The organism is Streptomyces sp. NPDC055749, from assembly GCF_053617235.1.
This window is the reverse complement of the sequence record NZ_JBSHFH010000024.1, coordinates 57,672-111,096: the sequence shown is the minus strand read 5'-3', so window position 1 is coordinate 111,096 and position 53,425 is coordinate 57,672. Positions and strand designations below refer to the sequence as shown.

47 protein-coding genes, 1 tRNA gene and 1 other RNA gene (1 of these 49 running past the window's edge) are annotated in these 53,425 nt (G+C 69.6%); 8 read left to right on the top strand and 41 right to left on the bottom strand.

Annotated elements, in window-relative coordinates; genetic code table 11:
* Nucleotides 1-94: 94 nt before the first annotated feature.
* From ACWGO0_RS19895 to ACWGO0_RS19880, 4 genes are all read right to left on the bottom strand, one after another.
* Entirely contained in the window at nucleotides 95-1,876 is a 1,782-nt protein-coding gene (locus tag ACWGO0_RS19895; protein WP_453536290.1) for a DEAD/DEAH box helicase, read from the bottom strand.
* 164 nt (nucleotides 1,877-2,040) lie between these two features.
* The gene (locus ACWGO0_RS19890) at nucleotides 2,041-2,409 is read right to left on the bottom strand and encodes a type II toxin-antitoxin system death-on-curing family toxin (protein WP_453536287.1); all 369 of its coding nucleotides are present in this window, start codon (nucleotides 2,407-2,409) and stop codon (nucleotides 2,041-2,043) included.
* The gene (locus tag ACWGO0_RS19885) at nucleotides 2,409-2,606 is read right to left on the bottom strand and encodes an Arc family DNA-binding protein (protein WP_453536284.1); all 198 of its coding nucleotides are present in this window, start codon (nucleotides 2,604-2,606) and stop codon (nucleotides 2,409-2,411) included. Before ACWGO0_RS19885 ends, ACWGO0_RS19890 begins: the two co-directional genes overlap by 1 nt.
* A 32-nt stretch (nucleotides 2,607-2,638) precedes the next feature.
* On the bottom strand, nucleotides 2,639-4,111 hold the full coding sequence (locus ACWGO0_RS19880; protein ID WP_453536281.1) for an MFS transporter: 1,473 nt from the start codon (nucleotides 4,109-4,111) through the stop codon (nucleotides 2,639-2,641).
* Nucleotides 4,112-4,319: 208 nt separating this feature from the next.
* Between ACWGO0_RS19880 and ACWGO0_RS19875 the strand changes: the two genes are divergently transcribed.
* Nucleotides 4,320-4,391, top strand: a tRNA-Cys gene (locus ACWGO0_RS19875).
* A gap of 154 nt (nucleotides 4,392-4,545) precedes the next feature.
* Here the strand turns inward: ACWGO0_RS19875 and ACWGO0_RS19870 are convergent.
* From ACWGO0_RS19870 to ACWGO0_RS19855, 4 genes are all read right to left on the bottom strand, one after another.
* Nucleotides 4,546-5,199: a hypothetical protein gene (locus ACWGO0_RS19870; protein ID WP_453536278.1), complete on the bottom strand. Its 654-nt coding sequence runs from the start codon at nucleotides 5,197-5,199 to the stop codon at nucleotides 4,546-4,548.
* Between the two features lie 274 nt (nucleotides 5,200-5,473).
* Complete coding sequence (locus ACWGO0_RS19865; RefSeq protein ID WP_453536275.1) at nucleotides 5,474-6,151, bottom strand: hypothetical protein; 678 nt, start codon at nucleotides 6,149-6,151, stop codon at nucleotides 5,474-5,476.
* 24 nt (nucleotides 6,152-6,175) lie between these two features.
* A complete protein-coding gene (locus ACWGO0_RS19860; protein ID WP_453536273.1) occupies nucleotides 6,176-8,518 on the bottom strand; it encodes a hypothetical protein in 2,343 nt (780 codons plus the stop codon).
* Between the two features lie 18 nt (nucleotides 8,519-8,536).
* Nucleotides 8,537-8,971 carry a hypothetical protein gene (locus ACWGO0_RS19855; protein WP_453536270.1) on the bottom strand — a complete coding sequence of 145 codons (435 nt, stop codon included), beginning with the start codon at nucleotides 8,969-8,971 and terminating at the stop codon, nucleotides 8,537-8,539.
* A gap of 174 nt (nucleotides 8,972-9,145) precedes the next feature.
* Here ACWGO0_RS19855 and ACWGO0_RS19850 point away from each other — a divergent pair, with 174 nt between their 5' ends.
* Entirely contained in the window at nucleotides 9,146-9,706 is a 561-nt protein-coding gene (locus ACWGO0_RS19850) for a GNAT family N-acetyltransferase (protein WP_453536267.1), read from the top strand.
* A gap of 82 nt (nucleotides 9,707-9,788) precedes the next feature.
* Here the strand turns inward: ACWGO0_RS19850 and ACWGO0_RS19845 are convergent, their stop codons facing one another.
* The 9 genes from ACWGO0_RS19845 to ACWGO0_RS19805 form a co-directional block, all read right to left on the bottom strand.
* Nucleotides 9,789-10,316, bottom strand: a complete 528-nt coding sequence (locus ACWGO0_RS19845) for a DUF1269 domain-containing protein (protein WP_453536264.1) — start codon at nucleotides 10,314-10,316, stop codon at nucleotides 9,789-9,791.
* Nucleotides 10,317-10,404: 88 nt separating this feature from the next.
* Nucleotides 10,405-11,772 carry a type VII secretion-associated serine protease mycosin gene (gene mycP / locus ACWGO0_RS19840; RefSeq protein ID WP_453536261.1) on the bottom strand — a complete coding sequence of 456 codons (1,368 nt, stop codon included), beginning with the start codon at nucleotides 11,770-11,772 and terminating at the stop codon, nucleotides 10,405-10,407.
* 135 nt (nucleotides 11,773-11,907) lie between these two features.
* Nucleotides 11,908-13,266, bottom strand: a complete 1,359-nt coding sequence (gene mycP / locus ACWGO0_RS19835; RefSeq protein ID WP_453536258.1) for a type VII secretion-associated serine protease mycosin — start codon at nucleotides 13,264-13,266, stop codon at nucleotides 11,908-11,910.
* Nucleotides 13,267-13,286: 20 nt separating this feature from the next.
* Complete coding sequence (locus ACWGO0_RS19830; RefSeq protein ID WP_453536255.1) at nucleotides 13,287-14,729, bottom strand: hypothetical protein; 1,443 nt, start codon at nucleotides 14,727-14,729, stop codon at nucleotides 13,287-13,289.
* Nucleotides 14,730-14,786: 57 nt separating this feature from the next.
* On the bottom strand, nucleotides 14,787-15,302 hold the full coding sequence (locus tag ACWGO0_RS19825) for a hypothetical protein (protein WP_453536252.1): 516 nt from the start codon (nucleotides 15,300-15,302) through the stop codon (nucleotides 14,787-14,789).
* Between the two features lie 117 nt (nucleotides 15,303-15,419).
* Nucleotides 15,420-17,771, bottom strand: a complete 2,352-nt coding sequence (locus tag ACWGO0_RS19820; protein ID WP_453536249.1) for a xanthine dehydrogenase family protein molybdopterin-binding subunit — start codon at nucleotides 17,769-17,771, stop codon at nucleotides 15,420-15,422.
* A 91-nt stretch (nucleotides 17,772-17,862) separates the two neighbouring features.
* Entirely contained in the window at nucleotides 17,863-19,338 is a 1,476-nt protein-coding gene (locus tag ACWGO0_RS19815; RefSeq protein ID WP_453536246.1) for a 2Fe-2S iron-sulfur cluster-binding protein, read from the bottom strand.
* Nucleotides 19,335-20,231 carry an FAD binding domain-containing protein gene (locus tag ACWGO0_RS19810; RefSeq protein WP_453536243.1) on the bottom strand — a complete coding sequence of 299 codons (897 nt, stop codon included), beginning with the start codon at nucleotides 20,229-20,231 and terminating at the stop codon, nucleotides 19,335-19,337. Before ACWGO0_RS19810 ends, ACWGO0_RS19815 begins: the two co-directional genes overlap by 4 nt.
* Before the next feature lie 330 nt (nucleotides 20,232-20,561).
* Nucleotides 20,562-22,187, bottom strand: a complete 1,626-nt coding sequence (locus ACWGO0_RS19805; RefSeq protein ID WP_453536241.1) for a beta-N-acetylhexosaminidase — start codon at nucleotides 22,185-22,187, stop codon at nucleotides 20,562-20,564.
* Between the two features lie 142 nt (nucleotides 22,188-22,329).
* Between ACWGO0_RS19805 and ACWGO0_RS19800 the strand changes: the two genes are divergently transcribed.
* Together ACWGO0_RS19800 and ACWGO0_RS19795 are read left to right on the top strand one after the other, a co-directional pair.
* The gene (locus ACWGO0_RS19800) at nucleotides 22,330-22,824 is read left to right on the top strand and encodes a DUF5959 family protein (RefSeq protein WP_453536238.1); all 495 of its coding nucleotides are present in this window, start codon (nucleotides 22,330-22,332) and stop codon (nucleotides 22,822-22,824) included.
* Between the two features lie 117 nt (nucleotides 22,825-22,941).
* Nucleotides 22,942-24,228 carry an RNA-guided endonuclease InsQ/TnpB family protein gene (locus ACWGO0_RS19795; protein WP_453536235.1) on the top strand — a complete coding sequence of 429 codons (1,287 nt, stop codon included), beginning with the start codon at nucleotides 22,942-22,944 and terminating at the stop codon, nucleotides 24,226-24,228.
* Nucleotides 24,229-24,268: 40 nt separating this feature from the next.
* Here the strand turns inward: ACWGO0_RS19795 and ACWGO0_RS19790 are convergent, their stop codons facing one another.
* Together ACWGO0_RS19790 and ACWGO0_RS19785 are read right to left on the bottom strand one after the other, a co-directional pair.
* Nucleotides 24,269-24,562, bottom strand: a complete 294-nt coding sequence (locus tag ACWGO0_RS19790; protein WP_453536232.1) for a DUF3039 domain-containing protein — start codon at nucleotides 24,560-24,562, stop codon at nucleotides 24,269-24,271.
* A gap of 85 nt (nucleotides 24,563-24,647) precedes the next feature.
* Complete coding sequence (locus ACWGO0_RS19785) at nucleotides 24,648-25,208, bottom strand: YqgE/AlgH family protein (RefSeq protein ID WP_453536229.1); 561 nt, start codon at nucleotides 25,206-25,208, stop codon at nucleotides 24,648-24,650.
* Between the two features lie 275 nt (nucleotides 25,209-25,483).
* Between ACWGO0_RS19785 and murA the strand changes: the two genes are divergently transcribed.
* Entirely contained in the window at nucleotides 25,484-26,824 is a 1,341-nt protein-coding gene (gene murA, locus ACWGO0_RS19780) for a UDP-N-acetylglucosamine 1-carboxyvinyltransferase (protein WP_453536226.1), read from the top strand.
* Nucleotides 26,825-26,973: 149 nt separating this feature from the next.
* On the opposite strand, the gene ACWGO0_RS19775 is transcribed toward murA, so the two are convergent.
* The 6 genes from ACWGO0_RS19775 to ACWGO0_RS19750 form a co-directional block, all read right to left on the bottom strand.
* Nucleotides 26,974-27,255 (bottom strand): HU family DNA-binding protein, encoded by a 282-nt coding sequence (locus tag ACWGO0_RS19775; RefSeq protein WP_003968811.1) that lies wholly within the window; start codon nucleotides 27,253-27,255, stop codon nucleotides 26,974-26,976.
* A 388-nt stretch (nucleotides 27,256-27,643) separates the two neighbouring features.
* Nucleotides 27,644-29,080, bottom strand: coding sequence for a malic enzyme-like NAD(P)-binding protein (locus ACWGO0_RS19770; RefSeq protein ID WP_453536224.1), 1,437 nt, complete (start codon nucleotides 29,078-29,080; stop codon nucleotides 27,644-27,646).
* Nucleotides 29,081-29,493: 413 nt separating this feature from the next.
* On the bottom strand, nucleotides 29,494-31,878 hold the full coding sequence (locus ACWGO0_RS19765) for a HelD family protein (RefSeq protein ID WP_453536221.1): 2,385 nt from the start codon (nucleotides 31,876-31,878) through the stop codon (nucleotides 29,494-29,496).
* Between the two features lie 112 nt (nucleotides 31,879-31,990).
* On the bottom strand, nucleotides 31,991-32,860 hold the full coding sequence (locus ACWGO0_RS19760) for an anti-sigma factor family protein (RefSeq protein ID WP_453536218.1): 870 nt from the start codon (nucleotides 32,858-32,860) through the stop codon (nucleotides 31,991-31,993).
* Entirely contained in the window at nucleotides 32,857-33,486 is a 630-nt protein-coding gene (locus ACWGO0_RS19755) for a sigma-70 family RNA polymerase sigma factor (protein ID WP_453536215.1), read from the bottom strand. The genes ACWGO0_RS19760 and ACWGO0_RS19755 overlap by 4 nt, the downstream gene beginning before the upstream one ends.
* 36 nt (nucleotides 33,487-33,522) lie before the next feature.
* Nucleotides 33,523-34,107 (bottom strand): CGNR zinc finger domain-containing protein, encoded by a 585-nt coding sequence (locus tag ACWGO0_RS19750; protein ID WP_453536212.1) that lies wholly within the window; start codon nucleotides 34,105-34,107, stop codon nucleotides 33,523-33,525.
* A gap of 131 nt (nucleotides 34,108-34,238) precedes the next feature.
* Between ACWGO0_RS19750 and ACWGO0_RS19745 the strand changes: the two genes are divergently transcribed.
* Complete coding sequence (locus ACWGO0_RS19745; protein WP_453536209.1) at nucleotides 34,239-34,826, top strand: GNAT family N-acetyltransferase; 588 nt, start codon at nucleotides 34,239-34,241, stop codon at nucleotides 34,824-34,826.
* On the opposite strand, the gene ACWGO0_RS19740 is transcribed toward ACWGO0_RS19745, so the two are convergent.
* From ACWGO0_RS19740 to ACWGO0_RS19710, 7 genes are all read right to left on the bottom strand, one after another.
* Complete coding sequence (locus ACWGO0_RS19740; protein WP_453536206.1) at nucleotides 34,762-35,322, bottom strand: GNAT family N-acetyltransferase; 561 nt, start codon at nucleotides 35,320-35,322, stop codon at nucleotides 34,762-34,764. The two genes, ACWGO0_RS19745 and ACWGO0_RS19740, sit on opposite strands and share 65 nt — an antisense overlap.
* Before the next feature lie 49 nt (nucleotides 35,323-35,371).
* Nucleotides 35,372-36,511: a uroporphyrinogen-III synthase gene (locus tag ACWGO0_RS19735; RefSeq protein WP_453536203.1), complete on the bottom strand. Its 1,140-nt coding sequence runs from the start codon at nucleotides 36,509-36,511 to the stop codon at nucleotides 35,372-35,374.
* A 134-nt stretch (nucleotides 36,512-36,645) separates the two neighbouring features.
* Nucleotides 36,646-37,977, bottom strand: coding sequence for a nitrate/nitrite transporter (locus ACWGO0_RS19730; RefSeq protein ID WP_453536200.1), 1,332 nt, complete (start codon nucleotides 37,975-37,977; stop codon nucleotides 36,646-36,648).
* A gap of 134 nt (nucleotides 37,978-38,111) precedes the next feature.
* Complete coding sequence (locus tag ACWGO0_RS19725) at nucleotides 38,112-39,428, bottom strand: acyltransferase family protein (RefSeq protein ID WP_453536197.1); 1,317 nt, start codon at nucleotides 39,426-39,428, stop codon at nucleotides 38,112-38,114.
* The gene (locus ACWGO0_RS19720) at nucleotides 39,425-41,557 is read right to left on the bottom strand and encodes a glycosyltransferase (RefSeq protein WP_453536299.1); all 2,133 of its coding nucleotides are present in this window, start codon (nucleotides 41,555-41,557) and stop codon (nucleotides 39,425-39,427) included. Before ACWGO0_RS19720 ends, ACWGO0_RS19725 begins: the two co-directional genes overlap by 4 nt.
* Nucleotides 41,558-41,620: 63 nt before the next feature.
* Entirely contained in the window at nucleotides 41,621-42,274 is a 654-nt protein-coding gene (locus tag ACWGO0_RS19715) for a hypothetical protein (RefSeq protein WP_453536194.1), read from the bottom strand.
* Nucleotides 42,275-42,440: 166 nt separating this feature from the next.
* Nucleotides 42,441-43,412 carry a LysR family transcriptional regulator gene (locus tag ACWGO0_RS19710; protein WP_453536192.1) on the bottom strand — a complete coding sequence of 324 codons (972 nt, stop codon included), beginning with the start codon at nucleotides 43,410-43,412 and terminating at the stop codon, nucleotides 42,441-42,443.
* 83 nt (nucleotides 43,413-43,495) lie between these two features.
* Here ACWGO0_RS19710 and ACWGO0_RS19705 point away from each other — a divergent pair, with 83 nt between their 5' ends.
* Nucleotides 43,496-44,734 (top strand): MFS transporter, encoded by a 1,239-nt coding sequence (locus ACWGO0_RS19705; RefSeq protein WP_453536189.1) that lies wholly within the window; start codon nucleotides 43,496-43,498, stop codon nucleotides 44,732-44,734.
* Nucleotides 44,735-44,803: 69 nt separating this feature from the next.
* Here the strand turns inward: ACWGO0_RS19705 and ssrA are convergent.
* The 5 genes from ssrA to ftsE form a co-directional block, all read right to left on the bottom strand.
* Nucleotides 44,804-45,192, bottom strand: a transfer-messenger RNA (tmRNA) gene (gene ssrA / locus ACWGO0_RS19700).
* An 87-nt stretch (nucleotides 45,193-45,279) separates the two neighbouring features.
* Nucleotides 45,280-45,768, bottom strand: a complete 489-nt coding sequence (gene smpB, locus ACWGO0_RS19695; RefSeq protein ID WP_453536186.1) for an SsrA-binding protein SmpB — start codon at nucleotides 45,766-45,768, stop codon at nucleotides 45,280-45,282.
* A gap of 18 nt (nucleotides 45,769-45,786) precedes the next feature.
* A complete protein-coding gene (locus tag ACWGO0_RS19690; protein ID WP_453536183.1) occupies nucleotides 45,787-46,977 on the bottom strand; it encodes a S41 family peptidase in 1,191 nt (396 codons plus the stop codon).
* A gap of 67 nt (nucleotides 46,978-47,044) precedes the next feature.
* The gene (gene ftsX / locus ACWGO0_RS19685) at nucleotides 47,045-47,962 is read right to left on the bottom strand and encodes a permease-like cell division protein FtsX (protein WP_453536180.1); all 918 of its coding nucleotides are present in this window, start codon (nucleotides 47,960-47,962) and stop codon (nucleotides 47,045-47,047) included.
* 23 nt (nucleotides 47,963-47,985) lie between these two features.
* The gene (gene ftsE / locus ACWGO0_RS19680) at nucleotides 47,986-48,675 is read right to left on the bottom strand and encodes a cell division ATP-binding protein FtsE (protein WP_014046319.1); all 690 of its coding nucleotides are present in this window, start codon (nucleotides 48,673-48,675) and stop codon (nucleotides 47,986-47,988) included.
* 279 nt (nucleotides 48,676-48,954) lie between these two features.
* Between ftsE and ACWGO0_RS19675 the strand changes: the two genes are divergently transcribed.
* Entirely contained in the window at nucleotides 48,955-49,155 is a 201-nt protein-coding gene (locus tag ACWGO0_RS19675; RefSeq protein ID WP_383795172.1) for a hypothetical protein, read from the top strand.
* A 109-nt stretch (nucleotides 49,156-49,264) separates the two neighbouring features.
* Here ACWGO0_RS19675 and ACWGO0_RS19670 read toward each other — a convergent pair whose 3' ends face one another.
* The 4 genes from ACWGO0_RS19670 to ACWGO0_RS19655 form a co-directional block, all read right to left on the bottom strand.
* Nucleotides 49,265-50,206 (bottom strand): LPXTG cell wall anchor domain-containing protein, encoded by a 942-nt coding sequence (locus tag ACWGO0_RS19670; protein ID WP_453536175.1) that lies wholly within the window; start codon nucleotides 50,204-50,206, stop codon nucleotides 49,265-49,267.
* A gap of 349 nt (nucleotides 50,207-50,555) precedes the next feature.
* On the bottom strand, nucleotides 50,556-51,662 hold the full coding sequence (gene prfB, locus ACWGO0_RS19665) for a peptide chain release factor 2 (RefSeq protein WP_453536172.1): 1,107 nt from the start codon (nucleotides 51,660-51,662) through the stop codon (nucleotides 50,556-50,558).
* A 91-nt stretch (nucleotides 51,663-51,753) separates the two neighbouring features.
* Nucleotides 51,754-52,992 (bottom strand): serine/threonine-protein kinase, encoded by a 1,239-nt coding sequence (locus ACWGO0_RS19660; RefSeq protein WP_453536169.1) that lies wholly within the window; start codon nucleotides 52,990-52,992, stop codon nucleotides 51,754-51,756.
* Nucleotides 52,993-53,146: 154 nt separating this feature from the next.
* Nucleotides 53,147-53,425: the end of a serine/threonine-protein kinase gene (locus tag ACWGO0_RS19655; protein WP_453536166.1), read on the bottom strand. The gene runs 1,326 nt beyond the window's last position; the window shows 279 of its 1,605 coding nt (coding positions 1,327-1,605); the start codon falls outside the window, past its right edge; it ends in the stop codon at nucleotides 53,147-53,149.

Sequence of the window (53,425 nt, the reverse complement as noted above, 5' to 3'; positions counted from 1 at the left end):
ATAAATTCCCTCCCCCCCGCGCCGGGGGGGGGCCCGCCGCCCCCCCCCCCCCCCGGGCCGGTGGCGATGCTGGCCGGTGGCGATGCCGAACCGCCTACGTCATCCGGGTGGCCCACTCCTGGACCTTCTTGATCCGGTCCTGGATCTGTCCGGCCGTCGCCTCGGCGCTGGGCGGACCGCCGCACACCCGCCGCAGCTCGGTGTGGATCACCCCATGCGGCTTGCCGCTCTGGTGCGTGTACGCCGACACCATGGTGTTGAGCGACTTCCGCAGCCCGAGCAGCTGCTTGTGGGTGACGACCGGGCGCGCCTCGGCCGGCTTCTCCAGCAGGTCGGCCTCCGCGGCCGGCTTCTGGCGGCTGTGCGCGATCTGCCGGGTCTGCCGCTTCTGGAGCAGGAGCTGCACCTGGTCGGGTTCGAGGAGTCCCGGAATCCCGAGGTAGTCCTGCTCCTCCTCGCTGCCCGGGTGCGCCTGCATGCCGAACTCGGCACCGTCGTACAGCACCCGGTCGAAGACCGCGTCGGACTCCAGCGCCTCGAAGGGCAGCTGCTCCTCGGTCTCCTCGTCCTCCAGCTTCTCCGCGTCGGAGAGGAGCTTGTCCTCCTCGGCGAACGGGTTCTCCTCGTCGCTGCCCTTCTTGGGCTTGTCGAGGACGTGGTCCCGCTCGACCTCCATCTCGTTGGCGAAGTCGAGGAGCATCGGAATGGTCGGTACGAAGACGGAGGCGGTCTCGCCGCGGCGCCGCGAGCGCACGAAGCGCCCGACGGCCTGCGCGAAGAAGAGGGGCGTCGAGATGGTGGTGGCGTACACCCCGACCGCGAGGCGCGGCACGTCGACGCCCTCCGACACCATCCGGACCGCGACCATCCAGCGCGAGCCGTCCTCGGTGAACTGGTCGATCTTCTTCGAGGCGGCCTTCTCGTCGGAGAGGACGACGGTCGCCTTCTGCCCGGTGACCTTCTTCAGGATCTTGGCGTACTCGCGCGCCGACTCCTGGTCGGTCGCGATGACGAGCCCACCGGCGTCGGGGATGCCCTTGCGCACCTCGGTCAGCCGCTTGTCGGCGGCGGAGAGCACATTCGGGATCCAGTCCCCGGTGGGCGAGAGCGCGGTGCGCCAGGCCTGCCCGATGGCGTCCCTGGTCATCGGCTCGCCGAGCCGCGCGGCGATCTCGTCGCCCGCCTTCGTACGCCAGCGCATGTTGCCGCTGTAGCTGAGGAAGATGACGGGGCGGACGACCCCGTCGGCGAGGGCGTTGCCGTAGCCGTAGGTGTAGTCGGCCGAGGAACGCCGGATTCCGTCGTTCCCCTCCTCGTACGCCACGAAGGGGATCGGATTGGTGTCGGACCGGAAGGGCGTCCCGGTCAGCGCCAGCCGCCGGGTCGCCGGGTCGAACGCCTCCTGGCACGCCTCGCCCCAGGACTTCGAGTCACCGGCGTGGTGGATCTCGTCGAGGATCACGAGGGTCTTGCGCTGCTCGCATCGGTTGCGGTGCAGCATCGGCCGGACACCGACGCCCGCGTACGTCACGGCGACCCCGTGGTACTCCTTGCTCACGGGGCCGGCGCTGTACTCGGGGTCGAGCTTGATCCCTATCCGGGCCGCGGCCTCGGCCCACTGCTTCTTGAGGTGCTCGGTCGGCGCGACGACGGTGATCTGCTGGACGACATGGTGGTGCAGCAGCCACGAGGCGAGGGTCAGGGCGAAGGTGGTCTTGCCTGCGCCGGGCGTCGCGACCGCGAGGAAGTCGCGAGGCTGCTCCTGGATGTACCTCTCCATGGCGCCCTGCTGCCAGGCTCGCAGCTTGCCGGCCGTACCCCAGGGGGCGCGGCCGGGAAAGGCGGGTGAGAGGTGGTGGGAGGCGGTAGTAGTCACGGTCTCCGGTTCGGGTCTCTCGGGTACGTGGGGCGCTGTCCGCGGGTCTCGCACGACCTCGTACGAGATACGACAACCGGGCCACCTTACCGGTGGCCCGGCCGGAACCCCGTACGAACAAGCCGTGGTTCGGGGTCTCTGAGACCCGCTTCACAGCGGTGTGTCTATGCGGCGAACCCGGGCAGCTGCTCCGCGATCTTGGGCATGTCCAGCAGTCCCTGGCAGACGTCCAGCACGAACCGTTCGGCCTCGTCCACGTCGAAGGACGCGTTCAGCGGATGGCCGTTCATGTGCAGGAAAACCCAGGTCGCGTACCAGGCGATGCGCTTGTTGCCGTCGACGAGGGCGTGGTTCCGCGCCAGTGATTCCATCAGGGCTGCGGCCTTCTGCCACACATCCGGATAGGCATCCTGGCCGAACACACTCGCTTGCGGGCGTGCCAGTGCGGAGTCGAGGAGCCCGTAGTCACGCACCTCGTCCGCACCGAGCCGCTTCGCCAGGTTGAGCAGCTCGGGCAGAGTCAGGTACTTCATCAGGCGAGCCTCCTGTTGAGCTCCTCGCTCGCCCTCAGTACATGGTCTGCCGCCTCATTGAAGAGGCGTGAGTGTTCGTTTATGGCGGTGATCACGGCATCGTGGGCGAAGGACTGCATGCTCCGCCCTTCGGCCTCGGCACGCGCGCGCAGGGCGTCCAGCTCTTCTTCGGTGAACCGCAGATTCAGACCAGCCATGCATGAACGGTACCGTGCGGTACCAGCCGGTGCTACGCGTTTGTCCGCACCCGCGCCGCCACCCAAGCCCCCACCAACGCCACCCCCGCCATAGGCAGGAACACCGCCACGAACGCCCCGGGATGCGAGGCCGCGCTCGCGCCTCCCGCCCCGTGCGCCGCCGCACCCAGCGCTCCCCCGCCGAGCGCCGCGAACGCCGCTCCGCCGCCGGCCAGCAGCAGGACGTTCGACAGTCCGTCCGAGATCTGGAGGGCCGCCGAGTTGCCCCCCGCCTCCTCCGGAGCCGACAGCTTCAGCAGCAGCACGCTCGTAGAAGCGATCACCATCCCCATCCCGAAGCACCCGAAGGTCCAGGCGACGGCCACGATCCAGACCGGCACCGACGCGATCAGCACAGTCGGTGCGACCGCGATCGACACCGCGACCAGCACCATGCCTCCCACCATGAGCCGCTCCCGGTGCTCCTCCATGCGCGGGCGCGCCTGCACGTACGAGCCGAGTGCCCACGTCGCACCGCCGACCGCGAGCGAGAGACCGGCCATCGTCGGGGTCAGCCCGCGCTGGGTCACGAGCATCAGCGGTACGAAGGACTCGGCGGCGATGAACGACCCGGCGGAGATCCCCCGCAGCAGGATCACCGCAGGCAGCCCACGCGCCGCCCGTACGGTGCCGGCCGGCAGCAGCCCACGTATGGCAGGCACCAGCAGCGCGACGCCGACCGCGGCCGGGATCAACGCGTACCAGTTCAGCTCCTGCCCCGCGTACTGGAGCAGCCCCGCACCCACCGAGATACCGAGGGCGAGCCGGATGCGCCGCCGGTCGAAGGGTTCGGCGCCCTTCATCCCGTCCGCGGGCCCCGACGCCATGCGCCGGATCGCGGGCAGCGCGAGGGCCAGCGGGAAGACGATGAGCACGGGGATCCCGACGAAGACCCACCGCCAGCCGAGGTGCTCGGTCACGGTCCCGGAGGCCAGCGGGCCGACGACTGAGGGAATCACCCAGCTCGCCGCGAAGGCCGCCAGGATCGCCGGCCGGATCTTCTCGGGGTAGGCCCGGCCGATCATCACGTACAGCGCCACGATCACCAGCCCGCCACCGAGCCCCTGGACGGCCCGCCCGGCGATGAACATCCACATGCTCCCCGCGGTCCCGGAGAGCAGGAGCCCGACCGCGAAGGAACTGATCCCGGCGGCGAGCGGCCCCAGCGGCCCGCGCCGGTCGGCCCACTGCCCCGAGAGCACCATGGCGAAGAGGCTGGTGGTGAAGTACGAGGAGAAGGCGAACGCGTACAACGGGATGCCGTGCAGCTCGCGCGCCGCGACGGGCATCGCGGTACCGACGGCGGTGGCCTCGAACGCGATGAGGAGCACGACGGAGACGATGCCGATGCTGAGCGCCCGGTGGGTCCGCCCGAGTACGCCTTCGTTTTTCTCTTCGCTCTCGGCGACGACGGGGGTTTCGATGCGGGGCGAGACGTCGGCGTCGCGCGGTTCGAGAGCGGTCATGAGCCAAGAGTAAGGGTCACCAACCCATTTGAACCCTGTCGATGGTCGGCTCCGAACTCGTCCCTTGGTCGTAGGTCCACGGCCCCCGTCACGCCCCGCTCATGAACGGCGTATGGCAGTCATGTGGCACGCCCGCCGGACCCCTTGAAGGCCCCGCACCCCGGCCCTAACGTCGTCAGGGCAAGCGCAGGACAAGGAGAAAACACCCGACCGTGTGCCCGAGAGGCTCAGGGGCTCGACTGCAACTCGAGTTACACCGGTTCGAATCCGGTCACGGTCTCCGTATGACACCGCCCGCCCCTCACTTCGAGGGGCGGGCGGTGTCATTGCAGGACCCTTACGCCACTACGCCGGTTCCGGCGGCCTCCCTGCGGCCTGCCCGTCCGCTCGACGTAGATCCAGATCTGGCCTGCTGAAGCATTCGCGCTCCCACGTCACGTGGCCGCAGGCAGTACGGAGGGAATGACGGGAGGCGTCGCGCACCCCATCTCTTCCGTCACCGACTGAGCGAACGCCCTCAGCAACTCCCACCGGAGTTCCGCTCCGAGGCTCTCACCCGACACCTCGAACTGGAGCGGCAGATCGGACGACTGCGACGCAGTCGCTCCGGGTACCGCGCATGCCGCGAGCAACTGCATTCGGGCCGGGCCAGGTTGCGGTGCCACATACACCGATTCGTTCACCTGACGCCACGTCCGACTGTTCTTCGGACTGTCCAGCAACCCGAGCGAGAGAACGGACCACTTCACCGATGCATCTACGGTGCCGATGATTTGGCCTCCCTCGAACGCATCCATGCGGCAACCCGTATAGGAGTTGTGCAGCAGATCCGACTTCTGCCACCGTTGCGCCTCCCGTACGAGATCGTCCGCCAGCACATCCGCCTGAGGTGTTCCGCTCACCTCGACATCGCTTCCGCCCGTCGTCTTGACAGCCGCGTCCACGTTCCCGGCGCCGAGCAACGACTTGCACCGCCCCAGTTCCGGGGATTCTGCGCGTTCCTCGCCCCCGGAACATCCCGAAAGAAGACCGCCGATAACCAGAACCGCGATGACGGTCAGCCGGTTCGAGTTGCACAGCATCATCATTTGACCCTCCCCTGATCGCCGGCCGCTGGTGCGCAGTTCATACGCCTCATACCGCTGGCACCCAGGTTGTCCTGATTGACCGCAAGGTCGGCGGAGGGCGGTCCGGCGGGGACGCCATTCATCCGCATATCGACACGTTGCGTCGATTCCGCACGAAGCGTCGCCCACTCGGAGTCGAACGTCATGCATTCCCCCGCACTCGCGTATCGGATTCCATCGGAGCGATTACCTCCGCCCCCATCGAAGAAGTCCGGGGGCAACCCCTTTTTTCACCTCACGTGCGGGGTTGCAGCACGGGCTTCTCGGGCAGACCCGCATTGTTCTCGCAGTCGAGTTCCTTCACCACGGCGAGCGCGGCGGCGTGGAGGATTTCGAGATTCGCTTCACGCGATTCACGACTGTCCGGCGCATCGCTTTCACCACGTCCGAAGCTTCCGAAGATCCGCAGCGGATTCCCACTCGACCCTTTCAGTTGCGGACTCACGCACTCAAGGTAGATAGACGCACCTTGGCGCCTCACCTCGGACCTCTTCCCCATGGTGTAGAGCTCCGAGCCGTCCGCCATACGCGGGTCCGTCACGTCCTGCCGTGCGTACATGGAGAACGTGAGCCCTCCAGCGTCCCCCACTCGAGCCCCCTTCGGGCGCAATTTGCACAGTTTCGCCCCGCCGGCCCAATTGCGTCCCGACGCGTGACCCTCTTTCAGTGCCTCGACGACGTTGTCGAGATCCTTGGTCCCCGACCTAAAGAACACCGTGTCCCCGGTTACGGACTCGACCTTCTTCGCCAGCGGACCGGCGAACAGCCCGTCACAGACCTCGGCGGCACCGACGAACGGGTCCTCCTCCACTTTCTCGTCCGAACCGCATGCCACACCCCCGGCGCCCATGGCCAGCACCAGCCCGGCAGCGACAAGCACACGGTTTACCCGCACCGATCCCATGATCTTCATCCGTCTTGCCTCGTTCTTCCTGCGTCAGCCGGTTTCCGGTGCCCTGCCCTGCTGGTTCTCGCGGTCGTTTCCGGTCGAGTAGCCGGACCTCATCGACTCCTTCATGTCCTGACGGAACTCGGTGTCCTCCTCGGTCGTGTGCCGCGCGAGGAATTCCTCCATCGGGGCCTCGGCCATGGACTCGCCGGAACGATAGATCCTGTTCCATTCCTGCTCGGTGAGCTCTTCGGCCTTTTCCTTGCTCTTGTCCACCGAGTTGTCCGAGATATCTCCGACGACCTGGCCGATGACCTGCTCCGCAGCACCACTGGCCGTGTCTGTGACCAAGGGAATGAGCACGGCCGCGGTGCCCACCGCGGCCGTCGCCGGCAGAAAGGCGACACCGGCCGCGACGCCCGCCACCGCACCGAATTCCACCCAGCCCGCACGCTTGGCCACGGCCTTCTCGTAGTCCTCATGGGTCTTCATGTTCTCTGCCTGGACCTGGTCGGCACGCGACTGGTCGAGCATGCCCTGCACCTCGGCACCCACGTGCACGGTCGCCCGGGCAGAGCCCGTGTCGACCTTCCCGTCGGGGCCCACCTGAGCTTCGAGCACGCTCCGGGTGTAGACCTGCTCCGCCGTGGAGAGGGTGGCGTAGGCGTCCGGATGCTGGCCGAGGGCGCTGAGGAAACCACGCGCGACGCTCCGGCCTTCTTCGTCGTCCTCGAAATCGATGTGTCCGTCCGGATTCTTGCCGGGGGCGAAGACGCTGTCCTGGTTTCCCTTGTCCAGCGCCCAGTTGATGTCGTCGATGTATCCGGCGCCCATGGTGCCGAGGCTGTCCGCCATCCCTTCCTGCTCCTTGAGCAGCCCCGCGTCCGCGCCGTACTTCTCCATGACCTGCTGCATGACCGCCGCGTTGTCGGCGTCCCGCACCACGCCCGCGTCCGGGTGACCGGCCGGATAGCCGAGGGTCGCCGATTCCAGGGCGTGGCCCAGTGCGTCCGGCATGTACTGAAGGGTCGGCGCCAGCTTGTCCGGGTCGGTGGAGTTGCTGTCCGGGAACGACTCCCACTTCTCGTTGCCGAAGAAGTCGAGGTAGTTCTCGATCTTGTTCCCGTCCTTGTCCTTCCCGAGGTCCGCCGTGGCTCCCGCGTTGACCGTCCCGTCCTCGTTGTAAGCGGTCGGGTCGTCGGCGAAGAAGTGCTTTGCGGCATCCGGGCTGTTGCCGAGCGCCTCCAGCACGGCCGTGGTCGGGTCGTAACCGGCGCCGTTCTTCCCCGACGGGTTGAACGGGTGCTCGAGGAAGCCGTTGATCTGCTTGTTGTTGGCGAACATGTACGGGTCTTTCTGGTGCAGCTGTGCCACATGCTCGGCGATCGGGTTGAGGAACTTCGCGTCGTAGTTCCCGTTCCGCATGATGCCGCCGAGCAACTGATACCCGTACGCGCCACCGGAGTTGTCGTACTTGGAGAGCGGGATCTGCTCGGTGCCGAGCTTGCGCAGCTCCGGCCCCCACTCGGCGGAGAACGCCTTGTCGTGCGAGGCGGTGGCCAGGTTCAGACCGAGGTTCCGCTGCAGCTCCTGGACGTCCTTGAGACGTTCCTTGTCGACCTTGGCGTAGTCGTGCGTGTCGGTGGCGAGCTGGCCGAAGAACGCGAGGGACTTCTCCGGGCCCAGCTTCTCGTAGAAGTTCTTCGAGAACTCGGGAGCCTTGCTGTTGTCGTGGAGCAGCTCGTTGAGCGCCTGGAGCTCGGTGTGCGTGATGTCGCGGCCCTTGGCAGCCAGGGCGGCAGCGCGGGCTGCCTCCTCCTGGTCCAGGTTCTGGTACTTCGGGGCACTGAAGTCCTGCCCCTCGGTGACGTTGGCTTCCAGGGCGTTCTTGAAAGCGACATCCGTGTCGTTGCAGTTGTCGACGATCAGGTCGATCTTCTTCTGCCACGCTTCGAGGGACTCCCGCTGCTTGCGCAGGAGTTCGCTGTAGTCGGGGTCGTGCCGCGCCGTGTTGTCCTTCTCCAGCGGATGGCGGGCCGTGACCTTGCCCTTGGCGTCGACGTGGATGCCCGCCGCGGGGCCGTCGACGTCCCGGACGGCCACCAGGTCGTCCTTGGCCTTCTTGAAGGCGGTGTGGGCGTCCTCCAGGATGAGCTTGACGCCCTTGGCCTCGGCCGCCGCGTCCTTGAACTCCTTCGCGGTCTTGCCGATGAACCCCTTGGTGACGCCGGCGTTGGCGCCCTCCCACTCGGCCTTGTCCGCCTTGGCCTTCATCCCGTTGGTGGCGTCCTCGGCCAGCCGGTCCAGCTTGGTGACCATCTCCGACCAGTCGTCCGCGGCCGTCTTCAGCTTGGCGACCGGTGCGTCGACGATGTCCTCGTACTTCAACATGACCTGTTCCCCCGCGGATTACTTCAGATACTCGTTGAGCTTGGACACCGAGATCAGGTCGCCGCCGATTTGGACGTCGTCCTTCGCATGGGCGGATTTCGTGTAATTGAGATGGTTCGAAATCTGCGAGCACGCGTCGAGGAGGGTCTTGAGGTGCGTGTTCCACCGGTCGTGGACCTTCAACAGTCCCGAGCCGCTCTCGAAGTTCCCGTTGGTGAGTGCGATAGCCGCTTCGAAGGTCGAGGGCCTGGCGTGATCGCCGTCCTTAGAGACTCTGGTGCGCAGCTCATACGCCTCGTGCCCGATGGCGCCCAGGTTGTCCTGATTGACCGCAAGGTCTGCAGAGGACGGTCCGCCGGAACCGCCGGGCTCCGGCGGGACGCCATTCAGCCGCATATCGACCCGTTGCGTCGATTCCGCACGAAGCGTCGCCCACTCTGCGTCGAACGTCATGCATTCCCCCGTACTCGCGTATCGGATTCCATCGGAGCCGTTGCCTCCGCCCTCGATGACGCACACGCTAACGGCCCAGTTTCATCGTCTTCACGCCGGGAGGCGGACTCCGGGGACCACACGGACCGCGTGCGAGGATCCGAGGACCGAGCACGGTCGATGAGGAGGACGGGAATGTTCGCGATACCCCTGGGTGACGGGGCAGAGCTGGGGCCACTGGAGCCGTGGCAGGCCGAGGAGTTCCTGGCCCACATGGACCGTGGCCGCGCGTACATCGGCCGGCACGTGGGACTCCCCGATACCGTGCACGACCTCGACTCCGCACGGAACTGGCTCCAGAAGCACGCCGACAGGACCGCCGCCGACACCGGCCGCATCTACGGCATCCGGCTCGACGGACTCCTCGTCGGCGGCATCCTCCTGCCCGCCTTCGACGTCGCGAGGGGCACCTGCGAGGCGGGCTGCTGGCTGGAACCGGACGCCGCCGGGCGTGGTCTGGTCACCCGCGCACTTCGCGTGATCATCGACTGGGCCGTGCGGGAGCGCGGAATGCACCGCGTGGAGTGGCTGGTCACCCCAGAGAACACACCGAGCATCAATGTGGCGAAGCGGCTCGGGATGACCCTCGAAGGCGTACAGCGGCAGAACGACCTCTACCGGGGCGTACGGCAGGACACCGAGATGTGGTCGGTGCTGGAAGCCGAGTGGCGCGCAGCGCACCCCCGCAAGGCATAGAGCGCGGCCATAGGGATGGCGGTCGGCCCCTGCGCTTCCGCTGCAGGGACCGACCGCCATTACCTACCGCACGCGCGGACGATCAGGAGGCGACGGGAACCTGTTGGGCTCCCTCCCCCTTGAGAACGTCCTTCACCATCTCCCGCAGGTGCTCCTCGTCCGTCTTGCTGAGCGAGGTCTGGATCAGCTGACCGCCGAACTTCGCGAGCTCGGGCACGACCTTGTCGCGGGCCGCCGACCGGACGAGCACGAAGACGGCCGCCCCACCGGGCTTGAGGTTGGCGCTGAGCTCCCGCATGAAGTCGTCGTCGACCCCGGTGTCCGTGACGGCCCCACCGGCCGCACCGGCCGCCGCGCCCACGGCTGCGCCGAGGAACGGCACGAAGAACAGCAGGCCGATGACGCTCCCCCACAGCGCACCACCCGCGGCACCGGTGGCGAGGTGGTTGTTGGCCTGGTGCAGCTTGATCCGGCCGTCCTTCTCGCGACGCTCGACGACGACGACATCCTCGAGCTCGACGAGGTGCTCACGGTTCAGGGACAACAGCTTGTCCCGGACCTGGTCGGCGGTGGCGAGGTCGTTGTAGGCGATGGCGAACAGATTGCTCATACGACTGACTCCTCATCGGGGGTGCACGACGGCACCCACTATAGGAATCAATACGAAAAGGGGCATTTCGGAACGGCTGGCGACGGGCTCAGGTGCGCGGACCCTGCGCAGGCGGGCCGCCGTACGGGTACTGCCCTTGCGGCGCTCCCGGGGGCGGACCGTAGGTGGGGTAAGGCGGCTGACCCTGCTGATACGGCGGTACGGCCGAAGGGGCCGCACTACGGCGGCGCGACCGGACGACCGTGACGGCCACCGCGCCACCGATGAGGGCAGCGGCTCCGACACCGAGGCCGATCCAGAGGCCCGTGTTGCCGCCCTCGTCGGAGGCGGCGGTAGCAGCGGCGGCCGAGGTCTCGTCGTCCGCCTCGGAGCCGCCCTTGGCCGGCGACGGCTTGGCGGAGGGCTTGGCGGACTCGGCTGCGGCGAGGTCGGGGAGGGGGTAGACGTCGGCGGGGCCGGGGTCACCGGGATTCGACAAGGCTGCCCCGGGGCGAACCGCGCCGTAGCCGATGTAGTCGTTGCGCTCGGCACCGCTGGTCGGACCTCCGGCCGTGTCCATCAAGACCCGCAGAACCTGGTTGTTGGTCCAGTCCGGGTACTTGGACCAGATCAACGCGGCGGAGGCGGAGGCGATGGCGGTTGCGTCACTGGTACCGGTGGACCTGCACAGGCCTGACTTCTGGTGGCCACATGCATGGACCATGTCCACCCCCGGCGCCGAAAGATCGACCTGGCTTCCGTACTGAGACGCCGGATCTTTCTTGAGGTCCTTACCAATAGAACCTACGCCGACAACACCTGGGGTTCCCGCCGGATATTCGATCGAATTATCTTTATCGCCAGTATTTCCGACAGCAGCAAAGACCAACGATCCCTTTCGAAGGGCGTACTTCACCGCATCACTGAGCCGCTGCGAGCCCTCCTCATTCCCCAAGGAGACATTGATGACCTTGGCACCGTTGTCCGCCGCGTAGCGAATGGCAGTCGTCAGGTCATCGTTGAAGTTCTTGCCGCCCGTTGCCCCGTTGACCTTGCCGGCATCGTCCCTCATACGAATGGGAAGGATCTTCGATCCCGGCGCAAGCCCGAAAGCACCGTCGCCCCCGCCCGACTGTCCCGTACCGGCAATCAGCCCAGCCATTCCCGTTCCGTGACCGTCATAGTCGACGCGTTCATCTCCAGGAGAGCCCTCGGCGAGGTCTTTCCCCTTGAGCACCTGGCCGAGCAAATCAGGGTTCGAAGCATCAACACCTGAGTCGATGACTGCGACGGTGACGTTCTCACCGGTGCTCATCTCCCACATCTCCTCGGCCTGCATGGCATCGAGGTACCACTGGTCGGAACGCACCGAGTCCGCACGCGCGGGTACGGCTCCGATCAGCAGCAGCCCCACAATCACCGAAGCCACGGTTCCCGGGCGAGCGACTACCCGGTTGGTGTTCCTGCTGATCCGCATGCGATTCCTTTACCGATTGCTCAGTCGACGACCGGCGGCACGATGCGCCGACCGTTCTGCTGCGGTCGACCACCCACGATTCCGCCGGTCTCACCGACTTTCCGGCGAAGCTCTCACACGCTGCCGGGGTGCGACTCAGGTAGTGGGCCCCTGGCTGGGAGGGCTGCCATACGTCGAGTCAGGGCCGGGCGCCCTCGTCGGGGGCGCGTAAGCCGGGTACGGGGGTTGGGGGTGCTGGTACAGGTGTGGGGCGGCTGCGCTACGGCGGCGCGACCGGACGACCGTGACGGCCACCGCGCCACCGATGAGAGCTGCCGCTCCGACGCCGAGACCGATCCAGAGCGCCGTGTTGCCGCCCTCGTCGTCGGCGGCGGGGGCAGCGGCTGCCGGAGTCTCGTCGTCCGCCTCGGAGCCGCCCTTGACCGGCGACGGCTCGGCGGAGGGCTTGGCGGACTCGGCTGCGGCAAGGTCGGGGAGCGGGTAGACGTCGGCGGGGCCGGGGTCGCCCGGGGTCTTCAGGGCGATGCGGGGGCGGACGACGCCGTGTCCGACGGCGTCTGTGCGCTCGGCACCGTTGTTCGGGCCGCCTGCCGTGTTCAGCAGGACGCGCAGGACCTGGTTGTTGGTCCAGTCGGGGTGCTGGGACCAGATCAGGGCGGCGGAGGCGGAGGCGATGGCGGAGGCGTCACTGGTGCCGGTGGTCTTGCAAAGACCTGTCTTGCCGCCGCATGCCTGGACCATGTCGACACCCGGTGCGGAGAGATCGACCTGCGGCCCGTACTCCGAGTGCTCGGCTCGCTTGCCATCCTTGCCGAGGGACGCCACACCGACCACGCCCGGAGTTGCGGCCGGATACAGAACCGGATTCCCCTCCGCGGCAGAATTTCCCACACCGGCGAAGATCAGCGAGCCCTTCTGAAGTGCGTACTTCACCGCATCGCTGAGCCGCTGCGAGCCTTTCACATCCGCCAGGGAGATATTGATGACCTCGGCGCCACTGTCCGCCGCATAGCGAATGGCCGTCGTCAGGTCATCATTGAAGTTCTTGTTTCCAGTTGCCCCGTTGACCTTGCCGGCATCGTCCCTCATACGAATGGGAAGGATCTTCGCTCCCGGCGCAAGTCCGAAAGCACCGTCGCCACCGCCCGACTGGCCTGTACCGGCGATCAGCCCGGCCATTCCCGTTCCGTGACCGTTGTAGTCAACGTGTTCGTCGCCAGGAGAATCCAGCGCCAGGTCTTTCCCCTTGAGCACTTGGCCTAGCAGATCCGGGTTGGAGTCATCGACTCCGGAGTCGATGACTGCGACGGTGACGTTCTGCCCGGTACTCGTGTCCCACATCTGCTCGGCCTGCATGCTGTCGAGGTGCCACTGGTCGGAACGCACCGTGTCCGCACGCGCGGGTACGGCTCCGATCAGCAGCAGCCCCACAACGGCCGAGACCACGGTTCCCGGGCGAGCAACTCCCCGGTTGGCGTTCCTGCTGATCCGCATGCGATTCCTTAGCCAGTTACTCAGTCGACGACCGGCGGCACGATGCGCCGACCGTTCTGCTGCCAGGTCTCCTCGTCCTCCGTGAGGTAGTCCGGCCTCTCGCCCCTCGCGTTACGACGCGAGTCTCCCGGGCGCTGGGGAGTGAAGGCTCCCCCACGCCCCACCGCACCCTGTGCCGAGCTTCCGCCCCTGACCAGGCCGCTTCCCCCCGGCGTGAACGGACGGCCGCTGCTGGTCCCCTGCTGCTGCGGACGACCGCCCACGATTCCGCCGGTCTCACCCGCCAGACGACGGCCGCCGACCATGCCGTTCTGGCCACCGGTGGGGCCGCCCATGCCCGGGCCGTGCCCCATGGGCGGACGTACGCCATGGGTCCCCTCGCCACCGATCACGGTGCCACGGGGAAGTCCGACCATCGGCTTGCCCGAGGACTGTGGGACCTGGCGACCCCCGACGATTCCGGTCTGACCCGGCGGTCGGCCGATGGGCCCGGAGCCGGAGGTCGTGGGAGGCATGGGCAGGCGCGAAGTGCCTGTCGGCTTACCTCCGCCGCTCACCGTGGGCGGCAGGCCCGGGCCTCGCGCCACGATGGGCGGGGGCCCTCCGATCACAGGCGGCAAGCCGCCATCGGGCTTTCCTCCGCCCGGCAGGCTCGGCGGAGTCGCCGAAGTAACGGTCGGGGCGTCCGGCAGCGTGGCCACGCTGTCGATCTCCATGTCCACGGGGCGCAGCACTGCACCACCTGGGGAAGACGGCGACTGTGCCATTCCGGGGATCGCCGTCGCGCCGCCTACCGATTCGGGTTCTCTCGTGTACGCCGTCGCGCCGCCCGCGACACCGCCGGTGGTTCCACCCGTCGCTCCGCCTGTACGGGCGTAGTCTCCGCCGCCGTGGATCCCCTTTTCCGGGTCCGGCACGAACGCCTTCGGCGGCGGCGGGAACTTCGGCACCTCCATGCCCGTGATGCGGTCGTTCGAGAGCTCGTACGCCTCCGCGAGCTTCTTCATCGCCTGGGCCGCTTCCTGGCGGTTCGCTTCCTTCTCGGCGAGCAGCGTCTCCGCCGACGTCCGTGCCACCGCAGAAGCATCCGGGTCGTTCCGCGCCGCAAGCGCCGCGTCCAGGTTCGCCTGTGCGCCGGCGTGAGTGCGGGGAATCGTCACCTGGGCCAGGGCGATCGCGTCGGACGCCTCGGCCAGCCGCTTCGACGCACCCTCGCTGTACTCCGCCAGGCGCAACGTCGCGTTGGCCAGATCCGCGGTCCAGGTGCGGAACGCGTTCGCGCCCTCGCCCTTCCACTCCACCATCTGCGGACGGATCTTCAAGTCCTCGGCGATCTTCTTAATCTCCGTGGACGCACTCAACAAGCGGTCCGCCGCGCCCTGCACAGACCCGCTGTTGGCCTGGTCGAGCCACCTGAGCATCCGCTCGTGCGGCATGTCCTCGAACGATGTCCTCTTAGGCATCCCGTTCCCCCGTCCCTACCTCTGCCCGTACCCGTACCGCACCAGCGACCGTCGCCATCAGTAGTTCACCGCGCTCTCTTCCGGCGTCGGCTTCGGGTCGGGCTTCGGAGCCGTGCCGGCTCCGGCCGGCGGCTCCGGCACGTACTCGCCGCCGTAGTGCTCCTTCGTGCTGCCGCTGATCGCGCGCATGCGCTCGCGGATGTCCTCGTCGAGGTTCTCGTAACCCTTGTGGGACGCGAGGACCGCGATGCCCATGCCCTCCATCGAGTCCGAGAGCATCTTCGAGAGGGTTTCCAGCTCCGTGATGACCGCCTTGTACGACTCGTGCAGCCCGTACGCCTCGGCCCATTCCGGGGCGCCGAACTCGGTGGGCGCGACGCGGTCCTCGCCGACCTTCCTCGCGTCGGCCGGTGAGGCCTTGAGGTCCGCGATGAGCTCGTCTATGCGGTCGCGGAACTTCGTGAACGACTGGAGCTCCGTGACCAGGTCGCCCACGGTGTCCTGTACCGCATCGATGATGCCGCCGAACGGCCATCCAAGAGCCGGTCCCGCCCCTGACCCTCCGTCGCTCACCACAGTGCCTCCCCCGTTTACTACTCACTAAGCTTTGGAGATCACTGTAGTCAGCATCACTGACAGCTCGCACCCCTGGGTTGCACGTGCAACGCGAATCACACCGTCATGTGCCGGTCACGCCTTGGGTGTTGCGACCGCTGCCTGCGGGCGGATCGGGAGGCGGTTGACCGGGCGGCCGGTCGCCGAGCGGACCGCCGAGGCCACGGCCGCGGGGGACGTCACCACCGGGACCGCCGAGGCTGCCTTGGCTCCGAAGGGGGCCACCACGTCGCGTTCCTCGACGAGTTTCACGATGCGAATGTCCGGTGCGTCCAGGGACGTCGGGAGTGCGTACCCCGTGAGGTCGGGGTGGCGGATCAGGCCACGGGCGGTGCGGAGGTTCTCCGTGAGCGCCGCGCCGATGCCCTGGGTGACGCCCGCCTCTATGCGGATGGCCAGCTGGGCGGGGTTCAGGACCCGGCCCACGTCCTGGGCCACCGCCATCTCGACCACGCGGATCGAGCCCAGTTCGATGTCGACGTCCACCACCGCTCGGATCGCGCAGAACGCGAGGCCGACGAACGCGTCGCCCTGGCCCGACTCGTCGAGGGGTTCCGTGGGATGGGGGCGGCACTGGGCGGTGGCCCAGAGTTCCTTGCCGTCCATCGCTTCCGTGACCGTCGTGGACAGCACTCCGTCGTACGAGGTGATCTTGCCGTCGGCGATCTGGAGGAGTTCCGTGGACATGCCGAACTTGTGTGCCAGCGGCTGGAGGAGCTGGGTGCGCACCATCTTGGCCGCCCGCTCCACCGCCCCGCCGGAGACCCAGGTGTGGCGGCCGTGCGTCGCCGGGCCCGCCGGGGGCTGGTCGGTGTCGACCGCGGCCACGTGGACCTCTTCGATGCCCAGGGTCTCCTGCACGATCTGCCGGGCGAGGGTCGAGAAACCCTGGCCGGTTTCGACCGCCGCGCAGATGACCGTGGCGATGCCGTCGTGGACCCGGACCGTGGCCGTCGAGACCTCGTCCGTGCCCTCGGCGCCGAGCATGTGGACCATGCCCAGCGCGTACCCGACCCCGCGCCGTACGGCACCGGGCTCGCCCGCGCCCTCCGGGCCGCCGGGGAGCAGCCAGTCGTCCTCGTTGGTGTCCTTGGGCAGGGCGGGGAGGGGGAAGTCGCGTACCGCTCGCAGGAGTTCCGCCACCGGCGCCGGGCAGGTGACCGTCTGGCTGGTCGGGAGGATGTCGCCGGTGGACAGCACGTTACGGAGGCGGAGCTCGGCCGGGTCGATGCCCAGCTTGGCCGCCAGTTTGTCCATCTGGCCCTCGTAGGCCGCGCAGACCTGCATCGCGCCCTCGCCGCGTACATGGCCGGAAGGCGGGTTGTTCGTACGCACCGCCCAGCCCTCGATGAAGGCGTGCGGGACCACGTACGGACCGCAGGCGAAGGCGACCGCGGCGGCGAGTGATTCGGAGGAGGCGTCGGCGTACGCGCCGGCGTCGAGGAGGATCTGCGCCTCGACCTTGACCAGGCGGCCCTCGGCGTCCGCGTGGTGGCGGTAGCGCAGGAGGGTCGGGTGCCGGTGGGCGTGGCCCAGGAAGGACTCCTCGCGGGTGGCTGCCAGTTTGACCGGGCAGCCGGTGCGCAGGGCGAGCAGGCCGAGCGGGATCTGGAAGCCCGGGTCCTCCCGGTCGCCGGTCGCGCCGGGGACACCCGTCACGACGACCTTCACCCGGTCCGCCTCCAGGCCGAAGCAGGCGGCGGCCAGGTCGCGGTCGGTGTGCGGGTCGGTGGAGGCCGTGTAGATCTCCACCCCGCCGTCGGGGCGCGGCACGGCGAGACCGGCCTCGGCGCCGATCGGGGCGGGGTCCTGGCGGCCGATGCGGTACAGGCCCTCGACGACGACCTCGCCCTCGGCGTCCGGGTCGCCGTAACGCAGCGGGATGTGGCGGATGAGGTTGCCGTCGGGGTGCAGGGGCTCGGCGGCGAACGCCTTCTCCGGGTCGGTGACCGGTTCGAGTACCTCGTACTCGACGGCGATGGCCGCGGCGGCGAGACGCGCCGTGTCCGGGTGGTCCGCGGCTACGGCGGCGATGGGCTCGCCGTGATGGCGTACCAGTTCGGAGGCGAAGACCGGGCGGTCCACGACATGGCGGCCGTAGGCGCCGTCCCCGGGGATGTCCTCGTGCGTGACGACCGCGCGTACTCCCGGCATCTCGGCCGCCGCCGAGGTGTCGATGGACAGGATGCGGGCGTGCGGGTGCGGGGAGCGGAGCACGGCCGCCCACAGCAGGCCCTCGGCCCAGAGGTCGGCCGCGTAGGGGAAGGTTCCCTCGGTCTTCGCTCGGGCGTCGGCGGGCGGGAGCGACGCGCCCAGGCCGAACAGGGGTACCTCCTGGTCCGGGCCGGAGCCGGGACCCGCGGGGTCAGGGAACGTCGTGCGGGTGGCGCCGGCCGCGTTGGTCGCGGTGGCTGCGTCGCTGCTCACGCCGCCTCCTTGTGATTCGCCCCGCTGCGGCAGCAGCTGTGGTCGGCCGGTGGGGTCGCGCTCGGGACTCCTGCGGTCCTGCGTGCGTCGCTCACAGGACGCCTCCCTCATGCGGGTGAGGCTGGACACTACCGGCGCCCGGGGCCGCCTGGTGCGGGATGCGGGCTTCGTCGGCCGGCTCGGAAGCGGCCGCTTCCGCGTTGGCCTCACGGCCCGCGATGACCTCGCCCACCGCGTCGAGCACGCCGCGGTAGCCGGAGCAGCGGCAGAGGTTGCCGCACAGGGCCTGGCGCGTCTCCAGCTCGGAGGGGGCGTGGTTGCCCTCAAGGAGGTCGTGGATGGTCATGGCCATTCCGGGGATGCAGAAGCCGCACTGGACGGCCCCGCACGTGGCCAGGGCGCGCTGGACGTCGGACGGCTCGCCGTCGACCGCGAGGCCCTCGACCGTACGGACTTCGCTGCCCGCCGCCGTGGCCGCGGGGACCAGGCAGGAGGCGACGAGACGCCCGTCGACCTGGACGTTGCAGGCCCCGCACTCGCCCTGCGAGCAGCCGTCCTTGGCACCGGCGAGGCCGAGGCGCTCGCGCAGCACGTAGAGGAGGGACTCACCGATCCAGGCGTCGCTCACGGGGCGGTCGGCGCCGTTCACATGCAGCACGTAGGAGGCGGAGGGGTGCTCGCTCGGGGCGCCCGTGAGGGGGCCTGGTGCGGGTTCGGGGGCAGCTTCCGGGGTGGGTTCGGAGGCGGTTTCGGGAGCGGTTTCGGGGGCCTCGTCGGGGGTGGAGTCGGGCGCGAGGTCCGCGATGTCCGTGGCGTTCGGGGCATCCGGGGCGTCTGCGGCAGGGGCCGACGGAGCATCGGCCTCGTGGGCCTCCGGAAGCTCAGCAGCCTCCTCGGGTGCCTCGTCGACAGCCTGCGGCACCATCTCCGGTTCCGGCACGGGAACCGGCACCGGCTCCTGCGTCGCCCACGGTGCCGGTGCGCCGCCCGGCAGCGTGGCGGGTCTTGCCGAGTCCGCGTACCACTGCGACGCCAGGGCGGAGGCGGCGAACTCGCCGGACTCCTCCGGGAGGTCACCGTCGGCCACCGGGATCGTCCACTGGCCGGTGTGACCGGTGGCCCCGGGGCCGCCGGTCGGCTCGGCGGCTGCGGTGGTCACCTCGGTGAAGTTCCACTGGGCCGTCGTGGAGGACGTGGCCGGGTACTCCACGTGTTCCTGCTGCTGGTTCGGGTCCGGCCAGTGCACCGAGGAGGGCGCGACGGGCTCACCGCCCGTCGCCACGTCCGGGGCCGGGGAGTTCTGCTGACTCTGCGTCTGCACGACCCAGCTGCCCGTCGCCGCCGGGTCCAGACCGGCGGCCGGTGTCAGCGGCAGGATCATCGGCGGTACGTACCCGTGGCCGGGGGCGGCCAGCGGGTCGTTGGCCAGGTCCTCCGGGGGCAGGTGCACGAAGGCCGTCGCCTCGGCGTCGTACTCGCCGCTCTGCGGGGTCGGCTGCCAGCCGCCGTACTGCTGTCCGTACGGGTCGTGCTGCCCCTGCTGGTCGGTGGGGTCCTCGTTGCTCACGACAGTGCCCTCCCGAGCGCGCGTCGGGCCAGCGCGGCGACGGTGCGGCGCAGATGATGTACGGCCGGAGGCAGCGGTGGTGCCTCTCCCCCGTCGGCCGGCGGGGTCTGGTCCGGGATGCAGGCCGCGGCGACGTACTCGCCGAAGGCGGCCAGCGCGTCGGGGGCCAGGCCGCGCTCGCCGTCCCAGTCGATCAGCGAGGCGATCCAGCGCTCGGCCTCCAGGGGCCGCAGCGGCATCGGTGCGACGGCGCCGACCGCGCAGCGCACCCCGCGCCGGGCCGGGTCGAGGACGATCGCGACGGATGCGGTGGCGCGGCCGGGTCCGGTGCGGCCGGTGGCCTTGAGGAAGACCTGCGGGGCGTGCAGCAGCGGTACGCGAACGAAGCCGATCAGCTCGGCGGGCGTCAGCATCTCGCGGCCGGCCAGCAGGTGCGAGACCGGGATCTCGCGGCGGCTTCCGCCGGGACCCGCGACGACCAGCTCGGCCTCCAGGGCCGCCAGCACCGGGAGCGCGTCGCCGGTCGGGGCCGCGGTGGCGATGTTGCCGCCGAGCGTCCCGGCGTTACGGATCTGGGGCGGGCCCGCGGCGCGCGCGGAGGCGGCGAGTGCGGGGATGAGGGCGGCGAAGTCGGGCCGTCCCATGCGTGCGTGGGTGAGTCCGGCGCCGAGCAGCGCGTGACCGTCCTGGTAGTGCCAGCCGCGCAGCTCGCTGATCCGCCCGAGGCCGACGAGCCCCGAGGGGCGCAGGAGCCCCTTGTTGACGGCCGACATCAGGTCCGTGCCACCCGCCACAGGAACGGCGGCGGGCATGGCGCCGAGTGCCGCCACGGCCTCGTCGAGCGAGGCCGGCAACGTCACCGTCTGCATCGTCTGCGGTGCGTGAGTGGTCAACCCAGCTGCCCCTTTCCGGTCTCCCGGCTGTCCCGCCTGTTCCGCCGTACGGTACGTGCTCACAGCCCGGACGTGGCAACTCTGGCACATGTTCCGACCGGCCCGACGGGAGGGTCCACGAAGGGGGTTTCCGCCCCTGACCAGGCGGATGATCCGGTTTCGCACCTCTTCGGCCCAGAGTGTGAATTGCCACTCTTCAGCGCGTCTCGTATGACTTACACCCTTCGTGCGGGACAGGTCTCCGGCCACCACGACGGCCACCGAGACGGCGTCGCGACGGCCACCGAGACCGTCCCTGGTCCCGGTGGCCCGCCCCGACTTCGGTGGTTCCTACACGTTCGGGGGCGCGCCCTCGATCGGCCGTCCCAGGACACCGGGGCGCCGCTGCCAGGGCAACGGGCCGCCCGGCGGGCGGTAGTCGACGCCGAGGGCGTCAAGTCGCGCGTAATGCGTGGTCATCCGGCGTTCGAAGGCGGCGAAGTCCCGTTCGGCGGGCGCCGGGAGCCGCGACCAGGCGACCTCGGCGAAGGCTGCGAGCCGGGGGAAGACCTGGTAGTCGACGCGGGCCCGGTTCTGCATGACCTCGGTCCACACGTTGGCCTGGGCGCCGAGGATGTGACGGGCCGCCGCGTCCGAGAGGCCCGGCGGTACGGGTTCGAAGCGGTAGACGTCCTCCAGCGTGCGTACGTATCCGATGGGCATCGGCTCGTCGGGGCCGCCGTGCTGACGGTGGTCCAGATACACCTGCTGCTCGGGGCACATCACGACGTCGTGGCCTGCCTCGGCGGCGGCGATACCGCCCGCGTAGCCGCGCCACGAGGACACGGCCGCGCCGTCCGCGAGACCGCCCTCCAGGATCTCGTCCCAGCCGATGAGGCGGCGTCCGCGCGCGGTGAGCCAGGTGTCGAAGTGGCGGATGAACCAGGACTGGAGCTCGTCCTCGCCGGCCAGACCGAGTTCGGCGATCCGGGCCTGGGCCGTCGCCGACTCCTTCCACTGATCCTTGGGGCACTCGTCGCCGCCGACGTGGATGAACGGCGAGGTGTCGGCGGGGAAGAGGTCGAGGAGCTCCTCGAAGACGCCCTCGAAGAAGCGCAGGGTGGTGTCGGTGGGGGCGAGGACGTTCGGGTTGATGCCCCAGTTGTCCCAGACGGAGAGGGTGGTCGTGTCGACGACGTCGGTGTTGCCGAGTTCGGGGTACGCGCTGATCGCGGCCTGCGAGTGGCCCGGGATGTCGATCTCCGGGACGACCCGGATATGCCGCGCCGCTGCGTACGCCACGATTTCGCGGATGTCGTCCTGGGTGTAGTAGCCGCCGTGCGGCGTCTCGTCCCACAGCTCGGAGGCCCGGTGGCCGTACTTGGTGCGGTCCCGCCAGGCGCCGACCTCGGTGAGCCGGGGGTACCGCTTGATCTCGACGCGCCAGCCCTGGTCGTCGGTGAGGTGGAAGTGGAAGACGTTCAGCTTGTGGGCGGCGAGGAGGTCCAGGTAGCGCAGGACGTCGTCCTTGGGCAGGAAGTGCCGCGAGACGTCGAGCATGAGGCCGCGCCAGGGGAAGCGGGGGCTGTCCTCGACAGCGCAGCCGGGGACCAGCCACTCCCGGTCCGGGTCGACCGGCGCGCGCCGGTAGGCATCCGGGCCAAGGAGTTGGCGCAGAGTCTGCGCGCCCCAGAAGACTCCCGCCGCACTACCGCCGCGGATCTCGATGCCCTTGTTCCGAACCACACTCAGCCTGTAGGCCTCGGGCTCCATCGCGTCGTCCATGAGCAGCGCGACTGAATTCTTGGCCCTTTCATTTACCGGCGCCAGCGGCAGGCCGAGGGCGGCACCGACGCAACGCAGCCAGCGCTCCGTAGTCTCCGTGCCCGATGCCGCGTACAGCGTGGTGCCCCGGTCCAGCAGGAATCCATCGGGGGACGTGCCTTCGACGGCGACGGGCGCCGGGATCAGGTCCATGGGTTCAGCGTCTCAGATGAGTTTGCGTATCCCCGCGTGGGGCTGGATGTTCGGGCCAGTGCGCGCAGCAGTTCCGACATGCGCCGATACGAGGCGGTGTGCATGATGAGTCGGCACATGGACACGGCCCAAGGGGTATGACATGACCGAGCGCGGTCCGATTGACCTCGTCCACCTTGCCGATGAAGAGAACAGCGTGATCGTTCGGGTGGCGGGGCCAGCAACCGAAGTACGCCCGTGGGACGGCTGCCTTGACGTCGACATCGTGGTGGCCAGCGAGTTCGCGGAGGGCCGCCTCTCAGAGGTTTGCCTGCTGCCCGAGGATCTGGACGACTGGGAAGAGGCGGTTGACCTGCTCACCTTGGGGCAGCCGGTTCTCTGGATGGATGACGGTCGAAACCCGGAGATCCGGATCACGCCGGAGGGGCCGTACATCTCCCGCAGCGAAGCCCTCAACGCGATTGAGGTGGTGGTGAGGACACAACCGTGTCCCTCACCTCGGTTTGTGTATTGGTGCGCCTGCCCGACGGCTGGGTCGATGCCCAGCGTGTGCGACTCGCGCAGGTCCGCGCCGCGTGGCCTTTCGGGCAGGAGTGAGGGCAGTCAAGCTTCTCAGTTGCGGCTGGTGGCCTTGTGAGCGATGAGGCACCAGCTCAGCCTCAAAGTTCGCACGCACGTTCGCCAATGGGTACGGGAGTGTGAATTATGCTCCCAGGCAGGGCAGTTGCCTGCGCTGATGCGTACGGTCTGCAGTGTGAAAGCAGACATGGGGCGCCGGTACCGGTTGTATCCCACCATCGTTCAGGAGCAGGTCCTGACCAGGTGGGGGCATACCGCGCGCGCCCTATGGAATGTCGCCCTCGCGCAGCGCGTCCATGTATACGAGCAGCGCGGCCACACTGTCCGTGCCGTGGAGCAATGCCGGTATCTCACCGAGGCCCGCGCCGATAGCGAGCTGGCCTGGCTGGCCGAGCTCCCCGCGCAGGCCGGCCAGCAGGTGCTGCGACATCTGGACTCGGCGTTCGATAACTTCTTCAACTCCGGACACCTGGCGCAGTTCCCGGCATTCAAGAAACGTGGGGCCCGGCTGTCTGTCCCGCTTCCAGGGCAGGCAGTCGCGGCACGCAAGCTGAACCGGCATTGGGCCGAGGTCCGCTTGCCGAAACTGGGCTGGGTCCGCTTCCGATTCTCCCGCGCTGTGGGCGGTGCGATCCGCAATGCCACGGTCTCCCAGGACGGGACCGGCTGGCACATCGCCTTCGGCGTCGCCACCGGGACCAAGGCGGCCGACCCGAACGGACAACCGGGCTGCGGCGTCGACTTCGGGATCGCTGCCTCCGCCTACGTGTCCACTGAGACTGCGCCGCGTATCAAGCCGCCAGGCCTGACCAAGCACGAGCAGGCCCGGCTGCGTTGCTTGGAACAACGCAAAGCCCGTCAGGTTGCCTACGCCCAGAAGCACAACCAAGGCAAGTACAGCAACCGGCTACGTCACACCATCTCGCAGATCGCGAAGTTGAAGACCCGGGAAGCCAATCGGCGCCGGGACTTCACGCACCAACTCACCACCGATCTCGCCAAGAACCACGGCTTCGTCGGTATCGAGGACCTGCGCGTGATCAACATGACCACCAGCGCCAAAGGCACCGCAGAGCAACCCGGCCGCAGCGTAAGGCAGAAGGCCGGACTCAACCGATCCATCCTCGACAACTGCCCCGGCGAACGCAGGCGGCAGCTGGAATACAAGTGCCGCCTGTACGGCTCCGAGGTACGCCCGGTGCCGCCGTTTCACACCTCGCAGACCTGCGCGGCCTGCGGCCGGGTGGATCCGGAGTCCCGCAAGGGCTGCGGCCGACTGTTCGCGTGCGTGCACTGCGGGCATGAGGACGACGCCGACCACACCGCCTCGGTCGAGATCGAGGCCCGAGCCCGCCGGACGGGTGGCTCGGTCAACAACAGCACGCACAGGCGCCCCTTGGTGCCGAGTCCCGCCCTCCGGCGGAGGCGGAAGCGTGAAACCCAGTCGGCCACTTCCGGGTAGCCAAAGGGAATCTCCCGGCTTCAAAGCCGGGAGAGGATCGTCAATTCTTGTCCTTGCCGCCCTTGCCCTTGTCCTTGTCGCCGCCGGCGCCCATGGACTCGTAGATCTCCTTGCACATGGGGCAGACCGGATACTTCTTGGGGTCGCGCCCCGGCACCCAGACCTTGCCGCACAGTGCCACCACGGGAGTGCCCTCCAGGGCACTCGCCATGATCTTGTCCTTCTGGACGTAATGGGCGTAGCGCTCGTGGTCGCCGTCGCCGTGCGACACCTGTGGTGTCGGCTCCACGAGGGTCCCCGTACCTGCCCCGGGCTCGGGCTCAAGAGTGCTCATAACCGCCAAGGGTACTGAAGCCCGGGACGTACCGGAGCCGCCAGGTGCGCCCGGCCGCGCCGCCGGTCCCGCGCCGGACCGCGCGTCAGTTGAGCGAGGGGTCGTCGGGGTACGTCGCGATCATCGCGAGCTCGCTGCGCTGACGCCGCAGGACCGCCCGCCAGAGGTGCTCCGGGCGGGGCGACGACACGTCGCCGGGCTCCGACTCGACGACGTACCAGGCGCCGTCGCCGAGCTCCGTCTCCAACTGCCCCGGGCCCCAGCCCGCGTACCCGGCGAAGATCCGCAGCGATCCGAGCGCCGCGGCCAGCAGCTCCGGCGGGGTCTCCAGATCCACCAGCCCGATCGCCCCGTGCACCCGGCGCCAGCCGAGGGGGCCGTCGTCGCCGGGGATCACCGCCACGCCGAGCGCCGAGTCGAGCGAGACGGGGCCGCCCTGGAAGACCACGTCCGGTTCGCCGGTGAGTCCGGCCCAGGGCGCGAGGATGTCACCGACGCCGACCGGGGTCGGGCGGTTCAGGACCACGCCGAGTGAGCCCTCCTCGTCGTGGTCGAGGAGCAGCACCACCGCACGGTCGAAATTCGGGTCCGCGAGGGCGGGTGTGGCCACGAGCAGTCGCCCTGTGAGCGAGGACACCTCGGTCATGGCAGAAATGATCCCGCATCTTCGGCCTCCGTGGACACCAAGTGGACCGGCCGGTTGCGGAGGGTGTACGAGTGCAGCTCAGGGCGCACGGATGCACGGGGAGCGCATTTTTCGGCCGTCCTGCGGACGGTAACCCTCCGCAAGAGGTGCTGCGCAGAGCGTGTTGTGGCGGATTCATGACGTTCGTACACGCCCGTTTGCCTTACGGAAGGGGGGTAGGAGGCCATTACCCTTTTCGATGGCCCCCCGCCCGACCACTCCGGAACGCGAGATTCATGACCGGCACAGACGATGTCCTGCTTGTCCACGGCGGAACCCCGCTCGAGGGCGAGATCCGCGTCCGCGGCGCCAAGAACCTGGTGCCCAAGGCGATGGTCGCCGCGCTGCTCGGAAGCGGGCCCAGCCGGCTCCGCAATGTGCCCGACATCCGTGATGTACGGGTGGTCCGGGGACTTCTGCAGCTGCACGGCGTGACCGTACGCCCCGGTGAGGAGCCGGGCGAACTGATTCTCGACCCCTCCCACGTCGAGAGCGCGAACGTCGCCGACATCGACGCCCACGCGGGCTCGTCGCGCATCCCGATCCTCTTCTGCGGCCCGCTGCTGCACCGGCTGGGCCACGCCTTCATTCCGGGGCTGGGCGGCTGCGACATCGGCGGCCGGCCGATCGACTTCCACTTCGAGGTGCTGCGCCAGTTCGGCGCGACGATCGAGAAGCGGGCGGACGGCCAGTACCTGGAGGCCCCGCAGCGGCTGCGCGGCTGCAAGATCCGGCTGCCGTACCCGTCGGTGGGCTCCACCGAGCAGGTGCTGCTGACGGCCGTGCTCGCAGAGGGTGTCACCGAGCTGTCCAACGCGGCCGTCGAGCCGGAGATCGAGGACCTCATCTGCGTACTGCAGAAGATGGGCGCGATCATCTCGATGGACACCGACCGGACCATCCGGATCACGGGTGTCGACCGCCTCGACGGTTACACGCACCGGGCGATCCCGGACCGCCTGGAGGCCGCCTCCTGGGCGTCCGCGGCGCTGGCGACCGAGGGCAACATCTACGTGCGCGGCGCTCAGCAGCGCTCGATGATGACGTTCCTGAACACCTTCCGCCGGGTCGGCGGGGCCTTCGAGATCGACGACGAGGGCATCCGCTTCTGGCACCCGGGCGGCGCGCTGAACGCCATCGCCCTGGAGACGGACGTGCACCCCGGCTTCCAGACCGACTGGCAGCAGCCCCTCGTGGTGGCGCTGACGCAGGCCAGCGGCCTGTCCATCGTCCACGAGACGGTGTACGAGTCCCGGCTCGGCTTCACATCGGCGCTGAACCAGATGGGCGCTCACATCCAGCTCTACCGCGAGTGCCTGGGCGGCTCCGACTGCCGCTTCGGCCAGCGCAACTTCCTGCACTCGGCGGTCGTGTCCGGGCCCACGAAGCTCCAGGGCGCCGATCTGGTCATTCCCGACCTGCGCGGCGGCTTCTCGTACCTGATCGCCGCCCTCGCGGCGCAGGGCACCTCCCGGGTGCACGGCATCGATCTCATCAACCGCGGCTACGAGAACTTCATGGAGAAGCTCGAGAAGCTCGGCGCGAAGGTCGAGCTGCCCGGCGGGGCGCTCGTCTAGGACGGCGCACAGCGGCACACGGCGGACGGCGGTGGCCCCCTGGGTGGGGGTCACCGCCGTCTGCCGTGTACGGGGCCCTGTGGGCCCTCAGAACGGCGAAGAGCGGCCACCCCGCACAGGGTGGCCGCTCTCCGTTCGCGCTTAAGGCCTTACTTGCCCTTGGCGGCTTCCTTGAGCTTCGAGCCCGCGGAGACCTTCACGCTGTAACCGGCGGGGATGTTGATCGGGTCGCCGGTCTGCGGGTTCCGAGCGGTGCGAGCGGCACGGTGGGTGCGCTCGAAGGTCAGGAAGCCGGGGATGGTGACCTTCTCGTCGCCCTTGGCGACGATCTCTCCGACGGTCTCGGCGAGCGCGGCCAGCACGGCGTCGGCGTCCTTGCGAGTCACCTCGGCGCGGTCGGCCAGGGCGGCCACCAGCTCACTGCGGTTCATGTTTGTACTCCCGTGTTCTTCTTGCCTGTGAGGCGTGAGATCGAAGCCGATGCTGCCAGGGCCCTCTGACAGTCCCCGGACCCGGGTCTGATGTCAGACCCTCTCGCCCGAATACGCATCCTGCCCCCACCAGCGGCGGGAAAGCCAATCCGGAACCCTCCGGAGTCACACGAAAAGCGCCACGGCTTGCCCGTAGTGACGTTCCGTCGACTTCCTGAAGCGGTCCGCAGCGGATGCCGGGCCCAGCGGGGCCCGCTGCCCGCCACCCTAAAGGGGCGTTTGGGACGCCGCGACCCGCGACGCGCCGTACGGCAGCCGGAGGTGAGGCGGCGCACCCTCCCCGGAAGCCGTGGCGGGGCGCCTGGGACGGCGCCCCGGACGGCGTACCTCAGATCAGGTCGGCGGTGCCCTCGGTGGCGGCTCCCGCGGCCTTCGCGGCGGCCCTGACGGCGCCTGCGACGGCTCCCGCGACCTTGTCGTTGAAGACCGACGGGATGATGTAGTTCGCGTTCACCTCGTCCTCGGCGACGACGTCGGCGAGGGCGCCCGCGGCTGCGAGCATCATCTCCGTGTTGACGGTGCGGGACTGGGCGTCCAGCAGGCCGCGGAAGACACCCGGGAAGACCAGCACGTTGTTGATCTGGTTGGGGAAGTCCGAGCGTCCCGTGGCGACAACTGCTGCCGTCTGCCGGGCGATTGCCGGGTCGACCTCGGGGTCCGGGTTCGCGAGCGCGAACACGATCGCACCGTCCGCCATGGCGGCGACATCGTCGCCGTTCAGGACGTTGGGGGCGGAGACCCCGATGAAGACGTCCGCGCCGACGACGGCCTCCTTGAGGGTGCCGGTGACGCCCTCCGGGTTGGTGTTGTCGGCGATCCAGCGCAGCGGCGAGTCGGGGTCGGCGGAGACCAGGTCCTCGCGGGCCGCGTGCACCACACCGTGGATGTCGGCGGAGACCACGTGCTTGACGCCCGCGGCGATGAGCAGCTTCAGGATGGCCGTGCCGGCCGCTCCGGCGCCGGACATGACGACGCGTACGTCCCCGATTCCCTTGCCCACCACGCGCAGGGCGTTGGTCAGGGCGGCCAGGACGACGATGGCTGTGCCGTGCTGGTCGTCGTGGAAGACGGGGATGTCGAGGGCCTCGCGCAGCCGTGCCTCGATCTCGAAGCAGCGGGGTGCGGAGATGTCCTCCAGGTTGATTCCGGCGAAGCCCGGGGCGATCGCCTTGACGATCGCTACGATTTCGTCGGTGTCCTGGGTGTCCAGGCAGATCGGCCAGGCGTCGATGCCGGCGAAGCGCTTGAACAGGGCCGCCTTGCCCTCCATCACGGGGAGCGCGGCCATCGGGCCGATGTTGCCGAGGCCGAGCACCGCGGAGCCGTCCGTCACAACTGCGACGGAGTTGCGCTTGATGGTGAGGCGGCGTGCGTCCTCGGGATTCTCGGCGATCGCCATGCACACACGGGCGACACCCGGGGTGTAGATCATCGAGAGGTCGTCACGGTTGCGGATGGGGTGCTTGGACGCCATCTCGATCTTGCCACCGAGGTGCATGAGGAACGTACGGTCGGAGACCTTGCCCAGCACCACACCGACGATGTTGCGCAGACCTTCGACGATCTCGTCCGCGTGCGAGGTGGAGGAGGCCGCGATGGTGACGTCGATCCGCAGCTTCTCGTGGCCGGAAGCGGTCACGTCGAGGCCGGTGACCGAACCGCCGTGCGACTCCACGGCCGTGGTGAGCTGGGAGACCGCTGTGCCGCTCGCGGGCACCTCCAGCCTCACCGTCATCGAGTACGAGACGCTGGGCGCCGTTGCCATGGCCGAGTCCTTCGCTTTCCTTAGCTTCATTGCCGCATGTCCGGGGCTCTCACCGCGGGCACGCTTCCCGATCGTCGCACCTACCAGCCGGTAGCCGGTAATGACTGCCACAGTTCGGAAAGTAGTTTCCACCATACGAGAAGTAGGGCCTTCGGCGGAACCCTCAACCCGACCCCGAACCCTGCTCCAACGAGAACAGGCCCACGCCACCATCAGGTGACGCGGGCCTGTCTTCTTCACTTAGGTGGCACCGACCCGCCATGCTCGCCTCGCGGCAAGTGGTCGCTCGAAGCGACGAAGGTTGGGCCCGGGGGCTTGGATCGAGCCGGTGCCAACACCAGGCTAACAAAGACCCCCGGAAAGTGATTCCCGCATGGCGGGTTGACCGGAAACTGGGTCCCTCAGCCGAAACATCAGTCCCTCAGCAGATCCGGGACGCCGTTCTCGTCGGGCATGTCACGCTCCCCCGACACCACCGTGAGCTGCTGCGTGGCCCGGGTCAGCGCCACGTACAGCACCCGCAGCCCGGCCGGTGACTCGTCCGCGATCTCCGCGGGCGAGACGACGACCGTGGCGTCGTACTCCAGGCCCTTCGCCTCCAGGCTGCCGAGCGCCACCACCCGCTCCCCGAGCTCCGCGAGCCACTCGCGTGCCTGGGCCCGGCGGTTCATGGCGACGACCACACCGACCGTGCCGTCCACCTCGGAGAGCAGCCTGCGTGCCTCCTCGCGGACCGTGGCCGCCAGATCCCGGTCGCGTACCGGCTCGAAGCGCGGCTCCACCCCGGTCGAGCGGACCGCCGCCGGGGACTCCATCCCCGGCATCGCGAGCGCCAGCACCTTCGACGCGAGTTCGGCGATCTCCGCCGGGTTGCGGTAGTTGACGGTGAGGGTGAAACGGCGGCGTGGGCGGCTGCCGAGCGCCTCGTCCCGGGCCTCCGCCGCCTCGTCCGGATCGGACCAGGAGGACTGCGCGGGGTCGCCGACGATCGTCCAGGTTGCGTGCCGGCCCCGGCGGCCGACCATCCGCCACTGCATGGGCGTCAGGTCCTGGGCCTCGTCGACGATGACGTGGGCGTACTCGGTACGCTCCGCCGCCAGCCGCTCGGCCCGCTCCCACTGGGTCTCCTCGCGCTGCGGCATCAGCTCCTCGAGACCGGTGAGGTGGTCCAGCGGGTCGAACTCGCGCTTCCGCTTCGGCCGGTGCGGGGTGCCGATCAGGGTCTGCAGCTCGTCCAGGATCGCCACGTCGTGGACGGACAGCGGGCCCTGGCCCTCGCTGTCGAGACGCTTGAGCGAACGCGCCAGGCGCCGCACCTCCCCCTGGTTGAGGATGCGCCGCGACCACCGGCCGAGCCGCCTCTCGTCGGCCATCGATGCGAGCACCCGGCGGGGGGTGAGCTCGGGCCACCAGTCGTTCAGGAAGGTGAGGAACGGCGTCTCGGTGGAGACGTCCTCGTCGAAGGAGGAACGCAGCTCGGCGACGAGCTCCGGGTCCGTGTACCGGCCCCGGCCCGACGACTTGCTCCAGAGGGCGTCCAGCAGCAGCTTCCGGGCGCGCGGGCGCAGCAGGTTGACGGGTGCCGTGCCGCTGAGCACGTTGTTCCGGATGCGCTGGAGTTCGTCGGCGTTCAGCTCGACGCGGGCGCCGAAGGCGACCACCCGGAGCCGGGTGGGCGTGCCCGCGGGCCGCGTCTGCTCCTGCTCCTCGTCCCCGAACGACAGCTGGCCGTCCTGGGACCGCTCCCCCTGCGCCCTGGGCTGCTCCAGCGCCCCGCGTGCCGCCTTGCGGAGCACATGGAGCATCCGGGACGAGCCCTTGATGCGGGAGACGGCCGGTTCGTCGTACGTGGTGGCGCCCTGGACGCCCGCCGCCTCGTCGGACAGCGAGCCGACCGCGCGGATCGCGACCTGGCCCTCCTCGCCGAGCGAGGGCAGTACGCCCTCGGTGTAGGCGACGAGGAGCGGGGTCGGCGAGACGACGAGGATGCCGCCCGCGTAACGCCGCCGGTCCTGGTAGAGCAGATACGCGGCCCGGTGCAGGGCCACGGCTGTCTTGCCGGTGCCGGGGCCGCCGGAGACCTCCGTGACGGAGGCTGCGGGGGCCCGGATCACCAGGTCCTGCTCGGCCTGGATGGAGGAGACGATGTCCCGCATGGTGTGGCTGCGGGCCTGCCCGAGCGCCGCCATCAGCGCGCCGTCGCCGATGACCGGCAGGGTGTCGCCGCCCAGGTGCGCGGTGAGTTCCGGGCGCATCAGGTCGTCCTCGACCCCGAGGACCTTGCGGCCCTTGGAGCGGATGACCCGCCGGCGTACCACCCGGCCCGGTTCCTTCGGCGTCGACCGGTAGAACGGCGCGGCTGCCGGTGCCCGCCAGTCGATCACCAGCGGCGCGTAGTCGGAGTCGAGGACTCCGATACGGCCGATGTGCAGCGTCTCCGCGATGTCCGCGGTGCTGTCCGGGCGTACGGCGTCGTCGGCGGGCTCGACGGAGGTGAACGCGCCGTCCGGGCCGCGCTCACCGTCCTTGCCGAGCAGCAGATCGATCCGCCCGAAGAGGAAGTCCTCGAACTCGTTGTTCAGTCGGTTGAGGTGCACCCCGGCCCTGAAGACCTGGGCGTCGCGCTCGGCGAGCGCGCCGGGTGTACCGACCTGGCCCCGTTTGTTGGCGTCGTGCATGAGAAATTCCGCCTCGTGGATCTTCTCTTCGAGGCGGTGGTAAACCCGGTCCAGATGTTCTTGCTCGACACCGATTTCCCGGTCCCGCAACGAATCGACAGCGGCATCCTGCGCGGCCACCGAGGCCCCCTTCTGACGTGCATTGAGCAGCCGTCAACCGTACGCGAAGGGGGGCCCGCTCCGCACCTGTCACCAGCATTGCGATTGCGCGTCGGAATTCGCGCTCACACGCTCACGCGCCGATCTCCACCAGCCGCTCGCCGTCGAAGGTGCGCACCTCGAAGTGGTCGATGTCGTTGCGGTCCATCGCCGCGCCGCCGTGCACGTACAGCGGGTCCTTCGCGGACTTGTGCGGGGAGTTCTCGATCCCGTACCCCCATTTCGGTACGGACCAGGAGGTGACGACCTCCTCCTCACCGGTCTTGGAGACGGCGATCAGGCTGCATTTCTCGGGGCCCTTGACATTTTCGAGCTCCAGGACCGTGTGGGTCCCCCATGCCTTGGCCTCCATGCCGACGGTGGCGTCGACGCCGGTGGCGGGATCGCTGGCCGACACCTTCTCCTCCATGTGGTTGAAGAAGGCGTCCTCGGCCGGGCTGGTGGGATGGGGATCCCCCGTCGCCACCGACCGCCCGCCGTCGTCGCCGCCGGTGGCGGTGACGGCGATCACCGGGCCTCCGATGATCACGACGGCGGCCGCGGCCACCAGATACCTGCCGCGGCGGCGGCGCAGTTCCCGCTTCCGCGCGACCTCGTCGACCAGCCGGCCGAGCATCGCCGGGGCGGGCGGCTCGGGGACGTGCGGGACGGGGCGGGCGCCCGGGTGGGCCGCGGGGGTCTCGGCGAGCATCGCGAGCATGGGTTCGAGACCGGCGAACTCGTCGAGATGGGCGGCGCACAGCGCGCAGTGCGCGAGATGCGCCTCGAAGGCGCTCGCCTCCGCCTCGTCCAGGATGCCCAGGACGTAGGCGCCGGCGGCGTCGTGCCCCGGTCCCTCGACCGGGTGCCCGAAGGAGCCGGACGGCGGGCCCGCGGGCGGCCCCGAGGGGCCGCGGGGACCAGTGGGCCGGGGCCCGAATGGCTGCCACTCGTGGTCGCTCATGCCGTGATCCCCCTCTCTTCGAGTACGAGCTTCATCGAACGCAGTGCGTAGAAAACCCGGGACCGGACCGTCCCGCTGGGGATGCCGAGCACTTCGGCGGCCTCATTGACGGTACGGCCCCTGAAATAGGTCTCGACCAATGCTTCCCGATGCGCCGGGGTCAAATCGTCCAGCGCGTCCGAGAGCGTCATCAGCCACAACGCCTTGTCTATCTCGTCCTCCGCGGGAATGACCTCCAGCGGCGACGGATCGACCTCGTGCGGCCGGGCCTGCCGGCTGCGGTGCGCGTCGATGACGATGCGCCGGGCGACCGTCACCAGCCAGGGGCGTACGGAACCGGTGGCCCGGTTGAGCTGACCGGCGTTCTTCCAGGCACGGATGAGCGTCTCCTGCACCACGTCCTCGGCGCGCTGCCTGTCCCCCGCCACGAGGCGGAGCACATAGGCGAGCAGCGGCCCGGCGTGTTCGCGGTAGAGCGCCCGCATCAGCTCCTCGTCGGGGACGTCGGAGCCGGGGCGGGGCGGTTCACTGCGATGTCGAGCCCTGTGCGGACGGTCATCGGCCACGGCCGCATCCTTGCGCACCCGAACCTCCAGGTCGAGACCCTGTCGAGTCTCTTCAGCCATCGGTACGGAGCCGGGCGCCGGATCATTCAGTCCGGCTCAAGATTCTTTTCGGCGTCGGTGCCTGGCGACCCGTTCACGGTTTCCGCAGACCTCGCTGGAGCACCAGCGGCGCCGGTGCCCCCGTGAGGTGTCGAGGTAGAGGCGTCGGCAGGTGTCGCCCTCGCAGCGGCGCAGACCGGACCGGGCGACCGGATCCGTCAGCAGTTCCACGCAGTCCCGTGCCACGGCGGCGAGCAGCTCTCCGCACGCGGGCGGGGCGTTCAGGACCCGGGTGAGGGTGCCGCCATCGGCGCGGACCGCGCGCAGTCCGGGCGGCGGCCCCGCGGCGACCGCGTTGACACGGTCCAGGGCGGCGTCGTCCCGGCCGCCGCCGAGCTCGGCGCCGAGCAGCCGGTCGATGTCCGCGCGCAGCTCCCGGAAGCGGGTCACCCAGGTGTCGTCGACCGGGGCGAGCACGGTCCCGTACGGCACGAGGGCGGCGGCCACCAGCCACTCGGCGAGCGGTCCGGTCCCGGCGAGCTGTTCGCACGCTCCGGAGGTCCCGGTCCCGGTCGCCACCAGGTCGAGGCAGATCCGGCCGGAGCCGAACCGCCAGTCGTACGCGCCCGTGCCCGCCGCCATGCGCCTGTCACCGCCTCGGGGTCACCGATGGGGAGTCACTCCCAGAGTGCCCGTCACGGGGCCGGTCCGGAACCCCTCCTACCGGGCGGGTGCCTTCCGGGCGTCGCGAGGGCGCTGCGTACCGTGTCCGTATGGACGAAGGCCACCCCGAAGTCACGCTCGCCGCAGGCTCGTTGCTCCTGCGCCCCTGGCGGCCGGACGACGCTCCCGCGCTCCTCGAAGCCCACGCCGACCCCGCGATGCGGCACTGGCTGACGACGCGGCTGACGAGCGCCGAAGAGGCGGCCGGGTGGCTGGCGGAGCAGCGGGAGGGCTGGGCGGCCGGCAGCCAGTTCGGTTTCGCGGTGACCGATTCGGAGCGCGGCGGCGCGCTGGTCGGCAACGTGGTGCTGAAGCGGGCCGGGACGGTGTCGGACACGGCCGAAGTGGGCTACTGGACCACGGCGTCGGCGCGCGGGCGCGGGGTGGCTTCAGGGGCCCTCAGGGCGCTCTGCGACTGGGCGGCGTCCGCCTTGGACGGGCTCGCGAGGCTGGAGCTGGTGCACCAGGTGGACAACGAGGCATCCTGCCGGGTCGCGGAGAAGTGCGGTTTCGCGCCGGACGGCATCCTTCCGGCGTTTCCGCCCCAGTACCCGTTGGACGGCCACCGCCACGTCAGGCCGGCGGGCCGTCGTGAAGGATCCGCTGGAACAGCCGGTGGTCGCGCCACTCACCGTTGATGTGGAGATAGCGCGGGGCCGTCCCGAACTGCTCGAAGCCGCACTTGGCGAGGACCCGCTGCGAGGCGAGGTTGTTCACGAGGGTGCCCGCCTCGACCCGGTGCAGCCCGAGACCGTCTCGCGCGAGCTCGCAGATCCGGTCGACGGCGGCGGTCGCGAGACCGCGGCCCGCCTGGTCGACGTCGACCCAGTAGCCGATCGCGGCAGTGCAGAACGGCCCGCGCACGATGTTGGCGAGCGTGAAGGTTCCGACCGCGCGGTCCTCCCCGTCGGCGAGCACCCAGGGCATCGCGCGGCCGCCGTCCCGGTCGGCCAGCAGCCCGGTGAGGCGCTGTATCTGCCCCCGCTCCGTGAAGAACTCCTCGGGCCGCACGGGCTCCCAGGGCCGCATGTACGCACGGCTGCGGGTCAGTGACTCGGCGAGGGAACCGGCGTCGCCGAGGGCGACGGGGCGCAGGGTGAAGCCGTCGGCGACGGGGTGGCTGTCATCGATCATCCGAGCACGCTATCCCGGGGCCCGGGGCACCGCGATGCGCAGCCTTCGCCTACTCCACGTACTTCGTGTCCGCCACCGGATCCAGCGCAAGCCGGTACCCGCGTTTGACGACGGTCTGGATCAGCCGCGGTACGCCGAGCGCGCTGCGCAGCCGGGCCATCGCCGTCTCCACGGCGTGTTCGTCGCTGCCGCTGCCGGGCAGCGCGCGCAGCAGGTCGGCCCGTGCCACCACCCAGCCGGGCCTGCGGGCGAGGGCGTTCAGCAGGGCCATGCCCGCGGGCGGCACCGGGCGCAGGGCGCCGTCGACGAGCACGGCGTGGCCGCGGATCTCGATCCGGTGACCGGCGACCGGCAGCGGGCGGGCGGTGCCGGGGAGCCGGGCGCAGAGCAGCTGGACGAGGGGGCCGAGCCGGAAGCGTTCCGGCTGGAGGGTGTCGATGCCCATGGCCTGGAGCGGGAGCGCGGTCACCGGGCCGACGCAGACCGTCATGACGTCGTCCCGGAGTGCGGAGAGGACCTCGGGGAGCAGCCCGCGGACCTCGGCCCGGTTCAGGTACGAGGCGGCGGCGGGGGCGCTCGTGAAGGTGAGGGCGTCCAGGCCCCGGGCGACGGTGACGTCGATCATCCGGTCGAGCGGGGCGATGTCCTCGGGGGGCATCCACCGGTAGACGGGTACGCCGACGACCTCGGCGCCCGCCGCGCGCAGCGACTCGACGAAGCCAGGGAGCGGTTCGCCGTGCAGCTGGAGCGCGACCCGGCGGCCCTCGACGCCCTCGCCGAGCAGCCGGTCAAGGACCTCGGCCATCGACTCGGAGCCGGGTGACCATGCCTCGGTGAGCCCGGCGGCCCGGATGGCGCCCTTGACCTTGGGGCCGCGCGCCAGCAGTTCGACGCCGCGCAGCAGGTCCAGGAGCGCGTCCCCGAAGCCCCACCCTTCGGCGGCCTCCACCCAGCCGCGGAAGCCGATCGCCGTGGTGGCGATCACGACATCGGGTGCGTCCTCGATGAGTTCCTTGGTGGCGGCCAGGAGTTCGCTGTCGTCCGCGAGGGGCACGATGCGCAGGGCGGGCGCGTGCAGGACCACGGCACCCCTGCGCTGGAGGAGTGTGCCGAGTTCCTCGGCGCGACGGGCGGCGGTCACCCCGACCGTGAAGCCCGCGAGGGGCCCTGACTGTGCGTCGTCGTGCATGGCGTGATACCCGGCTCTCGTGTCCCGCTACTGCTCGATGGTGCGGAGAGCCGAGACTGCCAATACTGCGTGACAGCCTCGGTTCACTTACATTTCACACCCGTTACGTCCCCGCGTGCGCGGCATGGGGCAGCTCACACCTCGGCGTAGCTGAGCTGCGGCTTCGTGGCGACGGCGGCGGTCCGGCGAAGGTATACCGCCCAGGTGACGGTGAAACACACCCCGTAGAAGGCGAGGAAGGACCAGAAGGCGGCCGTTCCGGTGCCCGAGGTAGCGAAGGACTGGCGGAACGCGAGGTTGATCGCAAGGCCGCCGAGTGCCCCGACCGCCCCGATGAGCCCCATGGCCGCACCGGACAGCCTTCGTCCGTACGCCGCGGCCTCCTCGCCGCGCAGGCCCTTGCTGATCGCCTTGGCGTGGAAGATGCCCGGGATCATCTTGAACGTCGACCCGTTGCCGAGTCCCGTCAGCACGAACAGGGCGATGAATCCGATGAGGAAGACGGGGAGCGACTCGGTCCCGGAGGCGTAGACGACAACTCCGGTCGCCGCGGCCATCCCCGCGAAGTTCCACAGGGTGATGCGGGCGCCGCCGTACTTGTCGGCGAGCCAGCCGCCGGCCGGCCGGATCAGGGAGCCGAGCAGGGGCCCGATGAAGGTGAGCGAGGCGGCCTGGAGCGGGGTCCGTCCGAACTGGGTCTGCAGGACGAGGCCGAAGGCGAAGCTGTAACCGATGAACGAGCCGAAGGTGCCGATGTAGAGGACCGCCATGATCCAGGTGTGCGGATCGCGCACCGCTTCCTTCGCGGCCCCGGTGTCGTTCTGCACGGGCCGCAGGTTGTCCATGCGGAACACGGCGAAGAGCGCGGCGACGACGATCAGCGGGATGTACGCCCCGAGCACGATCCGCGGGTACGCGGCCCCCGCCGTACCGATCACCAGCAGTCCGACGAGCTGGACGACGGGCACACCGATGTTTCCGCCGCCCGCGTTGAGCCCGAGCGCCCAGCCCTTCTTGCGCAGCGGGAAGAAGGCGTTGATGTTCGTCATGGACGAGGCGAAGTTGCCGCCGCCGATCCCGGCGAGCGCGGCGACGAGCACGAACGTGCCGTACGAGGTCCCGGGTTCCATCACCAGGAACGCGGCGACGGTCGGCAGGAGCAGCGTGACCGCGCTGAACACGGTCCAGTTGCGTCCGCCGAACCGTGCGACGGCGAAGGTGTACGGGACCCGGACGAGCGCTCCGACCAGGGTGGCCGTGGAGATCAGGAAGAACTTCCCGGCCGGGTCGACCCCGTACTCCGGCCCCATGAACAGGACCATCACCGACCACAGGGTCCAGATGGAGAATCCGATGTGCTCCGAGAGCACCGAGAACCAGAGATTCCGGCGGGCCACACGCTCGCCCGTCTCGCGCCAGAAGGTCTCGTCCTCCGGCTCCCACTGTTCGATCCAACGGCCGGCCATCACGCGCCTCCACAGGTGTCGGGTGCTTGTGCCCCGACGGTATGGAGCCCGCGTTTCGGCGTGGTGCTGCGAGGTGACCGGTAGGCAACCTTGCTCTCACCGGGCCGGGCGCGGCCCGGTGAGGGACAGGATGATCAGCGGGCGCGTGCGCGGGCCCGCGGTTCCTTCTGCGGTTCCTTGCCCGCGCCGTTGGGCCACAGGCGCGGCCTGCGCCTGGCCGCCACGTCCTCGACCCAGCCCACCGCGATGATCGCGAGCCCCAGGAGGGGCCAGACCGCGATCAGGGTGAGCACGGTGTACGAGCTCTCCAGGTACGAGTCGAGGTGGTCGCCGACCCAGGGGACGTTCCACAGCTCGTCGACGAGCTGGGCGCTCGCCATCAGCAGCAGGTTGTGCCAGAGGTAGATCGTCACGGCCCGGTTGTTGGCCAGGGTGACCAGGCTGTCCCACCCCGCGAGCCTGCCGGGGAGCTGCTTCCAGGACGGGGCGTACACGAGGAGGATCACGCAGAAGCCGAAGGACCAGGTGGACTGGGCGAGCGGGATCTCGTCGAGGTTCCAGCCCTCGTCCGTGAGGTGGCCGGATGCCCACCACAGGCCGAAGCCCATGACGATCGCGGCCGATGACACCACGAGATAGCGCGGGACCTGTTTCAGCAGCCCGTCGTGATGGGCGAATCCGAGAATCCAGCAGGAGCCGAAGACGGCGAAGTCGAGGATCGCCTCGCCCGTGGCTCCGGGGATCGTCACCAGACCCGTACCGAGCAGGGCGGTGAGCCCGATCGGGGCGAGGAGCGTCGCCCACGGCAGCTTGCGGAACGCCTTCAGCAGGAGCGGCGAGGCGATGACGAACCAGAGGTAGGCCCTGATGTACCAGAGCGGCCCTATGCCCTGGTCGGCCCAGGACACTTCGAAGAACCCGCCGGGTGATCCGCTCTCCTCGGGGAACGGCGGGGAGCCGATCGGGACGAGGTAGCAGCCGAGCCGGACGAACCACCACAGCCCCTCCTCCCGTACGGGCTTCCAGCTGAGCGCGAACATGATCGGCAGGACGACGATCGAGAACGCCCACATGGGCGGCAGCAGCCGGCGGAGCCTGTCGCGGATGACGGACCACGCGGGCCGGGCCAGCGAGCGCGCCATCAGCGAACCGGCCAGGGCGAACATGACGCCCATGGACGGGAAGATCACGGTCAGCCAGGCCCAGCCGAAGAGGTGGAAGAAGACGACCCGGACGAGGGCGACGGCGCGCAGCAGGTCGAGATAGCGGTCGCGTCCGGGCTTCTTCGCCGGCTCGTCCCTGTCCGGCGCGGGGGCCGGGGGGTCGTGCCGGGGCTGCGGGACCTGCTGGAACGGCAGGGGCTGCGGGGCCGAGGGGATCGGCAGGGGCTGCGGGGCCTGCCACGGGCCGGCGGCCGGTCCTGCGTAAGGGGGCTGGTTCGGGTAGGTCATGCCACGGGCCTCCGGTCCCGTCCGGCGTCGACCGTGCGCCCGCTCTGCTGGATGCCGGGCGTGCCCACCACTCCCGTACGGCGCAGCTTCTGCCAGCGCAGCCGGCCGCCGGTGAGCGCGGTGATCCACGACTGGAGCAGCACCACGTACATGAGCTGGCGGTACAGGATCTGCTGGAGCGGCAGGGAGATCAGGTGGACCATGCGCTCCCGGTCGAGCCTGAAGGCGTACGCGGCACAGACCGCCTGCACCACCAGGACCCCGAACCAGGCGGCGACCGTCTTCCCCGTCGGGCCGAAGACCAGTCCGTACAGCAGGAAGACATCGATGAGGGGGGCGAGCAGCGGGGCGACGACCATGAAGAGCGAGACGAACGGCAGTCCGACCCGTCCGAAGCGGCCCGACGGTCCCCGTTCGATGACGGCCCTGCGGTGCTTCCAGATCGCCTGCATGGTGCCGTACGACCACCGGTAGCGCTGCGACCACAGCTGCTGCACGGACTCCGGTGCCTCGGTCCAGGCCCTCGCGTTCTCCGCGTACACGACGCGCCAGCCGTCCCTGTGCAGGGCCATGGTGACGTCGGTGTCCTCGGCGAGGGTGTCCTCGCTCATGCCGCCGACGCGGTCCAGCGCGTCGCGGCGGAAGGCTCCGACCGCCCCGGGGATGGTGGGCATGCAGCCCAGCACGTCGTACATCCTGCGGTCCAGGTTGAAGCCCATCACGTACTCGATGTGCTGCCAGGCGCCGATGAGCGAGTCGCGGTTGCCGACCTTGGCGTTGCCCGCGACCGCCCCGACCCGGGGGTCGGCGAACGGCTGGACGAGCTCGCGGACCGTGGAGGGTTCGAAGACCGTGTCGCCGTCCATCATCACGACGATGTCGTAACGGGCGTGCGCGATGCCGTTGTTGAGGGCGGCGGGCTTGCCCGCGTTGCGCTGGCGCACGACCCGGACGTTCGGCAGGCGCAGCGCCCGGACGATGTCCGCCGTCCCGTCGGTCGAACCGTCGTCGATGACGATGATCTCGACCGGATAGTCACTGGCCACCAGGGAACGCACGGTGGCGGCGATGCACTCGCGTTCGTTGTAGGCGGGAACGAGCACAGAGACCGGCCGGGCGAGCGGCGGGCCCCAGCTGAAGTCCTTTCTGCGCACCCGTCTCGCGTGCAGGAAGGAGAGCAGCAGCATCAGGCCGAAGCGGGCGAGCACCAGTCCGCCGATGACGGCGAGTCCGACCACGAGCACATCGGTGATCCGCTCCGAGACGCTGACGGCGGAGACGAACGCCTTGCCCTTGAGCAGCGCGAATCCGGTGGCCGGGGTGTGTGCGCTGGGGGCGCCGAGTGCCGCGGTCAGGTTGGTGAACTCGTAGCCCCGCTGTTCCATCCTCGGCAGGAACTTGCCGAGGGCGGCCACGGTCTGGGACCGGTCGCCGCCGGAGTCGTGCATCAGGATGATGGCGCCCTGCCCGCCCCTGGGCGTGGCGCGCTCGATGATCGCGCGGACGCCGGGGCGCTTCCAGTCCTCGCTGTCGGTGTTGTTCACGACGGTGAGGTAGCCGCGGCTGCCGATGTACTGGGTGACGGGCCAGGACTTGTTGTCCATCGCGTCGGAGAATGAGGAGTACGGCGGCCGGAACAGGGACGTACGGATGCCGGCGGCCCCCGCCAGCGCCAGCTGGTTCTGGGAGAGCTCCCAGTCGATGCGCTTGGGCGACTGGTAGGAGAGGTCGGGGTGGTTGAAGGTGTGCAGCCCGATCTCGTGGCCCTCGTCGACCATGCGCTGGACGAGCTCCGGGTAGCGCGATGCCATGGTGCCGGTGACGAAGAAGACTCCGTGCGCGTCGTACTTCTTCAGGGCGTCCAGGACCCGCGGGGTCCAGACCGGGTCGGGGCCGTCGTCGAAGGTGAGGACGATCTTGCGGTCGGGTATGCGGAGGGTCTTGGCGGGCTCGGTGGCGGACCGGGCGTCGATGACCGGACCGCCCTCCAGAACGTTCTTCGGCACCTGGGTGGTGGGCGCCGGGGGCTGGATCCGGTGGTCCGCGAGGATCTCGCTGTGTACGTAGCCGCGCAGCATGAGCATGGCCAGCAGAGCGACAAGAAGGAGTGAGGGCAGCAGGTAGCGCATGGGGAGTCGGCGCTTGGGGCGCTTCTTCCGGTGGTGCCTGACCCGCGGGGCGGGGGGTGTCATCTACTGAGCGCCTTCTTGTTCATCCACCGGCGGAACTGTCGTCTCGACGGGCGGGTCCGGGCTTTCCGAGGGCTCGACGGGCGACGAAGAGCTGGGGGCGGGCGATTCGGAGGCCGGGGAATCCGGACCGGAGGACCGCGAGGGTTGCTCGTCGCCCTGGGACGGCGCGGCGGGCAGCGACACCCGGGTCGCCGGGCCGGGACCGGCCGGGACGGGGTCGGAGCCGTTGGCCGACTGCGGTGCGCTGCTGGGGGCGTCCGGCTCCGCCGAGGGGGTGGCGCCCGGAGCGGTGGGTTCGGTGGCCGTCTCCTGGCCGGTGGGTTCGGTCGCGGCGGGCTGCACCTCCACCTCGGCCGACTTCTCGTGCTGCCCGGAAATGGGCAGCCAGGGCGCGGTTGAGTTGCCGCCGAGGACGGCGACGACCAGCGTCACCGCGTAGCCGGCGCAGATCGCGGCGAGCACCCAGCCCACGCGTCGGAGCGACTTGCTGCGGCGACCGCTCTCGTCGACGAAGACGGGGCCGTCGGAGCCTTCCGGGGTGCCCGGTTCCATGGCCAGTTCGGAGAGCTGCCGTCCTATGCCGTCGAGTTGGAGCGTGACCTCGTTCGGCTCATGCGTATGTCCGGTCCGGGTACCTTCACGCCAATTTTCCACAGGTGTACGCCCATCCCCCACTCAATGAACCGGGAGCAAGAGGAATGACCGGTTTCACGTGATTGGAAGGGGCCCCAGCCCTGCCCACGCGCATCGGTCCCAGCGCACCCGGGCCATGAATGTAGCGCACGACGCGGACCGTCAGGCTCCGGTACCCGGGTGTTGTTCAGGAACAGTGACACATCAGTGACGCGTCGATTTCCGGCAGCCAAGATCCAGATGGCCGCACCATCCACCCTTCCTCCGCCGCCAGTTGGGCAGCCGCCGCACGAAGTGCGGACAAACCTGGGTGAATCAGACCCGTGCGCCAGACCATCACGAGCGGCGACAGCGGTACGGGGCGGACCAGCGGCCGGACCACGGTGCCGGGTATCGGCGGAAAGCCAACGACGGCGAGCACAGGGTTGCCCGACTTGGCCATCACCCGCTGGAATTCGGCCACTCCGACGGCGAGCGGGACGGGCGGAGCGAGCACGATCGACCACTCGTCGAACAGCAGCCGGGCGAGGTCCGTCCACTCCTGGGTGCGCTCATTGCCCGCGCCCGCGTAGACGGTCTCACCGGCCAGCTCCTCCAGCGCGACGACCTCGTGTCCGGCGAGCGGATGATCACGGGGCAGCAGGACGGCCATCGGCTCGTACCGCACGGGCTGCGCGGAGAGCCGGGCCCGCACCGCCGGGTCGAGCCCGGCGGCCCGCCCGAAGGAGACGTCGAGCCGCCCGGCGAGCACCTCACCGGCCGCCCAGGTCAGACCGCTCTCGAAACGGGCCATCAGCTCGCACTCCGGGGCGAGTTCCCGCGCGCGGGCCAGCACCCGGGCGGCGGTCATACCGTCGGTGTTGAGGTCGACGAGCAGCGGCCTGGCGGCCGGGTCGCCGAAGGCGGCGGCCAGAGAGTCGTGGGCGTCCAGCACCCGCCGGGCGTACGGGAGGAGCCGCTCGCCGTCCGCGGTCAGGGAGACCTGGCGGGTGGTCCGTACGAAGAGCTCCGCACCGAGCTCGCGCTCCAGCCGGCGGATGTCCCGGCTCAGCGCCTGCTGCGCGATGTAGAGCCGGGCGGCTGCGCGGGTGAAGTGCAGTTCGCCGGCCACCGCGAGGAAGGCACGCAGGAGCCGGGGATCGATGTCGGAGGCTGTCACGCACAGAATTTACAACACATGTGCGTTAATCGGTACGGAGTAGGTGTTGGACCGCGCGGACCCGGCGCCGCGACGCTTGGCGCATGCCGTACGACACCGCCACCGGCGCCCCGACCAGCCCCCGCCCCGCCCCGCCCGCAGCGCCGAAGCCCCGCGTCAAGAAGCCCCGCGTCAACCCGTACCGCCTGCTGCTCGCCACCCCCGGCGTGCGCGCGTTCACCGCGGGCAATCTGCTGGCCAGGCTGCCCATGGGAATGTTCAGCGTCAGCGCGGTCATCATGATCGCCGGGGCGCACGGCTCGTACGCCCTGGCGGGCGCGGTCACCGCGACCGGCCTCGCCGCGACGGCCGTCGTCGCCCCCTGGACCGCACGGCTCGTCGACCGGTACGGCCAGGCCAGGGTCGCCGTACCAGCCACCGCGATCGCCACGCTCGGCTCGCTCGCGATGGTGCTCTGTGTCCGTTACGACGCCCCGGTCTGGACCCTCTTCGCCGCCTACGCCGCTACGGCCACCACACCCAACACCGGCGGCATGTCCCGCGCCCGCTGGGCGCACATCCACCGGGGCGATCCGGCCGCCCTGCACACCGCGAACAGCTTCGAGCAGGCCGCCGACGAGCTCTGCTTCATGCTCGGCCCGGTCCTGGCCGCGACCCTGTGCGGGGCACTGTTCCCCGAGGCCGGCACGCTCACCGGCGCGGTCCTGATGATGACCGGCGTCCTGATCTTCGCCGCCCAGAAGGCGACCGAGCCCCCGGTGGCGCCCCGTACTCACCGCGCTTCCCCGTTCCGTACCGCCCAGATGCCCGCCCTGCTCGCCGCCTTCCTCGCCACGGGCGCGGTGTTCGGCGCGATGGAGGTCGTGTCCATCGCGCATGCCGGAGGCGCGATCCTCGCCCTCCAGGCGGCCGGATCCTGTGCCGCGGGTCTGCTGTACGGATCACTGCGGCCCGTCGCGGACGTCCGGCGCAGGCTGCTCCTGTGCCTGACGGGGATGACGGCACTGATGTCCCTGCCCCTGCTCGCCGCCGCCTCGACCGACTCGCGGCTCGTCCTCGCGGGCTGCCTCCTGGTGGCGGGCGCCGCGACCGCGCCGACCATGGTCACCGGGATGACCCTGGTGCAGCGCCTCACCCCCGAGGGACAGCTGAACGAGGGCATGACACTCGCGGTCACCGCGCTGCTCGGTGGCATAGCCGCCGGATCGGCGGTGGGCGGCTGGACGGTGGAGCACGCCGGGACGGTGACCGGCTATGCGGTACCCATGGGCGCGGCGGGCCTGGCGCTGATCGTCGCGGCGGCCGGCATCCGGCGGGCATGACCCCTGGGCCGACGGAAAACACGAGGACCCCGTTGCCTGGTGGCAACGGGGTCCTCGTGTACATGGGAATTGTGGAGATGGCGGGAATCGAACCCGCGTCCAACGGTGCGGAACCAGGGCTTCTCCGAGTGCAGTTCGCTGCGCTTTTCTCAGCCCCGGAGATCTCGCGAACAAGTCTCCGACGGGCTCAGTCACTGTTTGATTTCCCACCGAACCCCGTGACCGGGCTCAGTGGTTTAGTCCCCTAGATTATGCCAGGGTCCGGGTCGGGAACACCCCCGGGCTGACACCCATTAAGGGTCCCTCACTCACTGCTTATTAGGCAGCGAGGGCGAAGGACTGGGAATCGCGCTTGGAATTGGCGATTATTGGTTGCGACATATGGTTAACGAGATCATTGCCGCTTCCTCGACTCGCTTCCCCTGCTTCGACATCCGCTGTCGAAACCGATCATCCCCATGTTGATTTTTCAAAACGCGCACCTTCGCTGAGGTGCACGGCCCATCGTACGTGACCAACGCACGACGGTGCCAGCCTATTCCTGCTCAGGCGCTCCGCTGGCGTCGGCGGGCCGCCGAGATCGCACGGTTCGTCTCCCTCGTGTCCTGCTTCTCGCGCAGTGTCTGGCGCTTGTCGAACTCCTTCTTGCCCTTCGCGAGCGCGATCTCGACCTTGACGCGGCCGTCCTTGAAGTACAGCGCGAGCGGCACGATGGTGTGGCCCGACTCCTGCGACTTCGACGCCAGCTTGTCGATCTCGGCCCGGTGCATCAGCAGCTTGCGCTTGCGCTTGGCCGTGTGGTTGGTCCAGGTCCCCTGCACGTACTCCGGGACGTGGATGTTGTGCAGCCACGCCTCGTTGCCGTCGATCTGGATGAAGCCGTCGACCAGCGAGGCCCGGCCCATCCGCAGCGACTTGACCTCGGTGCCCATCAGCACGAGGCCGCACTCGTAGGTGTCGATGATGGTGTAGTCGTGCCGCGCCTTCTTGTTCTGCGCGATCATCTTGCGCCCTGTGTCTTTTTCCTTGGCCATAGTGCGGTCATTTTCGCACTACGACCCACCCCCGAGGCCACTCAATACTGTCTCGGCCCGCTGCTGGGCCGCCGCGCCCGCCACGAGGTCGGGCGTGATGCCCTGTCCGTCGACGCTGCGGCCCGTCGGTGTGCGGTAGTGCCCGACGGTCAGTTCGGCCACCGAACCGCCCGCGAGCCTGCTGGGCATCTGTACGGACCCCTTGCCGAAGGTGCGGGTGCCCACGGTGACGGCGCGGCCCCGGTCCTGGAGCGCGCCTGTCAGCAGTTCGGCCGCGCTCATCGTGCCGCCGTCGACGAGGACGACCAGCGGGCGGTCGGTGTCGCCGCCCGGCTCGGCGTTCAGGGCGCGCTGGTCGCCGTGCACGTCGTAGGTGGCGACCAGGCCGCCGTCCAGGAAGGCGGAGGCGGCTGTCACGGCCTCGGTGACCAGGCCGCCCGCGTTGGCGCGGAGGTCCAGGAGGATTCCGGCGTCCCCGGGAGACGCGCGGACGGCGTCCCGGATCTCGGCGCCCGTCCCCTTGGTGAAGGCGGTGACCTTGATCAGGACGGCGGACGAGGGGGCGCTGCCCAGCCGCCGCACTGTGACGGCCTCGGTGGAGAGCCTGGCCCGGCGCAGGGTCTCGGTCCACTGGTGGCCGCCGCGCCGGAGCCCCAGGAGTACGGCGGTGCCCTCCGCGGCGTCCGTACGGTCCCCGCGCAGCAGGGCGACGGCCTCGGCTACGGGACGCCCGTCGACCCGGTGGCCGTCGACCGTACGCAACTGGTCGCCCTTGCGGATGCCCGCCCGGTCCGCGGGCCCGCCGGGCTCGACACGGGACACGGTGACGCTTCCGCCGGCCGAGCGCCGTGCGGAGAGGCCGACACCGGTGTACGAGCCGTCGAGGGCCTGCTCGAAGTCCTCGTACTCCTGCTCGTCGTAGACCGCGCCCCAGCGGTCCCCGCTGCGGCTGACGGCCTCCTGGGCAGCGTCCGTCACGGACTTCCCGTCGGCCTCGGCCGCGGCGGCTGCGTCCTCGACCGCCTCGCGCTCCCGGGGGTCGACGGCGGAGGCCACGGAGCGCGTCTGTATATCGGAGTTCTCAGGGTCGGTCTCACGCGGCAGCGAGCCGGTGGCCGCGGCGGTCGCGAGGACGCACCCGAAGATCAATGTCAGGGCCGCCCCGCGGTAGAGACCGCGGGGCCCGAAGCGGTGCGATGGGCCCGACATGGCGTCGAGTCTAGGGGAGCGGCCCGGCGCCACACGGCCTGTTGGCCGCGCGGCGCCGGGGCGCATCTCACACCTTGAGGTACTTGCGGAGCGCGAAGAGTGCTGCGAAGGCCGGCATCAGCAGACCGATCGCGAGAACCAGCGGCAGCTTGGTGAGAACCGCGTCCCAGCCGATGAACTCGATCAGGTTCAGCTTGTCCTGGAGGGCGAGTCCGCCGTCGATCAGGAAGTACCGGCCCCCTATCAGCATGGCGCAGGCGAGCAGGCCACCGATCAGTCCGGCGAAGGCCGCCTCCATGATGAACGGCATCTGGATGTAGAAGCCGGAGGCGCCGACGAGCCGCATGATGCCCGTCTCCCGTCTGCGGCTGAACGCCGAGACACGGACGGTATTGACGATCAGCATCAGCGCGATGATCAGCATCAGCCCCATGACGAAGAGCGCCACCGTGTTCATGCCGTTCATCAGCTCGAAGAGGTTGTCCAGAATGGATCTCTGGTCCTGGACGGACTGAACGCCGTCACGGCCCGCGAAGGCCGTGGCGACGACCTTGTACTTCTGCGGGTCGTCGAGCTTGACGCGGAACGACTCCTGCATCTGGTCCGGCGTGATGTTGCCGGCCATCGGGGAGTCGCCGAACTGCTCCTGGTAGTGCTTGTACGCCTGGTCGACCGTCTCGAAGCTGACCTTCTCGACAGCTTCCATCTTCTCGAGATCGGCCTTGATCTCGTCCTTCTGCTCCTTGGTGACCGCACCCTTGGCGCACTTGGGTACGTCCTTGGCGTCACTCTTGTTGCAGAGGAAGATCGAGACGTTGACCTTGTCGTACCAGTAGGTCTTCATCGAGCTGACCTGGTCGCGAATCAGCAGCGCGCCGCCGAACAGGGCGAGCGAGAGGGCGACAGAGACCACCACGGCGAAGGTCATCGTGAGGTTGCGACGAAGACCGACGCCGATCTCCGACAGGACGAACTGGGCGCGCATGGCGTCCTTTCAGTACTCGATGCTCAGTGCTGGTAGCCGTAGACGCCGCGCGCCTGGTCACGTACGAGACGGCCCTGCTCGAGCTCGATGACGCGTTTGCGCATCTGGTCGACGATGTTCTGGTCGTGGGTCGCCATGATCACGGTGGTGCCGGTCCGGTTGATCCGGTCCAGCAGCTTCATGATGCCCACGGAGGTCTGCGGGTCGAGGTTGCCGGTCGGCTCGTCCGCGATCAGCAGCATGGGACGGTTGACGAAGGCCCGCGCGATCGCCACGCGCTGCTGCTCACCACCGGAGAGCTCGCCGGGCATCCGGTCCTCCTTGCCGCCGAGACCGACGAGGTCGAGAACCTGGGGCACCGCCTTGCGGATCTCTCCGCGCGGCTTGCCGATGACCTCCTGTGCGAAGGCCACGTTCTCGGCGACGGTCTTGTTGGGGAGGAGCCGGAAGTCCTGGAACACCGTGCCCAACTGGCGGCGCATCTGCGGCACTTTCCAGTTGGACAACCGCGCGAGGTCCTTGCCGAGCACATGAACCATGCCCTGGCTCGCGCGCTCTTCACGCAGGATCAGCCGCATGAAGGTGGACTTGCCGGAGCCTGAGGAGCCCACCAGGAAGACGAACTCGCCCTTCTCGATGTCGAGTGACACATCCCGGAGCGCAGGACGGCTCTGCTTCGGGTAGGTCTTGGAGACGTTGTCGAATCGGATCACGGATGCACCACGGTCGGCCGGGAGTAGGTGAGCGTGACCATACGCGAACCGGGCTTACGCGTGCAGGCGGGCTCCGGAGATGGGTGATTTGTGACGCCCGGAACGGGCAAATCAGGCGCCCGGAAGCCCGCCCGGGACCGGTCCGGCAGGGCGTATCCGGGTGGGCCGCGCCGAAATCCGTGCGAGCTGGCACAGTGGTAGGGGGAACGGTCGTGTTTCCCGGAGCGTTGTGCGGAGAGAACGTGTATGCGGCTCCGCCGCGCGGGAGGAGGAAAGCGCATGACCTATGACCGACTGGTGTGCGCGAACTGCGCGGCGCCCGTGAACGAGGGACGCTGCCGCGTCTGCCGTGCCGTGCGCCAGCAGATGGAGCAGGAGCGGGAGCAGGGCCCGTTCGCAGGTCTGAACCCCGCGATGCTGATCGCGCTGATGGTGCTGCTGGTCGCGGCGCTGGCGCTGCTCGCACAGCAGGCCGCGTAGGCCGCTCCGGCGCCCTCCCCAGGGGCCATGTGACATGCAGAGGGACCCGGTCCGCTTGCGCGGGCCGGGTCCCTCTGTACGTAACGTACAGACTTACCGCTGATCGCTGTTAGGCGACCGTGCGGCCGTTCACCAGGCGCGGAAGGATCCGGAAGCCGATGCCGCCGGCGATCATCGTCGCGGCGCCGACCAGCAGGAACGTGGTCTCGGCCGCACCGGTCTCGGCGAGCTCGTCCTTGCCCTTGCCCTGCTCGACCGGCTGGTTGCCGACGCTGTCGGTGTCGGTGTTGTCGACACACTCGGCGCCGTCGAGGTCGACGGTGCAGGTACCCGCGCCGCCACCGTCGGTGCCGGAACCGGAGGTCCCGGTGCCGCCGGCCTGCTGGCCCTGGGAGCCGCCGCCGTTGCCGTTGCCGTTGTTGCCACCGTTCTCGGAGCCACCGTCGTCGGTGCCACCCTGGTCGCCGCCACCGACAGCAGCGTCCCCGCCACCGACGGCCGCGTCGCCGCCACCGACAGCAGCGTCGCCACCGCCAACGGCCGCGTCACCGCCACCAACCGCAGCGTCACCGCCACCAACGGCCGCGTCGCCACCACCGACGGCCGCGTCACCGCCACCAACCGCAGCGTCGCCACCGCCAACGGCCGCGTCGCCACCACCGACAGCAGCGTCGCCACCACCGACGGCCGCGTCACCGCCACCAACCGCAGCGTCGCCACCGCCAACGGCCGCGTCGCCACCACCGACAGCAGCGTCACCGCCACCAACCGCAGCGTCACCGCCGCCTGCCACGTCTGCGCCACCGGCCGCGTCGCCGCCGCCGGCAGCCGCGTCACTGCCGCCCGCAGCCGTGTCGTCGCCGCCGTCGAGGCCGAGGCCGGCGTCGAGCTCGACACCGCTCTCGTCGGCCTCGGCCTTCACGCTGAGACCGGCGACATCAACGCCGATACCGACGGCCTGTGCCGCACCGGCAGCGGTGAGCGAGGCGCCCGCGGCGATAACCGCACCTGCGGCTATCCGCGCTACGCGGACTCGCGTCTTCTTGGTCATCTGCTGCTACCCCCAGTAGCCGTTCTGAATATGGAGCAGCCATATGCGGGTCCACGGCCCTGCGGGGCAGCGCTCTCGGCAGGGCCACTTCGTGCCGTGGTCATCCCGCCCGCCCCCGTTCACACCTGTCCCAGACATACGCATGCTGCTTGAGCACCCTGTCCAGAGTTAAGGATTACGTCAAGGCCGTTTCGTGTAATGCGCACCGGTATGGGGGTTCTTGACAGTCATTCGGAACCACGACTGTGACGCATTCACCACGCAACCCCCTCAACTCCCCTGGGGCCGGAACATGGAGGAGCCCGGGCGGCTCATGGCCGTCCCGGGCTCAACTGCTCTGCGCGTGGGGCTACTTCTCGCTCTGCTTGCGCCAGCGGATGCCGGCTTCGATGAAGCCGTCGATCTCGCCGTTGAAGACCGCTTCGGGGTTGCCCATCTCGAACTCCGTACGAAGGTCCTTGACCATCTGGTACGGGTGCAGGACGTACGAACGCATCTGGTTGCCCCAGGAGTTGCCGCCGTCGCCCTTGAGCGCGTTCATCTTCGCCTGCTCCTCCTGGCGGCGGCGCTCGAGGAGCTTCGCCTGGAGGACGTTCATCGCGGACGCCTTGTTCTGGATCTGCGAGCGCTCGTTCTGGCAGGAGACCACGATGCCGGTCGCCAGGTGGGTCAGACGCACCGCGGAGTCCGTGGTGTTGACGCCCTGACCGCCGGGGCCCGAGGAGCGGTAGACGTCCACGCGCAGCTCGGACTCGTCGATCTCGATGTGGTCGGTCTGCTCGACCACCGGCAGCACCTCGACGCCCGCGAAGGACGTCTGGCGGCGGCCCTGGTTGTCGAAGGGCGAGATCCGGACGAGCCGGTGGGTGCCCTGCTCGACGGAGAGCGTGCCGTAGGCGTACGGCACCTCGACGGCGAAGGTGGTCGACTTGATGCCGGCCTCTTCGGCGTACGCCGTCTCGTAGACCTCGGTCTTGTAGCCGTGCCGCTCGGCCCAGCGGATGTACATGCGCTGGAGCTTCTCGGCGAAGTCGGCGGCGTCGACGCCGCCCGCCTCGGCACGGATGGTGACGAGGGCCTCACGCGAGTCGTACTCGCCGGAGAGAAGGGTGCGGACCTCCATCTCGTCCAGCGCCTTGCGCACCGACTCCAGCTCGGTCTCGGCCTCGACGAGTGCGTCCGCGTCGCCCTCGTCCTCGGCGAGCTCGAACATGATGCCGAGATCGTCGATGCGGCCGCGCAGGGCCTCGGTCTTGCGGACCTCGGCCTGGAGGTGCGAAAGCTTGCTCGTGATCTTCTGTGCCGCCTCCGGGTCGTCCCAGAGGGACGGCGCCGCAGCCTGCTCCTCGAGCGCGGCGATGTCCGCCCTCAACGCATCCAGGTCCAGGACGGCCTCGATCGACCCCATGGTGGAGGAGAGGGACTTCAGCTCTTCGGAAATATCGACGACTGCCACGGGTCCAGCGTAACGGCTGGACGAGTGAAGCTGTCCCTCCCCCGGATCCTGGTCTCCGATCGCCCTCGCTCCGGGCAGGGCCGGAGCAACCCTAGGGCGATGCGGGCGCCGAGTTCTTGGTGTCCTGCGGGGTGGCCCCCGCGCCGTCGCCGCCGGTGGCCAGCCAGCCGCCCACGCCCACCGCGGCGGCGAGGACGAGCGCTGCCGCGCCCAGGGTGAGGCGGCGCTTACGGACCGCTGCGGACTTGTTGCGGGCTGAGCCGGGGCGGGGGCGGCCGGGGGCGCGGGGGGCGCGCGCGGTGCCGAGCGGGCCTCCGGCCAGTTCGTCGGGGGCCGGGACGCGCATGCTCGTGTGGGTGTCGCGGTTGGAGTCCGGGGAGGAGCCGGGGACCAGCGGGACGGCGCCGCGCCTGCGGGGCTCCTCGGCGGCCGGGGTGTACTGCTGCTCGTCGTACGTCTGCGGCTCGGGTTCGGTGTCCGGCTCGTCCACGTCCAGGGGCGGGATGCCGGCCAGGAGCGGGAGCAGCTCGCGCAGCCGGACTCCGAGCTCGGAGGCGCGCAGCCGGGAGGCCGGTGCCTTGGCCAGGCACTGGACCAGGAGCTGCCACAGCTCCTCGGGGATGCCCGGGAGGGGGACGACCGTCTCCGTGACGTGGCGGCGCAGGACGGCGCCGGGGTGGCCGCCGCCGAAGGGCGTGAATCCCGCGAGGAGCTCGTACAGCACCGTCGCGAGGGCGTATATGTCGACGGCGGCGCGCGGCGGGAGGCCCTCGACGATCTCGGGGGCCAGATAGTCCGGCGTACCGATGATCTTGGTGGCCTTGGTGCGGCGCGGGGTGTCGATCAGTTTGGCTACGCCGAAGTCGGTGAGCAGGGCCGGGTGCGAGCCGCCGGGGCCGAGCGGGCCCTCCATGTCGAGCAGGATGTTCTCCGGCTTGACGTCGCGGTGGACCACTCCGGCGGCGTGCGCGGCGGCCAGGCCGTCGGCGACGTCCGCGATGATCGCGACCGCCGCCTCGGGGGCGAGCCTGCGCTCCCGGTCGAGACGCGTGCGCAGGTCGGTGCCGCGTACGAGATCCATGACGAGCGCCAGGTCGGTGCCGTCCACCACGAGGTCGCGGACGGCGACGACGTGCGGATGGTCGAGCCCGAGCAGGGCGGTGCGCTCCTGCACGAAGCGGCCCACGAGCTCCTGGTCGGACGCGAGGTCCTCGCGCAGCAGCTTGATGGCGACCGGGCCTTCCGGCCCCTCGCCGAGCCACACCGTGCCGGCGCTGCCGCGCCCCAGGATCTGGTGGGCGGTGTACCGGCTGCCGATATTCCGTGCCAAGACTGCTCCCTCAGCGGCTGGCGGTGGACCCCCGGTCGACAAAGTTACGCGGCGTTCGGGGTGTTGCGTGCCCTGGATGGCGCCAACCTCGACTTCTGCGGGCGAAATTGGCCCGCAGAAGTCGACATAGCTACAGAATCGCCGGTCTCCGGCGTCAGTTGCCGGCGTTCTCGACGCTGTCGGCGGCGTTGCCCAGCTCCGAGACCCAGTCCGTCACGGTGGTGACGGCGTCGCCGATCGCCTCCCAGTAGCCCTTGCCCTGGGCCACCCAGTCCTGGAGCGGCGTCAGTTCCCAGATCAGCCAGCTCGCGACGATCAGGAGCACCACGGTGAACAGGCAGCCCTTCAGGCAGCCGAGTCCCGGGATGCGCATCGGATTCGAACTGCGCTGCCTCGGCTGCCGGGGAGCCGGCGGCTGGGGCGGAGGCTGCTG

Bases quoted from the DNA above. Each gene is read 5' to 3' on its own strand.
- ACWGO0_RS19890 (WP_453536287.1), bottom strand. From the start codon at position 2,409: ATGAAGTACCTGACTCTGCCCGAGCTGCTCAACCTGGCGAAGCGGCTC.
- ACWGO0_RS19885 (WP_453536284.1), bottom strand. From the start codon at position 2,606: ATGGCTGGTCTGAATCTGCGGTTCACCGAAGAAGAGCTGGACGCCCTG.
- ACWGO0_RS19880 (WP_453536281.1), bottom strand. From the start codon at position 4,111: ATGACCGCTCTCGAACCGCGCGACGCCGACGTCTCGCCCCGCATCGAA.
- ACWGO0_RS19870 (WP_453536278.1), bottom strand. From the start codon at position 5,199: ATGATGATGCTGTGCAACTCGAACCGGCTGACCGTCATCGCGGTTCTG.
- ACWGO0_RS19865 (WP_453536275.1), bottom strand. From the start codon at position 6,151: ATGAAGATCATGGGATCGGTGCGGGTAAACCGTGTGCTTGTCGCTGCC.
- ACWGO0_RS19860 (WP_453536273.1), bottom strand. From the start codon at position 8,518: ATGTTGAAGTACGAGGACATCGTCGACGCACCGGTCGCCAAGCTGAAG.
- ACWGO0_RS19855 (WP_453536270.1), bottom strand. From the start codon at position 8,971: ATGACGTTCGACGCAGAGTGGGCGACGCTTCGTGCGGAATCGACGCAA.
- ACWGO0_RS19850 (WP_453536267.1), top strand. From the start codon at position 9,146: ATGTTCGCGATACCCCTGGGTGACGGGGCAGAGCTGGGGCCACTGGAG.
- ACWGO0_RS19845 (WP_453536264.1), bottom strand. From the start codon at position 10,316: ATGAGCAATCTGTTCGCCATCGCCTACAACGACCTCGCCACCGCCGAC.
- mycP (WP_453536261.1), bottom strand. From the start codon at position 11,772: ATGCGGATCAGCAGGAACACCAACCGGGTAGTCGCTCGCCCGGGAACC.
- mycP (WP_453536258.1), bottom strand. From the start codon at position 13,266: ATGCGGATCAGCAGGAACGCCAACCGGGGAGTTGCTCGCCCGGGAACC.
- ACWGO0_RS19830 (WP_453536255.1), bottom strand. From the start codon at position 14,729: ATGCCTAAGAGGACATCGTTCGAGGACATGCCGCACGAGCGGATGCTC.
- ACWGO0_RS19805 (WP_453536241.1), bottom strand. From the start codon at position 22,187: ATGGACCTGATCCCGGCGCCCGTCGCCGTCGAAGGCACGTCCCCCGAT.
- ACWGO0_RS19800 (WP_453536238.1), top strand. From the start codon at position 22,330: ATGACCGAGCGCGGTCCGATTGACCTCGTCCACCTTGCCGATGAAGAG.
- ACWGO0_RS19790 (WP_453536232.1), bottom strand. From the start codon at position 24,562: ATGAGCACTCTTGAGCCCGAGCCCGGGGCAGGTACGGGGACCCTCGTG.
- ACWGO0_RS19785 (WP_453536229.1), bottom strand. From the start codon at position 25,208: ATGACCGAGGTGTCCTCGCTCACAGGGCGACTGCTCGTGGCCACACCC.
- murA (WP_453536226.1), top strand. From the start codon at position 25,484: ATGACCGGCACAGACGATGTCCTGCTTGTCCACGGCGGAACCCCGCTC.
- ACWGO0_RS19775 (WP_003968811.1), bottom strand. From the start codon at position 27,255: ATGAACCGCAGTGAGCTGGTGGCCGCCCTGGCCGACCGCGCCGAGGTG.
- ACWGO0_RS19770 (WP_453536224.1), bottom strand. From the start codon at position 29,080: ATGGCAACGGCGCCCAGCGTCTCGTACTCGATGACGGTGAGGCTGGAG.
- ACWGO0_RS19760 (WP_453536218.1), bottom strand. From the start codon at position 32,860: ATGAGCGACCACGAGTGGCAGCCATTCGGGCCCCGGCCCACTGGTCCC.
- ACWGO0_RS19755 (WP_453536215.1), bottom strand. From the start codon at position 33,486: ATGGCTGAAGAGACTCGACAGGGTCTCGACCTGGAGGTTCGGGTGCGC.
- ACWGO0_RS19750 (WP_453536212.1), bottom strand. From the start codon at position 34,107: ATGGCGGCGGGCACGGGCGCGTACGACTGGCGGTTCGGCTCCGGCCGG.
- ACWGO0_RS19745 (WP_453536209.1), top strand. From the start codon at position 34,239: ATGGACGAAGGCCACCCCGAAGTCACGCTCGCCGCAGGCTCGTTGCTC.
- ACWGO0_RS19740 (WP_453536206.1), bottom strand. From the start codon at position 35,322: ATGATCGATGACAGCCACCCCGTCGCCGACGGCTTCACCCTGCGCCCC.
- ACWGO0_RS19735 (WP_453536203.1), bottom strand. From the start codon at position 36,511: ATGCACGACGACGCACAGTCAGGGCCCCTCGCGGGCTTCACGGTCGGG.
- ACWGO0_RS19730 (WP_453536200.1), bottom strand. From the start codon at position 37,977: ATGGCCGGCCGTTGGATCGAACAGTGGGAGCCGGAGGACGAGACCTTC.
- ACWGO0_RS19725 (WP_453536197.1), bottom strand. From the start codon at position 39,428: ATGACCTACCCGAACCAGCCCCCTTACGCAGGACCGGCCGCCGGCCCG.
- ACWGO0_RS19720 (WP_453536299.1), bottom strand. From the start codon at position 41,557: ATGCGCTACCTGCTGCCCTCACTCCTTCTTGTCGCTCTGCTGGCCATG.
- ACWGO0_RS19705 (WP_453536189.1), top strand. From the start codon at position 43,496: ATGCCGTACGACACCGCCACCGGCGCCCCGACCAGCCCCCGCCCCGCC.
- smpB (WP_453536186.1), bottom strand. From the start codon at position 45,768: ATGGCCAAGGAAAAAGACACAGGGCGCAAGATGATCGCGCAGAACAAG.
- ACWGO0_RS19690 (WP_453536183.1), bottom strand. From the start codon at position 46,977: ATGTCGGGCCCATCGCACCGCTTCGGGCCCCGCGGTCTCTACCGCGGG.
- ftsX (WP_453536180.1), bottom strand. From the start codon at position 47,962: ATGCGCGCCCAGTTCGTCCTGTCGGAGATCGGCGTCGGTCTTCGTCGC.
- ACWGO0_RS19675 (WP_383795172.1), top strand. From the start codon at position 48,955: ATGACCTATGACCGACTGGTGTGCGCGAACTGCGCGGCGCCCGTGAAC.
- ACWGO0_RS19670 (WP_453536175.1), bottom strand. From the start codon at position 50,206: ATGACCAAGAAGACGCGAGTCCGCGTAGCGCGGATAGCCGCAGGTGCG.